The 52038-nt window shown below is 55.0% G+C and carries 45 protein-coding genes and 1 tRNA gene; 25 read left to right on the forward strand and 21 right to left on the reverse strand.

Going from position 1 to position 52038, the window contains the following annotated elements:
* Positions 1–56 precede the first annotated feature (56 nt).
* Positions 57–133 (reverse strand) — tRNA-Ile (locus tag ACLL9E_RS05230).
* Positions 134–336: 203 nt separating this feature from the next.
* Entirely contained in the window at positions 337–2124 is a 1788-nt protein-coding gene (locus ACLL9E_RS05235; protein WP_411290686.1) for a histidine kinase dimerization/phospho-acceptor domain-containing protein, read from the reverse strand.
* A gap of 165 nt (positions 2125–2289) precedes the next feature.
* On the opposite strand from ACLL9E_RS05235, the gene ACLL9E_RS05240 reads away from it, so the two are divergent.
* Positions 2290–2766, forward strand: coding sequence for an Lrp/AsnC family transcriptional regulator (locus tag ACLL9E_RS05240; protein ID WP_411290687.1), 477 nt, complete (start codon positions 2290–2292; stop codon positions 2764–2766).
* Between the two features lie 48 nt (positions 2767–2814).
* Here the strand turns inward: ACLL9E_RS05240 and ACLL9E_RS05245 are convergent, their stop codons facing one another.
* Positions 2815–4137, reverse strand: coding sequence for a hypothetical protein (locus ACLL9E_RS05245; protein ID WP_411290688.1), 1323 nt, complete (start codon positions 4135–4137; stop codon positions 2815–2817).
* A gap of 128 nt (positions 4138–4265) precedes the next feature.
* On the opposite strand from ACLL9E_RS05245, the gene ACLL9E_RS05250 reads away from it, so the two are divergent.
* The 3 genes from ACLL9E_RS05250 to ACLL9E_RS05260 all read left to right on the forward strand — a co-directional run bounded on the left by ACLL9E_RS05250 (position 4266) and on the right by ACLL9E_RS05260 (position 8972).
* Entirely contained in the window at positions 4266–4955 is a 690-nt protein-coding gene (locus tag ACLL9E_RS05250) for an SDR family NAD(P)-dependent oxidoreductase (RefSeq protein WP_411290689.1), read from the forward strand.
* Between the two features lie 148 nt (positions 4956–5103).
* Entirely contained in the window at positions 5104–7815 is a 2712-nt protein-coding gene (gene gyrA, locus ACLL9E_RS05255; RefSeq protein ID WP_411290726.1) for a DNA gyrase subunit A, read from the forward strand.
* Positions 7812–8972: a DUF3089 domain-containing protein gene (locus ACLL9E_RS05260; protein WP_411290690.1), complete on the forward strand. Its 1161-nt coding sequence runs from the start codon at positions 7812–7814 to the stop codon at positions 8970–8972. Before gyrA ends, ACLL9E_RS05260 begins: the two co-directional genes overlap by 4 nt.
* Before the next feature lie 417 nt (positions 8973–9389).
* Here the strand turns inward: ACLL9E_RS05260 and ACLL9E_RS05265 are convergent, their stop codons facing one another.
* A complete protein-coding gene (locus ACLL9E_RS05265) occupies positions 9390–10073 on the reverse strand; it encodes a lysoplasmalogenase (protein ID WP_411290691.1) in 684 nt (227 codons plus the stop codon).
* Positions 10051–10911, reverse strand: coding sequence for an NAD(P)H-hydrate dehydratase (locus ACLL9E_RS05270; protein ID WP_411290692.1), 861 nt, complete (start codon positions 10909–10911; stop codon positions 10051–10053). Before ACLL9E_RS05270 ends, ACLL9E_RS05265 begins: the two co-directional genes overlap by 23 nt.
* A gap of 58 nt (positions 10912–10969) precedes the next feature.
* Between ACLL9E_RS05270 and trmFO the strand changes: the two genes are divergently transcribed.
* Positions 10970–12307, forward strand: coding sequence for a methylenetetrahydrofolate--tRNA-(uracil(54)-C(5))-methyltransferase (FADH(2)-oxidizing) TrmFO (gene trmFO, locus ACLL9E_RS05275; RefSeq protein ID WP_411290693.1), 1338 nt, complete (start codon positions 10970–10972; stop codon positions 12305–12307).
* Here trmFO and ACLL9E_RS05280 read toward each other — a convergent pair.
* Together ACLL9E_RS05280 and ACLL9E_RS05285 are read right to left on the reverse strand one after the other, a co-directional pair.
* Positions 12304–12768 carry a hypothetical protein gene (locus ACLL9E_RS05280; RefSeq protein WP_411290694.1) on the reverse strand — a complete coding sequence of 155 codons (465 nt, stop codon included), beginning with the start codon at positions 12766–12768 and terminating at the stop codon, positions 12304–12306. The two genes, trmFO and ACLL9E_RS05280, sit on opposite strands and share 4 nt — an antisense overlap.
* A gap of 45 nt (positions 12769–12813) precedes the next feature.
* Entirely contained in the window at positions 12814–13413 is a 600-nt protein-coding gene (locus ACLL9E_RS05285; protein ID WP_411290695.1) for a squalene/phytoene synthase family protein, read from the reverse strand.
* Positions 13414–13541: 128 nt separating this feature from the next.
* Between ACLL9E_RS05285 and ACLL9E_RS05290 the strand changes: the two genes are divergently transcribed.
* From ACLL9E_RS05290 to ACLL9E_RS05300, 3 genes are read left to right on the forward strand one after another with little or no spacing between them, the layout of a single operon-like run.
* Complete coding sequence (locus ACLL9E_RS05290; RefSeq protein ID WP_411290696.1) at positions 13542–15668, forward strand: TadE/TadG family type IV pilus assembly protein; 2127 nt, start codon at positions 13542–13544, stop codon at positions 15666–15668.
* Positions 15669–15676: 8 nt separating this feature from the next.
* Positions 15677–16303: a TadE/TadG family type IV pilus assembly protein gene (locus ACLL9E_RS05295; protein ID WP_411290697.1), complete on the forward strand. Its 627-nt coding sequence runs from the start codon at positions 15677–15679 to the stop codon at positions 16301–16303.
* Complete coding sequence (locus ACLL9E_RS05300) at positions 16300–17037, forward strand: TadE/TadG family type IV pilus assembly protein (protein WP_411290698.1); 738 nt, start codon at positions 16300–16302, stop codon at positions 17035–17037. Before ACLL9E_RS05295 ends, ACLL9E_RS05300 begins: the two co-directional genes overlap by 4 nt.
* A gap of 22 nt (positions 17038–17059) precedes the next feature.
* Here the strand turns inward: ACLL9E_RS05300 and ACLL9E_RS05305 are convergent, their stop codons facing one another.
* The 4 genes from ACLL9E_RS05305 to eno all read right to left on the reverse strand — a co-directional run bounded on the left by ACLL9E_RS05305 (position 17060) and on the right by eno (position 21275).
* Complete coding sequence (locus ACLL9E_RS05305) at positions 17060–18448, reverse strand: pyruvate dehydrogenase complex E1 component subunit beta (RefSeq protein WP_411290699.1); 1389 nt, start codon at positions 18446–18448, stop codon at positions 17060–17062.
* Positions 18448–19518, reverse strand: a complete 1071-nt coding sequence (gene pdhA, locus ACLL9E_RS05310) for a pyruvate dehydrogenase (acetyl-transferring) E1 component subunit alpha (RefSeq protein ID WP_411290700.1) — start codon at positions 19516–19518, stop codon at positions 18448–18450. The genes ACLL9E_RS05305 and pdhA overlap by 1 nt, the downstream gene beginning before the upstream one ends.
* A gap of 124 nt (positions 19519–19642) precedes the next feature.
* Positions 19643–19957 (reverse strand): FtsB family cell division protein, encoded by a 315-nt coding sequence (locus ACLL9E_RS05315; protein ID WP_411290701.1) that lies wholly within the window; start codon positions 19955–19957, stop codon positions 19643–19645.
* Positions 19958–20000: 43 nt separating this feature from the next.
* Positions 20001–21275, reverse strand: coding sequence for a phosphopyruvate hydratase (eno, locus tag ACLL9E_RS05320; RefSeq protein WP_411290702.1), 1275 nt, complete (start codon positions 21273–21275; stop codon positions 20001–20003).
* Positions 21276–21470: 195 nt separating this feature from the next.
* Here eno and ACLL9E_RS05325 point away from each other — a divergent pair, with 195 nt between their 5' ends.
* From ACLL9E_RS05325 to ACLL9E_RS05340, 4 genes are all read left to right on the forward strand, one after another.
* A complete protein-coding gene (locus tag ACLL9E_RS05325; RefSeq protein ID WP_411290703.1) occupies positions 21471–22013 on the forward strand; it encodes a hypothetical protein in 543 nt (180 codons plus the stop codon).
* 55 nt (positions 22014–22068) lie between these two features.
* Positions 22069–22467, forward strand: coding sequence for a phage holin family protein (locus tag ACLL9E_RS05330; RefSeq protein WP_411290704.1), 399 nt, complete (start codon positions 22069–22071; stop codon positions 22465–22467).
* A gap of 336 nt (positions 22468–22803) precedes the next feature.
* On the forward strand, positions 22804–23316 hold the full coding sequence (locus ACLL9E_RS05335; protein WP_411290705.1) for a hypothetical protein: 513 nt from the start codon (positions 22804–22806) through the stop codon (positions 23314–23316).
* A 4-nt stretch (positions 23317–23320) separates the two neighbouring features.
* Positions 23321–23539 (forward strand): DUF4170 domain-containing protein, encoded by a 219-nt coding sequence (locus ACLL9E_RS05340; RefSeq protein WP_411290706.1) that lies wholly within the window; start codon positions 23321–23323, stop codon positions 23537–23539.
* A 53-nt stretch (positions 23540–23592) separates the two neighbouring features.
* On the opposite strand, the gene ACLL9E_RS05345 is transcribed toward ACLL9E_RS05340, so the two are convergent.
* The 5 genes from ACLL9E_RS05345 to carA form a co-directional block, all read right to left on the reverse strand.
* Complete coding sequence (locus ACLL9E_RS05345; RefSeq protein WP_411290707.1) at positions 23593–24255, reverse strand: rhomboid family intramembrane serine protease; 663 nt, start codon at positions 24253–24255, stop codon at positions 23593–23595.
* Positions 24256–24291: 36 nt separating this feature from the next.
* Positions 24292–24768 (reverse strand): transcription elongation factor GreA, encoded by a 477-nt coding sequence (gene greA / locus ACLL9E_RS05350; protein ID WP_411290727.1) that lies wholly within the window; start codon positions 24766–24768, stop codon positions 24292–24294.
* A 98-nt stretch (positions 24769–24866) separates the two neighbouring features.
* Positions 24867–28196, reverse strand: coding sequence for a carbamoyl-phosphate synthase large subunit (gene carB, locus ACLL9E_RS05355; protein ID WP_411290708.1), 3330 nt, complete (start codon positions 28194–28196; stop codon positions 24867–24869).
* A complete protein-coding gene (locus ACLL9E_RS05360) occupies positions 28196–28426 on the reverse strand; it encodes a DUF4177 domain-containing protein (protein ID WP_411290709.1) in 231 nt (76 codons plus the stop codon). Before ACLL9E_RS05360 ends, carB begins: the two co-directional genes overlap by 1 nt.
* Positions 28423–29679, reverse strand: a complete 1257-nt coding sequence (gene carA / locus ACLL9E_RS05365) for a glutamine-hydrolyzing carbamoyl-phosphate synthase small subunit (RefSeq protein ID WP_411290710.1) — start codon at positions 29677–29679, stop codon at positions 28423–28425. Before carA ends, ACLL9E_RS05360 begins: the two co-directional genes overlap by 4 nt.
* Positions 29680–29950: 271 nt before the next feature.
* Between carA and ACLL9E_RS05370 the strand changes: the two genes are divergently transcribed.
* The 6 genes from ACLL9E_RS05370 (at position 29951) to ACLL9E_RS05395 (ending at position 36711) form a co-directional block, all read left to right on the forward strand.
* Positions 29951–30403 carry a GatB/YqeY domain-containing protein gene (locus ACLL9E_RS05370; protein WP_411290711.1) on the forward strand — a complete coding sequence of 151 codons (453 nt, stop codon included), beginning with the start codon at positions 29951–29953 and terminating at the stop codon, positions 30401–30403.
* A gap of 129 nt (positions 30404–30532) precedes the next feature.
* Positions 30533–30853: an endonuclease domain-containing protein gene (locus tag ACLL9E_RS05375; protein ID WP_411290712.1), complete on the forward strand. Its 321-nt coding sequence runs from the start codon at positions 30533–30535 to the stop codon at positions 30851–30853.
* A gap of 82 nt (positions 30854–30935) precedes the next feature.
* Entirely contained in the window at positions 30936–32792 is a 1857-nt protein-coding gene (dnaG, locus tag ACLL9E_RS05380; RefSeq protein WP_411290713.1) for a DNA primase, read from the forward strand.
* A gap of 51 nt (positions 32793–32843) precedes the next feature.
* A complete protein-coding gene (rpoD, locus tag ACLL9E_RS05385) occupies positions 32844–34850 on the forward strand; it encodes an RNA polymerase sigma factor RpoD (protein WP_411290728.1) in 2007 nt (668 codons plus the stop codon).
* Between the two features lie 226 nt (positions 34851–35076).
* Complete coding sequence (locus ACLL9E_RS05390; protein WP_411290714.1) at positions 35077–35775, forward strand: DUF6975 family protein; 699 nt, start codon at positions 35077–35079, stop codon at positions 35773–35775.
* A 90-nt stretch (positions 35776–35865) separates the two neighbouring features.
* The gene (locus ACLL9E_RS05395) at positions 35866–36711 is read left to right on the forward strand and encodes an AAA family ATPase (protein ID WP_411290715.1); all 846 of its coding nucleotides are present in this window, start codon (positions 35866–35868) and stop codon (positions 36709–36711) included.
* Positions 36712–36727: 16 nt separating this feature from the next.
* Here ACLL9E_RS05395 and ACLL9E_RS05400 read toward each other — a convergent pair whose 3' ends face one another.
* Positions 36728–38122, reverse strand: a complete 1395-nt coding sequence (locus tag ACLL9E_RS05400; RefSeq protein WP_411290729.1) for a methyl-accepting chemotaxis protein — start codon at positions 38120–38122, stop codon at positions 36728–36730.
* Between the two features lie 142 nt (positions 38123–38264).
* Between ACLL9E_RS05400 and ACLL9E_RS05405 the strand changes: the two genes are divergently transcribed.
* Positions 38265–39449, forward strand: coding sequence for a vWA domain-containing protein (locus tag ACLL9E_RS05405; protein WP_411290716.1), 1185 nt, complete (start codon positions 38265–38267; stop codon positions 39447–39449).
* Here ACLL9E_RS05405 and ACLL9E_RS05410 read toward each other — a convergent pair.
* Positions 39446–40645, reverse strand: a complete 1200-nt coding sequence (locus ACLL9E_RS05410; RefSeq protein WP_411290717.1) for an exo-beta-N-acetylmuramidase NamZ domain-containing protein — start codon at positions 40643–40645, stop codon at positions 39446–39448. The two genes, ACLL9E_RS05405 and ACLL9E_RS05410, sit on opposite strands and share 4 nt — an antisense overlap.
* Positions 40642–41202, reverse strand: a complete 561-nt coding sequence (locus ACLL9E_RS05415) for a DOMON-like domain-containing protein (protein WP_411290718.1) — start codon at positions 41200–41202, stop codon at positions 40642–40644. The genes ACLL9E_RS05410 and ACLL9E_RS05415 overlap by 4 nt, the downstream gene beginning before the upstream one ends.
* Before the next feature lie 32 nt (positions 41203–41234).
* Between ACLL9E_RS05415 and tyrS the strand changes: the two genes are divergently transcribed.
* The gene (gene tyrS / locus ACLL9E_RS05420) at positions 41235–42461 is read left to right on the forward strand and encodes a tyrosine--tRNA ligase (protein ID WP_411290719.1); all 1227 of its coding nucleotides are present in this window, start codon (positions 41235–41237) and stop codon (positions 42459–42461) included.
* A 94-nt stretch (positions 42462–42555) separates the two neighbouring features.
* Positions 42556–42879 carry a PilZ domain-containing protein gene (locus ACLL9E_RS05425; protein WP_411290720.1) on the forward strand — a complete coding sequence of 108 codons (324 nt, stop codon included), beginning with the start codon at positions 42556–42558 and terminating at the stop codon, positions 42877–42879.
* Here the strand turns inward: ACLL9E_RS05425 and recG are convergent.
* Positions 42876–44936, reverse strand: coding sequence for an ATP-dependent DNA helicase RecG (gene recG, locus ACLL9E_RS05430; protein WP_411290721.1), 2061 nt, complete (start codon positions 44934–44936; stop codon positions 42876–42878). The genes ACLL9E_RS05425 and recG overlap by 4 nt on opposite strands.
* A gap of 60 nt (positions 44937–44996) precedes the next feature.
* Here recG and ACLL9E_RS05435 point away from each other — a divergent pair, with 60 nt between their 5' ends.
* A complete protein-coding gene (locus ACLL9E_RS05435) occupies positions 44997–45284 on the forward strand; it encodes a succinate dehydrogenase assembly factor 2 (RefSeq protein ID WP_411290722.1) in 288 nt (95 codons plus the stop codon).
* Positions 45281–48751 carry a transcription-repair coupling factor gene (gene mfd, locus ACLL9E_RS05440; protein WP_411290723.1) on the forward strand — a complete coding sequence of 1157 codons (3471 nt, stop codon included), beginning with the start codon at positions 45281–45283 and terminating at the stop codon, positions 48749–48751. The genes ACLL9E_RS05435 and mfd overlap by 4 nt, the downstream gene beginning before the upstream one ends.
* Here the strand turns inward: mfd and ACLL9E_RS05445 are convergent.
* Entirely contained in the window at positions 48748–50046 is a 1299-nt protein-coding gene (locus ACLL9E_RS05445; protein WP_411290724.1) for an EAL domain-containing protein, read from the reverse strand. The two genes, mfd and ACLL9E_RS05445, sit on opposite strands and share 4 nt — an antisense overlap.
* Positions 50047–50135: 89 nt before the next feature.
* Between ACLL9E_RS05445 and moaA the strand changes: the two genes are divergently transcribed.
* On the forward strand, positions 50136–51122 hold the full coding sequence (gene moaA / locus ACLL9E_RS05450) for a GTP 3',8-cyclase MoaA (protein ID WP_411290730.1): 987 nt from the start codon (positions 50136–50138) through the stop codon (positions 51120–51122).
* A gap of 7 nt (positions 51123–51129) precedes the next feature.
* Positions 51130–51894, forward strand: a complete 765-nt coding sequence (locus tag ACLL9E_RS05455; protein ID WP_411290725.1) for an NAD kinase — start codon at positions 51130–51132, stop codon at positions 51892–51894.
* Positions 51895–52038: the final 144 nt, after the last annotated feature.

Genomic DNA, 52038 nt, shown 5'->3' on the forward strand with positions numbered 1-52038 from the left:
ACTGGTATAACAATGTCCGCGCGGCTCGCTGCCTGCCGCCTTCGCGCTTGCGAAGATGGTGGGCCCGGAGGGACTCGAACCCCCGACCTAGCCGTTATGAGCGGCCAGCTCTAACCAACTGAGCTACAGGCCCTAACCGGCTCGCCAACTACCTGCGCGCCGATAGCCGAACTTTGGGAGAATGCGCAAGCCTTTATCTTGCCCAGACCCCCTAAAATGTATCACGCGCGCTTTTTCGCAGGCCGGTTCAAGATAATGGCGTTCAGAATGACGGCACGATGCCTTTCCCATGCCCGTATTGTTATGCGATGGAACTGGAGCACTCTCCGCATCACCTCACTCGCGCTCTTCGTCCTTATACCCTACCCACCCATTGTTCACGGCAGGAACCGAAACTATCAGTGCATGATTGGACAGGCGTAAATCTCCGCCTACATTTCGCACAAGGCTGCGCACAAGGCGTAATGAAAAGCCAAGTCCAAGCAAAGGTGCAGCTTCATTTTGGTCGATTGTTCCAGGCCCAGAGCCGAAAAGCTCGCTTTCCTGCAACTCGACAAGTTTTTTGGGCATGCTCAGTTCAAAACGATTTACAGCGTTGGGCCCGAGTTCCGTCCGGAAACGACCCTCAAGCACTTCACCGGGTTCGCACCCGGTGATAATCGCAGACAGCAGACGAGAGAAAAGCCTTTCGGCCAGCTGATGATCGATCGCAAACGGTCTCACAGGCTGGGCATGGACGAGGTTGAGCGTCACCTGCAACAGGTCGCTCAAGCCGTGCAGGCGTTCAGCAAGCCGTTGGGATAGCCAGTCGCATTCGGTAACCCCGTCTTCGGCCTGATATGTCCCCGTTTCAATGGTCGCTGCGGTCGACAGATCGTCGAAGCCGGACATTAAACGCTCTGCATCATGCAGGATATTGCCTGCCAATATCCGGTAATCCTCCGTCACTGGACCAAAAAGCTGCTGTTCAATGATCTCGGAAAAACCGATTATGGCCCCCAAGGGTGTGCGCAATTCATGCAATAGCTGCTGAATATGCTCAGCCTCATTGACATGGCTTTCGGGAATGAGTGCGACCTCGGACAGGTTGGGGCGACGCAATATGCCACGATACCCATTGAAGCGACCGCTGACGCCGTCAAAAAACGGCGCGGCATTGATCCGCCAGTCGCCTGCAATGGCAGGCGCACCGCAAAGCCGCATCCGGGCATTTTCAAGTGGCATCTTTTGGCGGAATGCAGCTGCGCCATAGGCATCTGGTCCTGGACCATCGTCAAAGGCAGGCTCGGCAATGTCAACGCCAACGATGGCACCCAATGGCGCGCCTTCGACCCAGCATATGGTGCCATATTCGTCGGCTTCAAACCGGATCTCGTCAATGGGATTGATATCGATATCAACCACATCGGGCGCAGAATATACCGGTAACGGATTTATTGGCTCGGCACTATCATGCACAAATGGTTCAGGCCCAATATCGTCAGGGGCACTATACTCCGGGGCACTATATTCAGGGGCACTATATTCAGGCCGGACGTTATCGCTCTGCGGGTGTTCCGGCGGGGCAACCGCAGTCATGGGCGGATTATGCTCGCGTTCAAGGCGCAACCGCTCAATACGTTCTACAATATCGCGAATTTGCACGCCCTGCGGAACATTGGTGGCCAGTTCACTTTGGGGACCTTCATTCGACAATACAAAGTCGGCCGACATCCACAAAGACAGCGCCCGCCGAGTCATTGGTCCAAGGTCGCGGCGGTTGCGCAAAAATCCGCGTGCGCGCGTCGACAAGACAGGGACGATGTCTGCCCATTCACTGTCGTGCAGCTTTGCCCCGCTGATCGCCGCCGAGGCAACAGCGGGGACATCACCGGAAAGCAGCAACAATAATGGTGCAGATTGAAGGCGGCCAGCCAAAGCGCGGACGCACTGCTCGCGGACGGAGGAAGGGACAGCATCCATGAATTGGCGTACTTTACGCAGGCCAAACTCGACTGACTGGGGGCTGAAATCACCGGGATTTTGCGCAAGAATATCAACCAGTTGCTGCCATTTTGCAGACAGCCCTATCCCTACGTCGTCGGTTTGACGCAAAGTTGTTTCAAGGCGGTCGTCAAAACGCAATGTCCGGTAGTTCCCCTGTTACGGCCATTTATAGTTTTGTCGCGATAAACAGGTTCTCGACAGTGCGAAAGCATCAATTTGGAGCCGTCACACTATGGGACAATTGCAATCCCATATAATTAAATTATAAGGCGAAGTCATAATAGAAATGGAAATAACAAGGCTATGGCGAATACGAACCTTGACGCGATAGATATGAGGCTGTTGGCGGAATTACAGGCTGATGGTCGCATAACCAATGTCGAACTGGCGACCAAAGTCGGGCTGACTGCGCCCCCTTGCCTGCGCCGCATGCGTGCGTTGGAACAATCGGGCACAATCAAATCCTACCATGCCGACGTTGACGCGGGCGCATTGGGCTACACGATCACCGTATTTGCAATGGTGAGCCTGAAAAGCCAGGCCGAAGACGATTTGAAGGCGTTTGAGCACCATGTCCGGGCGCTCCCGGATGTACGCGAATGTCATATGCTGAACGGCGAAATAGACTTTATTTTGAAAATCGTCGCACGCGATCTTCAGTCGTTTCAGGAATTTCTGACCTCGAAACTGACGTCAGCGCCGAATGTGAGCAGCGTTAAAACATCGCTGACGATTCGCACCGCGAAAGATGAGCCCGGCGTCCCCATTCCTTCGGCATAAAAAAAGGGCCTGATTGCTCAGGCCCTTTGGATTTCATGTTACGTATGTTTAGGTCACCGGTGCTGCGGGCGCTGGATTCTCGAGATGGTTGATGTACATCATCCAATACTCGGCAATCGCCTTGCGGTTCGCACCGGTAATCTGCGCGAAGTCGGCTTTGGCGCCGGCATAATCAGCCAGCATTGTTTTTGACATCGCCAATCGGAAGCGAGTCCGGTCGGATTGGTCAACACCGTCCTTGTCCAGGACCGGGGCCTTGCTCAAGGCCGATTCATACAGTTCCTTGGCAGTCTTGTAATCCTTGTGCGAGAAGAACGAGTCCGCTGTCAGCGACGCCAACATACCCTTCGCGCTTGCCTTTGCAGGCGCGATCGTACCGGGCAAGGTCCGCGTATCTTCAGCCAGACGCGCTTTGGCTTCGTTAAACCGCTCGCTGAAGGTTACATTGCTGCGCGATATCACGCCCTTGTTAAAGCCTTCCTCGAGCACGGATACAGCCTCGGCAGGGTAACGCACGCCAATATAGCTTAAGCTATCCAGATATCCGGCATATTCCTGCTGGAACCGAAGTCCGTTGGTCACACGCATCAGACGCATCAGGTCAAGCGACTCTTCGGGATTGAAGTTACGCGAACGGTCAAAAAATGCGATGGCATCGTGCCAATAATCGGGGTTGTTCTCGGTCACGACCAACTCTTTGTAGAAATTGGCAGCACCTGCGTAATTCTTCGCTTTAGCCGAAAGGTTGGCGGCACGCACGACGTATGCCTTGTTGACTGTTCCGGCGGCTTTGCTCGACTCAATGGCTTTGCCAATCCACGCAACCGCGTCAGCATCCTTGTTCTGCTGCGACATCGCATTCGAGATCAGGAATTCGATATTGTTGCCCCGGTGACCCAGATTATACGCATCAACCATATATTTTTCGGCATCTGGAAATCTCTTGCCGTCATAGGCAATCGCACCCTTGCGGAAGGTATATTCCTTTTTCAATTCCGGTGAAGTCGATGTCGACGCCAGCAACAGGTCGATCCCCTGCTCCTGAAATGCCAGATCCTTCAACGGCGCGCCGATGTTAATTGCAAGAATGCCGGCCTCATACCGATCATCATCATTGCCGATGGCCGCAACGACCTTGGGAAATTCGGCCTTGGCGGCAGCGGCGTCCTTGGTTTTGTTGAGGAGGTTTGCCACTGGCGTGTACGCCGCGATAAATGGCTTCGAGTAATTTTTCTTGGCCGCTACAGGTGCAGCCGCTTCCTTACCCTTTTTTTCCTTCTTGGGCTTTTCGTTGGATTGCGCGAATGCCGCCGGCGCGCCAGCTACCGCAACAAGGGAAAGGGCTAAGGCAAATTTTGAAACCAGTTTCATGTAACTCTCCGCGATGATGTTAGGCTTGGACCTTCACTGACGTGTTTTATAGGACCTTGCCTTCTTCTGTGCAATTGCCATAGCGCGACTGCATGAATTCCCGTTGAACGAACCGGAGCAAAAAACAAGTGGGCGAACGCACAGCAGTCATCATCGGCGCACGCGGCGGAATTGGCGCAGCGTTTGCAGACGCATTGGACGCTGACGTTCGATACACGCGGGTCATTCGCCTGCACCGGGAGAGTGATCCGCCAGTCGACATCCTCAACGAAGCCAGCCTCGCATCGGCCGCAATATCCTGTGCGGACATGCAACCAGATTTGGTCATTGTCGCCACAGGATTGCTGCATTCGAACAGCAAAGGCCCTGAAAAAAGCCTGCGTGAGCTGGATCCCGACTGGATGATGCAAAACTACCGTGTCAACGCCGTCGGTCCTGCGATCGTAGCAAAGCATTTCCTGCCGATCATGGCGAAGAACGCGCCGATCTGCTTTGCCGCCTTGTCGGCGCGTGTCGGCAGCACATCGGATAACCGCCTTGGCGGTTGGCACAGCTATCGCGCGTCAAAAGCAGCACTGAACATGCTGATCCGCAATCTCGCAATCGAATGGCAGCGCAAAAATGCGCAGTCGGTGATAGTCGGGCTTCATCCCGGCACCGTCGAGACGCCCCTCAGCGCGCCTTTTAAGGGCAATCCAGCGCATGAGCGCTTCACCCCTGCCCGTGCGGCCACCGACATGCTAAGCGTGCTTCAAGGCCTGAAACCGGAGCAAAGCGGGCAGATTTTCGCCTATGACGGGACTTTAATCTCGCCCTGACCGCCTGCACTGTGTGAATCTGTGGATAAGCTGGTGAAAAACGCCCCGTTATGACAGTCGCTTGTGGTCATTTCGGTCATGTGCGTCTAGGGTAAGGCTACCCAAAAAATATAAGGATTTTCGCGCGGTGAGCGACGACACAGCTATCATGGACCCATCGGACATTTCGCCGGTCGACATTGTCGATGAAATGAAGTCGAGCTACCTCGATTATGCGATGTCCGTCATTGTATCGCGGGCACTGCCTGATGTGCGTGACGGATTGAAACCCGTCCATCGCCGCATCCTGTTCGCAAGCCAGGAAGGCGGCTTTGTTGCTGGCCGCCCGTATCGTAAATCTGCAAAGATCGTCGGCGACGTCATGGGCAACTATCACCCGCATGGCGACAGCGCGATTTACGACGCGCTTGCCCGCATGACTCAGGATTGGTCGATGCGGGTACCGTTGATCGACGGTCAGGGTAACTTCGGATCGATGGACCCTGATCCGCCAGCGTCGATGCGATACACCGAGGCACGGCTGAATAAGGTCGCCAATGCTTTGCTGGATGATCTGGACAAGGACACAGTCGATTTCCAACCCAATTATGACGGCAGCCGCGAAGAACCTCAGGTACTCCCTGCGCGGTTCCCGAACCTGTTGGTCAATGGCGCTGGTGGTATTGCCGTGGGCATGGCGACCAACATCCCGCCCCACAATTTGGGCGAAGTCATCAAGGCTTGCCTCGCGTACATCGACAACCCGGCTATCAGTATTGACGAATTGATTGAGATTGTCCCTGCCCCCGATTTCCCGACCGCTCCCCTGATCCTTGGCACTGGCGGTGCGCGCGCGGCGTATCGCGAGGGCAAAGGCTCGATCATGCAGCGGGCGCGGCACGAAATTGAGGAAGGCAAAGGCGATCGCCGTTCAATCGTTCTTACCAGTGTTCCGTTTCAGGTCGGCAAATCGGGTCTCGTCGAAAAGATCGCAGAAGCCGCCAAAGACAAGCGCATCGAGGGCGTTTCCGACATTCGTGACGAATCGAGCCGCAAGGGCGTGCGCATCGTCATTGACCTGAAGCGCGATGCAACCACCGACGTCGTGCTGAACCAATTGTGGCGCCACACGCAGGCGCAATCGAGCTTCCCGGCCAATATGCTCGCCATTCGCGGCGGTCGGCCCGAAGTATTGAACCTTAAGGATATCATCGAATCCTTTATCCGTTTCCGCGAGGAGGTTATTACCCGCCGGACCAAATTCCAGCTGAACAAGGCCCGCGAACGCGCGCATTTGTTGCTTGGCCTGGTCGTTGCGGTAACCAATCTTGACGAAGTCGTACGCATCATCCGTGGTTCGGCCAGCCCTGCCGAAGCGCGTGCAGCGTTAATCGATCGCAAATGGCCAATCGCCGAAATCGCTGCCTACATCAAATTGGTGGAAGCGGTCGAAACGGAGATCACGGGCGACAGTTACCAATTGTCCGAATTGCAGGTTCGCGCGATTCTTGAACTTCGTTTGCATCGCTTGACCGCGCTTGGTCGAGATGAAATAGGAAAGGAATTACAAGGTCTTGCAGACGTAATTACAGAATTACTCGCAATTCTGGGAGACCGTGTGAAACTGTACGCGGTATTGCGCGAAGAACTTGTCGCCATTGACGCCGAATTCTCGACCCCGCGCCTGTGCGAAATCACCGCAAGTTGGGACGGGCTCGACGACGAAGACCTCATGGAACGTGAGGAAATGGTCGTCACCGTAACCCATGGCGGATATATCAAGCGTACGGCACTGGCGACGTTCCGCGCGCAAAATCGCGGTGGCAAGGGCCGCGCTGGTATGGCGACCAAGGAGGAAGATGCCGTCACCGAATTGTTCGTGACCAGCACCCACACGCCCGTCCTGTTTTTCTCCAACATCGGCAAGGTCTACCGCCTAAAGGTCTGGAAGCTGCCCGAAGGTGGCCCGTCCACGCGAGGGCGCCCAATGGTCAACCTGTTACCACTTGGTGAAGGCGAAGTCATTTCCAACGTCTTGACCCTGCCCGAGGACGAGGCCGAATGGGGCGGCCTGAGCGTCGTATTTGCAACCGCCAAGGGCTATGCCCGCCGCAACAGCATGGACGCGTTCGCCAATGTCCCAAGCAACGGCAAAATCGCGATGAAATTCGAAGGCGAAGACGCCGATGATAAATTGATCGGCGTCGAACTGCTCAGCGCCGAGGATGATATCCTGCTTGCAAGCCGATGCGGCAAGGCGATCCGCTTTGCCGCTGATGATATTCGCGAGTTCCAAAGCCGTGCGTCGACTGGCGTACGTGCGATGAAACTGGCGAAGGGCGACGAGGTTATCTCGCTGTCGATCCTGAAGCGCGTTGGCACAAAGCCTGAAGAGCGCGAAGAGTATCTGCGCTTCGCCCCGTGGAAGCCAGAAAAGGAGGGCGAGCCTACACTTTCTGCCGAACGCATCGCCGAAATGTCTGAGCGAGAGCAGTTCATCCTCACCGTTTGCGCCAACGGCTATGGCAAATTGTCGTCGGCTTACGGCTATCGGCGCACAGGGCGCGGCGGCCAAGGCATCACCAACATCGACAACATCGATCGTAATGGCCTTGTCGTCGCCAGTTTCCCCGCCACGAAAGGCGACCAGCTCATGCTTGTCACTGATCAGGCCAAGCTTATCCGCATGCCGCTTGAAAGCCTGCGCGTATTGGGTCGCGGAACCGCTGGCGTACGGCTGTTCAATGTCGGTGAGAACGAACATGTCGTAGGTGCGGCCAAGATTGACGAAAGCGATGAGGACGATGGCGATGAGGTTGCCGCAAGCGATGAAATCGCCGCAAACGACCTGACTGCTCCTGAAGGAACCGACGAAGGATGATATCTGCAAATTTGATCGCCACGCTTATGGCCGCCACGCAAACTGCACCCGTTGTTCCAGTGGCGACACCCAATGATTATGCGCTTGAACAAAACTGGCTGTGCCGGCCAGATCGCCGCGATGCGTGCAGTACGCCAAGCCTTGATGTGACTGAGGTTGCGCCCGATGGCATGCGCACCGTTCGCGCCGTTGCCCGGGCGACCGCGCCCGAAGCAGATTGCTTTTACGTCTATCCGACCTTGTCCTATGACCCCGGCGGCAACAGCGACATGATCGCCAATGAAGAAGAACGGCGCGTGGTCGAGGCGCAATTTGCGCGGTTTGGCACCGTCTGCCGGACTTTTGCGCCTATCTATCGGCAATCTACACTAAGCTGGCTTCGGTCGAACATGACCGGAAAGCCTATCCCTGTGGATATGGAACTGCGTTATACCGATGTACGCGATGCATGGCGGCGGTATTTGGCTGCGGACAATCAGGGCCGCCCCTTTGTGCTTGTTGGCCATTCGCAAGGGTCAGGCTTGCTCAAGCGATTGGTCGCAGAAGAAATCGAAGGCAAGCCGGTTGCGCGTCAGATGCTGTCTGCGATGCTGGCAGGGACGAACGTTGCAGTCACCAAAGGCAAGGACCAGGGCGGCGATCTAAAAGTCACGCCGGTGTGCCGAAAGGCGGGGCAGACCAATTGTGTCATCGCGTGGACAAGCTTTCGCGAAACCTCGCCGCCTGAGGCAAATAGCCGCTTCGGCCGCGTTCCCGACGCCACACAAGACGCGATTTGCGCCAATCCTGCCGCTCTGGGCGGTGGGATGGCATCCGCAAATGCCCGCTTCCCTGCAGGTGCCGGCATCGGCGATCTCGTCGCCACCAGCCCGCGTTGGACCAAAGACAATGCGCCATTCACAACGCCCACAGTCGCCGTTCCGGGTCTATATTCCGCGCAATGTGTGTCGGTAAATGGCGCAAATGTGTTGTCCGTCCGCATCAATGCTGACCCTGCCGACCCACGCATCGACGATGTCGGCGGCGATGTCCGTTTTGGGGCATTTGTTGCGAAAGATTGGGGATTGCACCTGATCGACGTTTCGCTGGTGATGCAGGACATGGTCGACCTCGTGCCTGTCCAGCTCGCGGCGTGGAAAGCACGCGGAGGTAAGTAAAGGGCCGCTTTATTGGCCTCAAACCTTGCTCATCCGTCACCCTGAACTTGTTTCAGGGTCCATCTCGAAACACAAAACCGAGCTAGAGCAGATACATAGACCCTGAAACAAGTTCAGGGTGACGTGTGAAAAAGCAAGTCGTCCCTGCGAAAACGCCGATAACGACCATGCCGCACGACCTGGTTCCAATGTAGCTTGCAATGTAGGATTTCATTTGAGAGAACCACTTTGTCAGCGAACGCTGGCGGGGCTCTTTCTCAAAGTTGAGTTGCATTTGACCCATTGCAAACGGGTCTGGGCCTTAAAGCGACAACAGATGCAGTGGTTTCGCATTTGACCGTATCTTTTGTTTCTTTATCGCGCATCAGACACGCGCGCGGTCAGGTTTTGGTGTGACCTTAGTGTGACTTTCCAAATTCAGTCGCGTTCCTCGCCGCGTGAAAAGTGCCCGCGCTTTACCAATGTTTGCGCCACACCGACCGCGATCATCAGGACGCCGAAATAATAGAGATACCAGATGGCTAAAGCGGCTGCCTCTGACTCAGCCAGAGGACCAAGCTCTGCGAAGATCAACAGGTCGGAAATCACGAATAAAATGGCACCTAAACCGACGCGGTAGCGCGGAAAATTGCTGCTCCATGCCATTGCCGCCATCGCGGCGAGGATGACGCTATAGGCAGCGACCTGAATGCCTTCGTCGCGCGTCGGTGGAAGAAAATACGCAATGACGGGGGTTGCCAGCAGCACGGTCACGGCCAGCATTTTCTGGCTCAATGCCGGGCTGACGCGGCGATGGCGGAGGTAAATGACGATTGCCACGATATGCCCAGCAGCAAAAGCGAGCGCGCCCGCAATCATGCTCAGCTCGATAAGCGCGTCACCCAGCGCGTAAAATGCGAGCATGATCGCAAGCAAAATAAACTCGCCTTCATGATGACGGCGTAAGGCAAAGGGCACAAGAAACCCCACTGCTGCCATTTTCCACAGCATCGCGAATAACCCGCCATCCAACGGCAGGAACATCCAGCTCGCCGGATAGCTGATTCCGGCAATCAAGCTGCCAAGCAAATAGGGCCGTTTATGTGCGAGATCCTGCTCCATGCTCAGGTGCATCGTTCAAACAACCGCGCAAGACAAGGGGAATGTGCCCAATCATGCTGTCTGCCGTCAGGCCGGGCCCAGCGCGCACCCCGATATCGCCATGCAACCACGCTGCGATGCCAGCGGCATCAAGGGCGGGCACGCCCTGTGCCAGCAACCCGCAGATGAGCCCGGTAAGTACATCACCCGAGCCAGCGGTCGCCAGCCATGGCGAGGCGTGGCGGTTGACGAGTTTACGTCCATCGGGCGCCGCGATCCATGTTTCCGGGCCTTTCAGCAGGACGACGCACTGCGCCCGTTCTGCCGCGCGGAGCGCTGCTTCCTGACGATTTTCCAACGAAATGTCGGGGAAGATGCGACCGAATTCGCCGAGATGTGGTGTCATGACGTCAGTCAAATGTACCGCTTGAAACAAGATTTTTGGCTGATCCTCGAAGACTGTCAAAGCGTCAGCGTCCAATATCGTGGGCACAGCGCCATCAAGAACGTGCAGGACAGCTTGCCGCACAGATGGCCCGGAACCTGCGCCTGGCCCAATGGCAAAGCCAGTCACGCGGCTGTCCGACAAGGCAGACGCAGTATCAGCCTCGCGCAGCATGATGGCAGTCACATGCGTGGCATGTTCGGCCAAAGCCGCCTTGTCGCCCAATATGGTGACAAGCCCGGCACCCACCGCCAATGCGGCTTGCGCTGAAAGCCGTGCGGCGCCCGTATGCAGTGCAGGCCCGCTCCAGACCATCGCATGACCACGGCTATATTTGTGCGCGTCCTTCGACGGCGGCAGGAGCGTTGGCCGCAAGATGGTTCGGTCGCCACTGACTTTAAGTGTAAATCCCATAGTCCATCTTGGCGCTTTTGCCTGTGCAGCGCCAAAGATTTTTGATAGCCGCACCAATATGACCAAAAATTTTGATGTTCAGATTATCGGTGGCGGCCTTGCCGGGTGCGAAGCGGCATGGCAGTTGGCGCAACGCGGGGTACGCGTGAGACTATCGGAAATGCGTGGCTCCGGCGATATGACGCCAGCGCATCAAACCGAAGGTCTGGCCGAACTGGTGTGTTCCAACAGTTTCCGGTCCGACGACGCGGAAAACAACGCTGTTGGCCTGTTGCATCAGGAAATGCGCGATCTCGGCTCGCTCATCATGCAAGCCGCTGAGGTAGCCAAGGTGCCTGCTGGCTCTGCGCTTGCGGTAGACCGGGATGTTTTCTCGCAAACGGTCACCAAGCATCTGGAAGAAAATAACAATATAGACATCGTGCGCGAACGGGTTGATGTCATTCCAACAGATCGCTCGGTGATCATCGCAACTGGCCCGCTAACAGCCAGCAATCTGGCCGAAAGCATCATGGCGAAAACCGGCGAAGACCGCCTCGCCTTTTTCGACGCGATTGCGCCGATTGTCTATCATGACAGCATCGACATGGACATTGCTTGGTATGCCTCGCGCTGGGACAAGGGCGAAGGCAAGGATTACATCAACTGCCCGATGGATGAGGCGCAATATCGTGCTTTTCACCAAGGCTTGCTCGATTCCGACAAATCCGAGTTCAAGGAGTGGGAAACAAGCACCCCCTATTTCGAAGGTTGCATGCCAATTGAAGTGATGGCGTCACGCGGTCTCGATACGCTCCGTTTCGGCCCGATGAAGCCAGTTGGGCTCGACAACCCGAAAACGGGCCGCTGGGCACATGCGGTGGTGCAATTGCGGCAGGACAATAAACAGGGCACGCTTTGGAACATGGTCGGCTTTCAAACGAAGATGAAACACGGCGCGCAGGTGGAATTGCTGCGCACCATACCGGCACTTGAAAAAGCAGAATTTGCACGGCTTGGTGGTCTGCACCGCAACACGTTCATCCGTTCGCCAGTGCTGCTTGACCGCCAGTTGCGGCTTAAATCCGCGCCGCACATTCGCTTTGCCGGGCAGATTACGGGCTGCGAAGGCTATGTGGAAAGCAGCGCGGTTGGCCTGATGGCGGGCATCATGACGGCCGCAGAGTTAGCGGGCCGCGATGTGACGCCGCCGCCGTCAACAACCGCGCTCGGTGCGCTTTTGGGCCATATCACGGGTGATGCGATGGCCGACGATTATCAGCCGATGAACATCAATTTCGGCCTCTTCGCGCCACTGGATGAAAAGGTGCACAAAAAGTCACGCAAGGCCGCGATGACCGGGCGCGCGCGCACCGATTTGAACAGCTGGATCGCACAGCAGGCGATAGCGGCCTAGCAACGGCAGCCCGGCTTGGCAGCCAGCTTAGGACGGGTTTGCGCAAATTCCTTGCGTGTAAGCAGTTGATCCTTGTTCCCATCTGCACCGGCAAAGCGCTGCCCTGTCGCTGCCGCCCATTCCTCAAACGTAAGCAGATTGTTGCCGTCGGTGTCGAGTGCCTTGAACGCCTTGGTCCGGCTGCCCATCATCTCAAGGCGAGATACGAGCTCATCCCTGTTGCGGTCATAACGGTTGAAACGGACTTCCTCGCGGCTTGCCTTAGGCGCCTCGGGCGGGGTGGGAGGTGCCGGGCCAATGGCCGGTGCGCCGGCGTCAGCTTGCGGCAACGCATCCGATATGGCGGCGGGCGGCGGTGGCGCGGGGATGACACTTTCCTGATTGGCAGCGGTCTGCCAGAACAATAACCCTGCGCCAGCCATTAACAATGCCGCCACTCCGCCGATCAATACCCGCTGCATCAAATTCCCCCCTTATGCTGCTGTCATGGCCGCCAAGTCATGTTCCTAACGCCCGGTCAATGCATGCAAAACCACCCTTGGTCCCGACCTTGTCCGCGTTGACATGGTAAGTATCGACAAAGGCCGCAACTTACGGCTGCTGGGCAAGGAAACTTGATTAGGACGCACGTCTTGCGCCACACGCTCGGGAAAGGCTTGCCGCAAATCCGCCAGCGCCCATACCCGTCCAACCGGCTGCACATCCTGTGTAGACCCAACCCAATGCGCATAAGTCTGAAATATCGCTTCTGCACGCAAATCGGCATGATCATTGGTGACTTGTTGATCCCATGGATTTTGGCCCAGCAACATTTCCCATGCCGAGACCAGCGCATCAAGTGCGGCTGACGGGATGACGTCACCGCTGTCGTTGAGCGCTTGCAACAAAGGCTCTCCCTTTGGTCGGAGATGGGGCGCATTGCCGAATGCTTCGCGCCACCACGCCATCTTGATCTGCGCAATCATGGGTTCGCGGGCACTTCGCAAAATGTCTGCGAGGCGCTCGTCGATCTGCAGCAAAAGCGTGAATGCAGACCGATAGAATGCCGGGACATATGCGATGGCCAACCTGGCTGGAGCAGCCAGTCCAACATCATGATCCATCATGAAACCATAACAAACGCCGCGACATCTTATTGTTAATACTAAAAAAACTGTTTTTATTCAATAGCCGGTTACACATGCACGCGCAAAGCGTGCGTAGATTCCATTGTGGGTTTCTGGAGATGACCGCTGTGACCAAACAAAGTGCTGCCATGAACCCATCGGGCGTCCTGTCACGCCTGGCGAAGAATGAAGAGGGCAATGTCATTGCCATTCTGGCAGCGGGTGTGCTCCCTGTTCTTGCTCTCGTGGGCGGCGGTATCGACATAAGCCGCCTCTATCTGACACAGTCCAAGTTGCAAGGCGCTTGTGATTCAGGCGCACTGCTCGGACGGAAAATCATGGGCATGGGTACGTGGAATGCGGATGACGCCATCGCCGGCAAACAGGCCTTACAAATTTTTGATCAAAACTTTTCCAACGGTGCATACGGAACGATTAGCGTGGCGCGCTCCTACAGTGAGGCGGATGGCAACGTGACCGGCACCGCCTCTGCCACGGTGCCGATGGCATTGATGCAAATATTCGGAGAAACAGAGAAGGTCATTACCGTCAATTGTAAGGCGGAACTGCGAATTCCAAACACCGATGTCATGTTTGTTTTGGATACTACCGGGTCAATGGAGCAAATTCCCGTAAATTCCAGCGTCACCAAAATGGTTGGACTTCGACGGGCGGTAAAGTGCTTCTACGAGGCGCTCGCCAAACAAAATATCGACGATATCACACCAGCAGAATGCGACGAAACCACTAATCCGGTCAATACCAATTCGCCTAATGTCCAGCTTCGATTTGGCTTTGTGCCGTATTCGGTGAACGTCAATGTCGGTAATCTTCTCAAGCACGAACATATGGTCGACAGCTTTACCTATCAATCGCGGGTGGCACTGACTGTTGCGAATGAAGAGGCAACACCGGTTTACGGTCAGGAAAGCGGTCAAATGCCAATAGACAGCGCTACAATAAGCGAAAACAATACCGGTTGGCAGAATGCGACGACGCCACGCACCGACAGCAGTGGCACTTATGCCATAAATCCATCTGCTACGGCTTCTCAATGTGCGCAGCTTGCGAGCCCCGCGGCATATAATTTACCAACTGTAAGCAGCCAAGTCATGACCTCGCAAATTCCCGCAATTCCGGTAAGCCCACAGAATATCCTGACCAGATATTATACCAAGGAGAAGCGCGACGCCTCTAGGGAGTTCAACTATTTCTTTTCGAATAACAGCTGCATTTTGCGCTTTCGGGATAAGAACAGAACGTTGCAACGCGAGCGAACAAGCACAACCACAGCCATCACTTGGCCTCTATCCAATTTTAAGGGCTGGACCTACCGACCCGTCCAAATGAACGTCAGCTATCTTAAAGGGTCCAATGGCTCATGGCGCACGTCGCTTCCCCTTCCAGTTGGAGCGAATGGCACGACGACATCGATAGCGTGGAGCGGATGCGTTGAGGAGCGCAAGACAGCGCGTGGGCCCGACATGGATCCTACGGACGATTGGGACCCAATTCCTGCAGATGCCATGGATATGGATATTGATTTGGTACCGAACGCGGACACCAACACAAAATGGGCGCCACACCTGCGTGACATCATTTACATGCGCAACGCATTGGAAACAGACGCCTATGGTAACCGTGTGCGCTCTTCTACTCCGACATTATCGGACGTGTTCGTGCATAACTATGAATCGATTAATATGCCAACTTCGACATCCAATTGTCCTTCGCGTTCGACGAAGATTGCGCAATGGGCGCCGGCCGGCTTCAAGCAATATGTAAATGATCTTACGACCAACGGCTTCACCTATCATGATATCGGTTTGCTGTGGGGAGCGCGGATAATGTCGCCTACCGGTATTTTTGCGGATACAAACGCAACGCCGGATAAAACAATCGACCGTCACATGATCTTCATGACCGATGGAGAAACCGCCGTGAAACCCGAGGACTATTCGGCATATGGCGTACACTGGTACGACCGCCGCCAAACGCCGACATCGACGGCGCCTACTGAAGCGCAATTAATCGCTATGACCGACGCCCGAACCGCGGCCCTGTGTAAGGCAATCAAAGACCGAAACATTACCCTTTGGGTGGTATCTTATGGGAACGTGAACTCCGCAACCAACAACCGATTGCGGGGCTGCGCATCGACAGGCAGATTTTTTGAAGCGCAAAGCGTTGGAACTTTAATCACCAGATTTAAAGCAATCGCCGCGGAAATTTCCGCCCTGCGGTTGACCGAATGAGGATGGAAATGAACAAATTTTTTGCAAAGCTACGGAGCCACGACGAAGGTGTTTCGATCATTGAATTTGGCCTTATTGCGCCAGTGACCATGCTCATGTTGCTTGGCACCATTGACCTTGGTCACAGCTTTTTCGTCAAAGCAACGCTGGACGGTGCAATTCAAAATGTAGCACGGCTTTCATCAATGGAAAGCGCGGCAACACCCGCCGCGCAGGCGCTTGTCGACCGCCGTCTGAAAGAAGCTGTGCTCATTTTGGCTCCGACCGCGGAAATCACGTCAACGCGTCGCTTTTTCAAGACGTTCAGCGCGGCAAATACGCCAACCGCCGAAACGGTGATCGAAAGTCCCGAAAAAGCAAACAAGCAATGCGATCCCGGTGAAGTCTTCGAGGACAGCAATCGAAACGGTGTATGGGACGCAGATGGCGGCTCCGACGGTCAAGGCGGCGCAAAAGACATTGTGCTGCTAAAGTTCAAGGTCAGCTATCCCCGGCTGTTTCCCATGGCAGGTTTGGTAGGCTGGCCCAAAAATATCGAAATTGAATCAACGTCAATCTTGGCCAATCAGCCATATGGCGAACAGGCGTCGGGTGGTTCAAGCGTTCGGACCCGGTGCCCGGCGAGTGCGACATGACTTACAGCGCCCTAAAACGAACGCTTCGCAGACTTGGCCACAATGAAAGCGGACTTGCCATGGTTGAGTTGGCAGTTTCCTTGCCATTTTTTCTTGGACTGGGCATTGGCGGGTTGGAACTTGCTAATTATACTTCGGTAGTGATGCAATTAAACAAAGTCACCATACACACCGCCGATAACGCGGCGAGGATTGGTACGAGCACCCCGGACGGTGTGAGAACGATTTCAGAAACTCAGATTAATGACGTCTTCTCCGGCGCAATGCGTGCCGGCAGGTCGATCGGACTTGAGGGCAACCATTCCTACGCCAATCCTTCGACGGGGAATGCAACCAATCGAGGGAATGCCCGCATCATTCTATCGAGCGTCGAGCAGGTAAATCCATCCGATCCATCCGATCGACAATATCGTATCAGGTGGCAACGTTGCGGAGGGTCTGCCGACTTTTACCGTTCGAATTACGGCACAACAACATCGCCTCCAAGCCCCGGCGGTATTGGCCCTGCTGGTCGGCAAGTTTTGCCGCCACCCGGGGGGGCAATAATGTTTGTCGAGACACAATATTATTACAAACCAATGGTCATCAACGGCTTTTCCAGCCTCACCGACCAGACAATATCGCAGGTCGCGTCGATGGTCGTGCGTGAAACACGTGATTTGGTTGGGCCCTCCGGTGGCGAAGGTATCTATAATCAGGAGAAGGTAAAGCCCTCGATCTGCTCCCAAAGCTGAGGGTACGCGTTAACGCCCGTTATTACCGACCCAATGTTTTACGGACACCCGCAACAATTTTGTCGGCATTGACCAACGCCTCCTTCTCCAAGTTCGCTGCATAGGGCATCGGGACGTCTTCATTGGTGATGCGCAACACCGGCGCGTCCAAATCGTCGAAACCATCCTCCATACAGATGGCAAGAATTTCGCTGCCGACAGAACATACCGGCCAGCCTTCTTCCGCCACAACCAAGCGGTTGGTTTTGGCAAGGCTTGCGAGGACCGTTGCTTTGTCCAAGGGCCGGATGGTGCGCAGGTCGATAATCTCGGCGCTGATCCCGTCTTCGGCCAGTTTTTCTGCAGCCTCAAGCGCCAAGGCGACACCAATGGAGTAGCTGACAATCGTGACATCGGTGCCTTCGCGCACGACACGGGCTTTACCAATGGGCAAGACATGGTCGTCACCGGCAGGAACCTCAAAAGTCCGGCCATATAACAACTCATTTTCAAGGAAAACGACAGGGTCTTCGCAGCGGATCGCTGCCTTAAGCAGTCCCTTTGCATCGGCGGCATCATATGGCGCGATAACGATTAAGCCGGGCACGCTTGCATACCAAGGCGCGTAATTCTGGCTATGCTGTGCGCCAACGCGTGCTGCAGCACCATTTGGACCGCGGAATACGATCGGGCAACGCATCTGCCCGCCCGACATGTAATTGGTCTTGGCGGCTGAATTTATGATGTGGTCAATTGCCTGCATGGCAAAGTTGAACGTCATAAATTCGATGATTGGTCGAAGTCCGCCCATCGCGGCCCCCGTCCCAACACCCGCAAAGCCATATTCGGTAATCGGTGTGTCGATGACGCGGCGCGCGCCAAATTCGTCGAGCAGGCCCTGCGTAACCTTGTACGCGCCCTGATATTCCGCGACTTCCTCGCCCATCACAAATACGCGGTCATCGCGGCGCATTTCTTCAGCCATTGCGTCGCGCAAAGCTTCGCGGAGCGTGACGGATTGCATGGCGGTATTGGTATGAGGCGCGGCTTCTTCGATGGCTGGCGATATTTTCTCTGTTCCGCTCGTGTCAGGTGCAGACATGCCACCCATCGTTGGCGCGCTACTCACGGGCATCTCGACCGGACTCGGTGCGGGCGGCTTTGAAACGGGCGTGGGCGCAGAGTCCTCACCTTCACCGGTAATCAGCGCGATTACAGTGCCGACCTTTACGCCGTCGGTGCCTTCCGGAACGGTAATCGAAGAGATGACGCCGTCATCGATTGCCTCAAATTCCATTGTAGCCTTGTCGGTTTCAATTTCGGCAAGAATATCACCCGATTTGACGCTGTCGCCTTCCTTGACAAGCCATTTGGCCAACGTGCCCTCTTCCATGGTGGGCGAGAGCGCAGGCATTTTCAGTTCGATTGCCATCAATATTGCTCCACCAGCACATCGGTATAAAGTTCGGAAAGATCAGGCTCAGGAGACGTTTCGGCAAAGTCAGCCGATTCATTCACAATCGTTCGGATTTCTTTCTCAATCGTCTTCAACGCGTCTTCGCCGACACCCAACTCGGTTAGATAGGCTTTGCAGCCCTCGATCGGGTCGCTGTTGTCACGGACGGATTGGACCTCGTCGCGGCTGCGATACTTTGCGGGGTCTGACATGGAGTGCCCGCGATAGCGGTAAGTCTTCATCTCCAACAGTACTGGCCCCTTTCCGCTGCGTACCCAATCAAGCGCAACCTCGGCAGCGCCGCGCACTGCAAGCACGTCCATGCCGTCGACCTGAATACCGGGAATGCGGAAGCTTTCGCCGCGGCGGTAAAGCTGGTCCTCCGATGACGCGCGGTTTACACTCGTGCCCATCGCATATTGGTTGTTTTCGATGACGAAAATGATCGGCAATTTCCACAGCTCCGCCATGTTGAAGCTTTCGTAAACCTGGCCCTGATTGGATGCGCCGTCGCCGAAATAGGCAAGACAGACGCCGCCATCGTTCGTATATTTATGCCCGAACGCGAGACCAGCGCCCAACGAGACTTGCGCGCCGACGATACCATGTCCGCCGTAAAATTTGTGCTCGGTCGAAAACATGTGCATCGACCCGCCCTTGCCCTTTGAAATACCGGCTGCGCGGCCCGTGAGTTCGGCCATGATGACGTTGGGGTCAATGCCATAAGCCAGCATATGTCCATGGTCGCGATAGCCAGTAATGACGCTGTCTTTGCCCGGGGTTAAGGCCGACTGCAGGCCAATGGCTACAGCCTCTTGCCCGATATACAAATGGCAAAAACCACCGATTAAACCGAGGCCGTAAAGTTGCCCGGCTTTTTCCTCGAACCGGCGAATGAGCAACATGTCGCGGTAGAACTTTAATAGCTCTTCCTTCGTCGCCTTGTACGGCACAGGCTCGGTCGGCCGTTCCCGATTGGCGCGGGCGGCATCTTCGCTAACGCTTGCCTTTTTCGACAATGATTTTTTCGCAGGGGTGTTGGCCAAGACAGGCTCCTTCGTTGGAATATTATGCGCCAATGGCTTGTCGCCTAGTCAAAATCGGGGGTAGTGAAAAGCGGTTTTCCGCAAGGGAAAGCATTGCATAGCTATTCATCTTGCACTCAGCGCACTACTTCAACGGAACAACGACCTCATCAGGAGCAACAACGTTCAATTCTTTGCGCATTAATTCACCTGCAAGGTCAGGGTCGACATTGTCGCGGTCAAGCAACAGTTGGCGGTTCCTGAGGGCATCCCGCTCCTTCTGTAACTTTGTCAGTTCAATCTTACGCTCGCTTAATGCTGCGCGATAATCAGTCCAAGCAATGATTCCGGTCGGACCCAAAAGCGCATAAGACGCAATACCGAGCAAGGCCACAAGCGCCAAAGCAGGGCCCACCACCGATTTGAGATACTCGGGTTTGTTATTACCGCGTGCCATCATCCAACAGAATCATATTTTACGCAAATTGGCAAGAATATCGCGGTCAGCGGAAAATGCTCCGCCCTGCATAGATGGCCGAAGCACCGAGCTCTTCTTCAATGCGAATTAATTGATTATACTTTGCCAACCTGTCGGAACGGGCAAGGCTTCCTGTTTTAATTTGTCCACAGTTCGTTGCCACGGCAAGATCAGCTATTGTTGTATCCTCGGTTTCACCCGAACGATGCGACATCACGGCGGTGTAAGACGCACGGTGCGCCATCGATACAGCAGCAAGCGTTTCGGTAAGGGTCCCAATCTGGTTCACCTTGACCAAAAGCGAGTTGGCGAGCCCCTTATCTATGCCCATCGCCAATCGCTCAGGATTGGTCACAAACAGGTCATCGCCTACCAACTGGACTTCATGTCCTATTTTTTCAGTGATTGCTTTCCAGCCCTCAAAATCATCCTCGCTCATGCCGTCTTCGATCGACAAAATCGGATAGTCCTTGCACAGCGCCGCAAGATAATCAGCCATTTCGTGCGGCGAAAGCGAGAGCCCTTCGCCTGAAATCTCGTATTTCCCGTCGCGGAAAAATTCGGTTGCAGCGCAATCCAGCGCGAGGACAACGTCGTCACCTGCCTTGAAACCTGCCTTTTCAACAGAAGCCATGATAAAATCGAGAGCATCGCGCGTTGACGCCAAATTCGGAGCAAAACCGCCTTCGTCGCCTACCGAGGTTGCAAGACCCTTTTCGTGCAGGCCCTTTTTCAAGGTATGGAAGATTTCGGATCCCCAGCGCACGGCTTCTGAAATCGAGCCCGCGCCGACTGGCATGATCATAAATTCCTGAAAATCAATCGGGTTATCGGCATGTTCGCCGCCGTTGATGATGTTCATCATCGGTACCGGCAAAACATGGGCGCTTACGCCGCCGACATACCGGTAAAGCGGCAATCCGCGCGCATCCGCCGCAGCTTTTGCAACAGCCAGGCTCACGCCCAAAATCGCGTTGGCACCGAGATTCGATTTGTTATCGGTGCCATCAAGGTCGATCATTACGGCATCGATATTTTCCTGATCCTCGGCGTCCAATTCAGCCAACGCTTCAAAAATCGGACCGTTTACAGCCTCAACTGCCTGAAGCACGCCCTTGCCCATATATCTGGACGCATCGCCATCACGCTTTTCAACGGCCTCATAAGCGCCTGTCGAAGCACCAGATGGCACCGCCGCACGGCCAAAGCTGCCATCTTCGAGCAACACATCAACCTCAACTGTCGGATTGCCCCGGCTGTCGAGGATTTGGCGCGCATGGATGTCAAGAATAGCTGTCATAGAAAAGTCCGATATTACGTGTTTGGAACAATGCCAGCGCGTCTATAGTTGTGTGCAGGATTTGGCAACGACGCAGCGACATATCGATTTTAAATGTAAATTCGCGGTGCTATAGTTGACTAAGGCACCTACAATGCAAATATCAACTCATAGTGCATAAGCGCGTGTCCGAAATTCTTACAAGGAGTCATCAATATGGCCGAGACCGAAAAGCCAAAAAATACTGCAAAACCTGCACCAGTTAAAAAGGCTGCAAGCAAACCGGCAGCAAAGCCAGTTCGCTCGACTACCGCTAGCTCCGCTACATCTGACGCGCCGGCAGTAGCGCCTAAGGCAGTGGCGAAAGCGCAGCCGTCCAAGGGAAAAGCCGACAACGTTAAAGCTAAGGTCAAATCCGATATGAACGATTTCAAGGCACAGGCAACCGACAGCGCGCGCGCCGCGGCGACTAAGGGTAAAGACCGCGCAACTGAAGCGGTGGGTAGTATTGGCAAGCTGATACGCGACAGCGCCGCGCAGATTGATGACAATGTCGGCAAGCAATATGGTGATTATGCCCGCAGCGCTGCCGATATGGTGGAGGGTTTTGCCGGAAAAATGGACGCGAAGGACATTGACGCGCTGGCCGATGATGCACGCCACTTCGTCCGCAAGAGCCCAGCAGTAGCCATTGGTGCAGCAGCCGCAATTGGTTTCGTTCTGGCGCGTCTGGTACGCTCAGGCGGCAAAGACGCCTAACGATTAAGCACGGGCGGCATTGCAAAATGTCGCCAATGCCCGATAAGTGGGTACTATGAAGATTGATGAACCCAGTCATGAAGCGGTAGAAGATATCGCGCCGGAGGTCGAACCAACGGCAAGTGAACAGGTCGCGCTGGTGATTGAGGATCTGCGCGCGATGATGAAAGCTGAAATGCGCTATCATCGATCCCGGCTTGACTACACCCGCCACGTATTTCGCTGGGCGTTTCGATATGGAGCAGTAGCTGCCTTCGCCTTTGGTTCAGCGTCAATGGCCTTGGTCTTGGGGCTGGTGCTAACATTATCTCCGTTGATTGGGCCATTGTTCGCAACGTTGCTGGTTACAATCAGCTTTGCTGTTGTCGGGGTCATTTTTGGCATATTGGCGCGAAAGTGGATGCGGAAAGTTTACTTCCCGGAAATGCAGAAAAATGTCGACGATCTTACCTAAAGAGCCGGTCATCACGGACCGCGAAAGCGTCATTTTGTCCAATGCCGAACGGCGGAACTTGCGACGCAAATTCAAGGGCACCCTATCTATGGCGCGGGAGGCGCTTAAGCCGCGTAACCAGATCAAGCGATTGGTTGCGCAAAAAACTGCGCAAGCAAGACAAGCTGCCGGTGAAACAATGCAAATTGCAAAAAAAAATGCACCCATCATTAGTCTATTTGGGTTGAGCGCTTTGTTATTTGCGGCGCGCGGTCCGATTTCGCGTTGGATTTCGCGCCGCCGAAAGAGTAATCCAGACATTAAATCGCCGAAAGGCAAATGACATAGGAACGAAACATGAGCAAGATTGGCGAAAGCATTAAATCAGCAGCTGACAACGCGAAAGATGGCTTGGCGAGTGCAAAGGCCAAGACATCACGTTCAAGCGCAGCAGCGCGCGAAAAGGCCACGTTGGCGTTTGAAAAAAGCAAGGACGCCGCAGCAGCCGGTGTAGAACAGTCGCGTGAAATTGCGCGGCAAGCCAAGGCAAAAACCACTCAGGGTATTGACCATAATCCCCTCGCGATTGTGCTGGGCGGAATAGCGCTTGGCGCCATTGTCGGCGCCCTCTTGCCGCGAACCGAGCGTGAAACCAAAATCATGGGTAAGACTGGCAAGAAGCTGAATAAAAAAGCGCGCAAGATGGCGGAGGCAGCAAAGATTGCTGGTCTTGGACAGGCAAGCACACTTGGCTTGAACAGCGAAGCTGTGCGCACGCAATTTAGAGAGCTTGTCAGCAAGGCGGCACTCGCTGTAAAGGCGGCCGGTCAGGCGGCGTCGGAAGCTGCCAAGGATAAGAACCAAGGATAGTCTTTTGCGTAATACAAAATTGCATCTCGTTTTCGGTGGCCGCGTTGAAAACCCGCAAACCCTGGAGTTCACCGACCTTGATCAATTGGACATTGTCGGCATGTTCCCGGACTATGCGAGCGCAGAAGAAGCGTGGCGCGGCGCGGCGCAACGGACAGTGGATGATGCGGAAATGCGATATGTAGTCGTCCATTTGCACAAGCTTTTGCAACCCGACGTGTGATCCGCACATATTCATTCGTCCTCATGTCGGGGACGGATTGGTCGCAGTACGTTTTAAGCGTTGCGATAACGCCAAAGCAGCAAGGGCCGGGCAAGCAGCAAGCCGGCGACGAAGCCGCCGATATGCGACCATATTGCTATTCTGATGCCTAGGCCCGGTCCCACAAAGCCAAGGGCGAGGTTCAATGCTATCCAAGCCAATGTCAGGTGTAATGGCCGCGCCAAAGCGGCAGGCACTGGCCCCCAAGCCCGCGGCTTTTTATTCGGGAACAGCAGCACATAAGCGCCAATGATACCCGATATGGCGCCGCTTGCGCCAATGGCTGGTGCCATCATGTCCGCGGACATCGGCCACGCCATGACCGATGCAAGCCACTCGGTTCCCGCCGCAACGTAAGTGGACACGAGATAGAGCGCCAAATAAGGAACTCCGCCAAGGACACGCTCGACGATCTTTCCAATCAGCAGCAGCATCAGCATGTTCATGACAACATGGGCGACGCCGCCATGCAGAAACGCGGCGGACAATGGTGTTAAAACAGCCGGAATAAGAAAACCGACATCGGCAAAGGCGACATCGTTGCCGCTGAGCCGAATGGGAAACAGCCCGCCTGACACCACCGCATATTGCCACCATGATGGCACAAGCAATATTGTGGCTATCACCAAGTTAATGACGACCAGAGCATTGGTTACAGGGCCACGCGGAAACTGCATTTTAGATCAATTTACGCTTCACCCGGATGCGCATGATCAGATGAACTCGATTTTGGATACGAGGTAATATTTGTCGCCGGACGGAACCGTTACTTCGATTTCGTCCTCGATTATACGTCCGATCAGCGCGCGACCCAGTGGAGAGTTGTATGATATCCGCCCCGCCTTTGCATCTGCCTCGGTTTCGCCGACGAGTTGATAGCGCACTGGCTTCTCGTGTTCGTCCATTAAGGTGACGGTTGCGCCAAAAACTATTTTCTCACCCGATAGCGTCAATGGATCAATGATTTGTGCCCGGCTGATCTTGTCCTCTATTTCAGAAATTGAGGCTTCTACCTGGCCCTGACGTTCCTTGGCAGCATGATATTCCGCATTTTCCGACAGATCGCCATGCGCGCGTGCTTCCTCGATTGCTTCCACAATCATCGGGCGCTCGTCGCGGAGGCGCTTCAGGTCAGTCGTCAGCTTTTCATAGCCTTCGGCCAACATCGGATATTTCTCAAAACTCGCCATCAGGCTTAAATCCTTCGTCACAAAAACTTCCCGACCGGATGAATGATAACCACCCATCCGATATGCAGTTCAATGGTCGGGGAAAGATACTGCTCGGGTTAATAATAGTCCTGAAGTGGCCGAACTTCAAGTTGCCGTTGTTGAAGCGCTGCAATCGCCTGTGCAACTGCGACGCTTCCGGCGGCCGTTGTATATTGCGAAACCTTGCCCACCAGCGCCGAACGGCGTATTTCTTCGCTGTCCTTCAGGCTTTGCCAGCCTTCGGTGGTGTTGAAGATAAGCTGGATATCGCCATCCTTGATTTTGTCGACAATGTGCGGACGGCCTTGCGCCACTTTGTTCACGCGTTCCACCTGTATGCCTTGCGCAAGCAAATAGTCCGCGGTCCCGCCCGTCGCGCAGACGGTGAACCCGCATTCGATAGCTTGCCGGACAGCGGGCACGATCACCGGCTTGTCCGTATCCTTGACCGAAACAAACAACTTCCCGCTCATGGGTGGCGGCATGCGCGCGCCGATTTGCGATTTGGCGAAGGCCGTCGCAAAATCGCGGTCGATGCCCATGACTTCGCCGGTTGACTTCATTTCGGGCGACAACACCGGGTCAACGCCGGGAAAGCGGTCAAAAGGAAACACTGCCTCTTTCACTGCGATATAATCGATGTCGATATTGACTGGCGGCAAGTCTTTCAGCTTTTCACCCGCCATGACGCGCGCGGCAATTTTAGCGATCGGTGCGCCAATGGCTTTGGCAACGAATGGCACCGTCCGGCTGGCGCGCGGATTGACCTCGATCAGGTAAACTTCATTATCCTTCACCGCGAATTGGATATTCATCAGGCCGCGGACATGCAGATTAACTGCAAGCAGTTCAGTCTGGCGGCGGATTTCAGCGATGATGTCGGCTGGCAGGCTGTAGGGCGGTATGGTGCAGGCGGAATCGCCGCTGTGAACGCCCGCTTCCTCGATATGTTGTAAGATGCCTGCGACGACGACTTCGTCACCATCGCACAGTGCGTCGACATCGACCTCAATCGCGTCACGCAAATAGCTGTCAATGAGCACAGGCGAGTCGCCAGAGACGATCACTGCGGTCTGGATGTAATTTTCGAGCTGTGCCTGCGTATCGACAATCTCCATCGCGCGGCCGCCAAGTACATAAGAAGGCCGCATCAGGACAGGATAGCCGATTGTTTCTGCAACCTTGATGGCTTCTTCCCGGCTGCGGGCAATGCCGTTTTCCGGCTGCTTGAGCTTCAGCTTGTTGACAAGCGCAGCAAAACGTTCGCGGTCCTCGGCCAAGTCGATGGCATCGGGCGATGTGCCTAAAATCGGGATGCCCGCCGCTTCCAATGCCTTGGCGAGGTTCAGCGGCGTTTGTCCGCCAAACTGCACGATAACGCCCTTCAGCGTGCCATTTTGCTGCTCCACATGCAGGATTTCCAGAACATCTTCAGCTGTGAGTGGTTCAAAATACAGACGGTCCGATGTGTCATAATCGGTGGAGACCGTCTCCGGGTTGCAGTTGACCATGATCGTCTCATAGCCAGCATCGGCAAGCGCGAAGCACGCGTGGACACAGCAATAATCGAATTCGATCCCCTGCCCGATCCGGTTCGGACCACCGCCCAGGATAACGATCTTCTCACGGTCCGTTGGCTGGCTCTCGCATTCGGGCGTGCCAAAGCTCGGCGCTTCGTAGGTTGAATACATATAAGGCGTCTTTGCCTCGAACTCTGCCGCGCAGGTGTCAATGCGTTTAAAGACCGGGCGCACACCCAATTTGTGTCGCATCGCTCGCACCTGATCTTCCGTGACCGCACCAGCCATTGCGCGCGCGGCCTGCATGGCGATGCCCGAGCCACGACGAACGGCCGTTTCCATACCGGGACGCACGTTGATTGACTCGAGGGCAAGATACGCCAGGCGCTTATCCGAAAAGCCCATGGCCTTCAGGCGACGAAGTGCCTCGGCGGTGTTTGGCAGGCCATTTGTCTTGACGTCGGTCTCGGCAGTAATGATTTCCTCAAGCCGCTCCAAGAACCACGGATCGAACTTCGCAATCGCGTGAATCTCGGCCACACTCATGCCCTCGCGCAACGCTTGCGCCGCAACCAATAACCGGTCAGGCGTCGCGCGGCTCAATTCGGCGGAAAGCTCGTCCTTCGATGCGCCCTTGAGCGCGTCAATATAATTGAACCCAGACAGCCCCGTTTCCAGCCCGCGCAGCGCCTTTTGCAGGCTTTCATGGATGTTGCGTCCAATCGCCATCACTTCGCCCACCGACTTCATCGCGGTCGACAGCAAAGGCTCGGCGCCCTTGAACTTTTCAAAAGCGAAACGCGGGATTTTCGTAACGACATAGTCGATCGTCGGTTCAAACGAAGCCGGCGTTGCGCCTGTAATGTCGTTGGTAATCTCGTCCAGCGTGTAGCCGACCGCCAGCTTCGCCGCAACCTTCGCAATTGGGAAGCCCGTCGCCTTTGACGCCAGCGCCGATGAACGCGAAACACGCGGGTTCATTTCAATGACAATCAGCCGTCCGTCGGCTGGATTCACCGCGAACTGTACGTTCGAGCCGCCTGTTTCTACACCGATTTCGCGCAAGCAAGCGATGCTCGCGTTGCGCATGATCTGATATTCTTTGTCCGTCAGCGTTAAGGCAGGTGCGACGGTAATGGAATCGCCAGTATGCACGCCCATCGGGTCGACATTTTCGATGGAGCAGATGATGATGCAGTTGTCGGCCTTGTCGCGGACAACCTCCATCTCAAATTCTTTCCAACCGAGCAGCGATTCCTCGATTAGGACTTCCGTCGTCGGCGATGCATCAAGGCCGCCTGTGACAATAGCGACAAACTCGTCGCGGTTATATGCAATCCCGCCGCCGGTGCCGCCCATGGTGAAGCTTGGGCGGATAATCGACGGCAATCCCGTGCGTTCCAGAACCTCAAGCGCCTCATCCAAGCTATGTGCAATGCCCGAACGTGCCGATTCCAGCCCGATCTTGGTCATAGCATCGCGGAATTTGATCCGGTCTTCGGCTTTGTCGATAGCCTCGGCATCGGCCCCGATCATCTCGACATTATATTTCGCCAGCGTGCCGTCGTTAAACAAAGCGAGTGCCACGTTGAGTGCAGTCTGCCCGCCCATCGTCGGCAATACCGCGTCGGGGCGCTCTTTTTCGATGATCTTGGCAACGATTTCAGGGGTAATCGGCTCAACATACGTCGCGCCGCCCTCACCCACCAGATCGGGGTCGGTCATGATCGTCGCTGGGTTGGAGTTGACGAGGATGATCCGATAGCCCTCCTCGCGCAAAGCCTTCACCGCCTGAGTCCCCGAATAATCAAACTCGCACGCCTGCCCGATGATGATGGGGCCAGCGCCGATGATGAGGATCGATTTTATGTCAGTGCGTTTGGGCATTAAATTACCTGTCCGTTGAAAGTATAAGCAGCGGACGGAGCGCCACTGCTGTTGTGGACAGGACCAATCATCACCAATTCCCAGCCCGAGGCTCCGAAATGGTTTAGCATCTGCTCCGTATTGAGATCACTTAATTCAGGACGATCCCATTCCCCAATGCTTTTCCAGATGCTGCCGATAAATTGGACAACAAGATATTCCCATTTCCGCTGTGAGTCCGCAGGTGTCATTCCATCATCCCCGCAAATTTCTCGAATAGATAATGGCTGTCCTGCGGGCCGGGTGAAGCCTCTGGGTGATACTGCACCGAAAACGCGGGCTGGTCGGCGAGTTCGAAGCCGCAATTGCTGCCGTCGAACAGGCTGGTGTGCGTCGCCTTTGCGTTAGCGGGCAGCGTAGCGGCGTCGACTGCAAAGCCGTGGTTCATGCTGGTGATCTCAACCGCACCATCGCTGAGGCGCTTGACCGGATGGTTTGCACCACGATGGCCCTGATGCATCTTTTCGGTCTTTGCACCTACCGCAAGGCCAAGCATCTGGTGGCCAAGGCAAATCCCGAACAACGGCTTTTTGGTTTCCAGCCATTGCTGGATCACCGGCACGGCATATGCGCCGGTTGCGGCAGGATCTCCCGGGCCGTTCGACAGGAACAAGCCGTCAGGGGCATGCGCCATGATTTCCTCGAATGTTGCAGTGGCGGAGACAACGGTGACGTTGCAGCCGGTGTCGACGAGGTTCCTCAGGATATTGTGTTTGATGCCATAATCGATGGCGACGACTTTTGGTTTCTTGTTCCCCTCCCGCAGGGGGGAGGGGTTAGGGGTGGGGTGGACCGAAGGCGAACTTTGTGAGATTGCAGGTGGAAGCCCACCCCCGGCCCCTCCCGCCTGCGGGAAGGGAGAAGCATACCCGCCACCCAACGTCCAAAGCCCCTGATCCCAACCATAAGTCTGCAATGTGGTGACATCCTTGGCGAGGTCCATGCCTTCAAGTCCGGCCCAGGCCTTCGCCCGCGCCAACATCGCTGGCACATCGAAATCGCCGCTCGCCGAATGCGCAATCACCGCGTTGGGCGCGCCAGCGACGCGGATCAACCGGGTCAAAGCGCGGGTATCAACCCCGGATATGCCGATGCGGCCATTCGCCTTCATCCATGCGTCAAAATGCTGCGTACTGCGGAAATTCGACGGATCGGTTACATCCTGCCGCACGATCGCGCCCAAGGCATGTGGGTTCAGCGCCTCAACGTCTTCGGGGTTCGTGCCGACATTACCAATGTGCGGGAAAGTGAAGTTAATGATCTGCCCGGCATATGACGGGTCGGTCATCACCTCTTGATACCCAGTCATCGCGGTGTTGAAACACACCTCGCCCACAGCCTGACCTTCGGCACCAAAGCCACGGCCCCAGACGACTTCACCCGATGCCAGAACCAATACCCCCGTCGCTCCAGAAGGCGCGCGCGAAGATTTGGGGTCGGCCATGATGGGGTCGCTCCTGTGAAACGGAAAACAGCAATGTCGCTAAGGCACCGCGCCTAGAGATGCCATGCCGCAGCGTCAATCCGGAAATGGAGAAAGCTGTGGAATGTTTACACCCGTTTGGGCCTTCAGCCGTCGCCCTGTAGTTGTTTCAGGGTCCATTTGTCCTCTCAAGCTCTGCATAGGCTGCGAGATCGACCCTGAATCAAGTTCATGGTGACGGAATTTGGATGTTGGTCTAACACCCTGCATCATCAAAAATTCGGAACCAAATATGATTCGAGACACGATTAAAGCCGCACAGATTACTGCCATGAAGGCCGGGGAAAAGGACCGCCTCGCCGCCGTGCGCCTGATACTCGCCAAGATCAAGGACCGCGATATCGAATTGCGCACTGCGTCGCAGCAGCCCGACGATGACGCCATGGTTGTCGAAGTGATGCAGAAAATGATCAAACAGCGCCGCGAGTCGATTGCACTCTATGAACAAGGCGGTCGTGCCGAGCTTGCTGCTGTTGAGGCGGCGGAGCTTGCGATCATAGAGGACTTCCTCCCTGCGCAGTTGAGCGACGCGGAAACGACTGCTGCGATTGAGGGTATCAAGGCCGAGCTAGGGGCGGAATCGCTTAAGGATATGGGCCGCGTGATGGCGACGCTGAAGGAGCGCCACGGGCCGCAACTGGACATGAGCAAGGCCAGCGCTTTGGTGAAGGCGGCTTTGGGTTAATAAGCTCCCCTCCCGCAGGCGGGAGGGGTTGGGGGTGGGCAACTGATACTGATGGAAAGACAGTTCAATCCCCGGAACACGCAGCGCGCGCGCAATCTGAGGCGACAGGCTTCGCCAGCTGAAATCAAAATGTGGCAAAATTTGGCAAAAAGCCAACTGAATGGATTTAAGTTCAGCCGCCAAATGCCCGTTGGTCCATATTTCGCAGATTTCATTTGCCGCTCGGCAAGGCTGGTAGTGGAAATCGACGGCCCTTCCCATGATGTAAGAGTGGCGTATGATGAAGCTCGAACAAAGTTGATCGAAGCGCAGGGGTATCGGGTGCTCCGATTTACGAACGAGGATGTCTTGCAAAATCTGGAGGGGGTGCTCATGATGATTGGTCAGGTTTTGGCCGAGATGCCGTTGCCCACCCCTAGCCCCTCCCGCCTGCGGGAGGGGAACTCATGAATTATAATCGTACCGATAGCGCATCATTATCATCGTCCCCTCCCCTAATGGGTCGGGGGTGGGCCCCCACGGAAACCCCCAAATGACCCTAACCCCGCAATGGCTTGACGAACTGCGCGGCCGTACAACGCTGTCGTCATTAATCGGCCGCACCGTTAAGGTCACAAAGGCCGGACGGGAATTCAAGGCATGCTGTCCGTTCCATAATGAAAAATCGCCAAGTTTTACGATCAACGATGAAAAGGGTTTCTACCATTGCTTCGGCTGTTCCGCGCATGGTGATGCCATTCGATGGATGACTGACCAGCGCGGCCTGTCGTTCATGGACGCGATCAAGGAACTCGCCGCCGAAGCCGGTATGGACGTCCCTGCCCCCGACCCGCAAGCCGCGCAACGGGCCGAGAAAGCGAACAGTCTTTATGACGTCATGGCGGCAGCCCAGGAATGGTTTGTAACGCATTTGCTTGGCGTTGAAGGCGCCGCTGCGCGCGGGTATCTTAAACAGCGCGGCTTTACCGAACACACTATTCGCGACTTCGGCTTTGGCCTCGCGCCCGATAACCGATCTGCATTGAAAACCGCCCTGAAGCAGTTTGGCGAACCCATGTTGATTGAGGCGGGTTTGCTGATTAGCGTAGACGGTAAGGCACCTTACGACCGGTTTCGCGGGCGATTGATGATCCCGATCCGCGATCCGCGCGGGCGGGTGATCGCATTTGGCGGGCGGATACTGGGCGAAGGCGAGCCCAAATATCTTAACTCCCCCGACACACCGCTGTTTGACAAGGGACGCACGCTTTATAATTTGGACAAATGTTCGCCTGCTGCGCGGCAGACAGGGCGCGTGATTGTCGTCGAAGGCTATATGGACGTAATTGCTATTGCTCAGGCAGGCTTTGGCGACGCCGTTGCGCCCCTTGGGACAGCACTGACTGAACAACAAATCCAGATGCTTTGGCGCATGACGGAAAAACCGACATTGTGTTTTGACGGTGATGCAGCCGGCCAAAAAGCGGCGATGCGTGCGGCCTTACGCGCGCTACCGTTACTCAAACCGGGGCACAGTCTTCAGTTTGTGACCCTACCTGAAGGACAAGACCCGGACGATTTGGTCAAGACGTCGGGAGCAAAAGCATTGTCAGACCTTCTGGATGCCCCTCAGCCGCTTGTAGAAAGGCTGTGGAGGGCAGAGGTGTCCGCAGGGCCACTTGATACTCCTGAGGACCGTGCGGGCCTTAAACAGCGTCTGGGTGGTCATATGGCAAATATCGCTGACACTGAAATCCGGCGTCATTATGCGGATGCCTTTCGCGAGCGTTTTGACGCGCTTTTCGCCCCGCGTCGCAGCACGCCATTTACGCCCTTTGTGCGCGGTTCCAAGCGCGACTGGCGCAAGCCGCAAATTCTTCCGCCAGGCGCAGAAACAAAGAGTTTCAACGCCAAGGGTTCGGATTTTCTGGTTCAGGGTATCCTGGGCGCATTGCTCCGGCATCCAGCGCTTATCAGACAACATCATGAAGCGTTGAGTGGTTTCATTCCGCCTGACGCGAATCACGCGACATTGCTAAACATAATGCTCGACGAATCTTTTGCCAAAGAATCGCTTGATACAGACGGGTTAATTACCATATTGGACGAGAAGTTGTATAATGTCGCGTCGGCACTCCTCCACAGCAATGGCAAAGTCTTTGCCTTTAATCGCGAAGAGTTCGGTACGGGGGGCGACGGATTATCCAGCGCTTCAAAAGATTTGGGTGAAGCAATCAGGCTGATGAAGCAGCGTCCTGCGCTGGAAGAAGCTTTGGAACGCGCCACACGGTTGGCGAGTTTGGAAATGACTGAAGAAACTTTTGCCGAACAGCAACGGTTGCGACACGAAAAAAAGGCATTTGACGACCGCATCATCGAATTCTTTCGGCGTGATGCGGACAGTTTATAAAAGTATCGGGGATTTATTTTGGCAAGTCGCGCAAACGAAAACGAAGAAGATATGACTGAAAATGGCGATGCTCCGCTGATTGATCTTAACGATGCGACCGTAAAAAAGCTGCTCGCAAAAGCAAAACGTCGCGGTTTCCTGACCTATGACGAGCTGAATGCTGCCTTGCCGCAGGATCAGATGTCGTCTGAACAAATCGAAGACGTTATGTCGGCGATTAACGATATGGGCGTGCAGATCGTTGAAAATGACGAAGCCGGCGAAGACGGCGAGGAGGAGCAGGAGGAAGAAGTCGAAACCATCGACAATATCTCCGAAAATGATCCCCGCTCACTTACGAATACCATCAAGAAAACCGGCACTGGTGAACGCACCGACGACCCTGTGCGCATGTACTTGCGCGAAATGGGTGCGGTTGAACTGCTTTCGCGCGAAGGCGAAATTGCCATTGCAAAGCGTATTGAATCTGGTCGCGACACGATGATTTTGGGTTTGTGTGAAAGCCCCATCACGTTCCACGCTATCATTGACTGGTCGAACGCGTTGAATGACGGCGAAATGCAGTTGCGCGAAATTCTCGACCTTGACGCGATGCTGTCCAAAGAACCTGCGCCTGAATCGCTGACCGAAGACGGCGAAGAGGAAGGCGACGGCGAAATCAGCGAGAAAACCGCTGGGCCATCGTACAAAGAGGAAGAAGAAGTCGAAGACGAGCCCGAAGCGGCAAGCGACGACGACGACGACATGACCGAGCGGCGTACGCGCCCTGTCGAAGAAGAAGAGGAAGACAACACCCTCAGCCTCGCGCAAATGGAAGAAGCGTTGAAGCCTGCCGCGCTTGAACGTTTTGCCAAGATTACGTCGCTGTTCAAGAAATTCTCAAACGTCCAGCTAGAGCGGATGCGTGCCTTGAATGCTGGTGAAGATTTTTCCACAGCTTCCGAAAATAAGTATCACAAATTACGTGAAGAATTGACCGCAGAAGTTGAGAGTGTTCAATTCCATGCCAACAAGATCGAGTATCTTGTTGACCAGCTTTATTCGTTCAACCGGCGCTTGACCGCGCTTGGCGGACAGATGCTGCGCCTTGCCGAACGGCACAAGGTCCCGCGCAAGGCCTTCCTGGACAGCTATATGGGTCACGAACTCGACGAAAACTGGCTGACAGATGTTTCAAATATCGACAAGAAATGGACCGCGTTCGCAACCAATGAAGCCGAAAGTGTGGAACGTATCCGCAGCGAAATCGCCGACATCGCGGCAAACACAGGCATGTCGCTTGGTGAATTCCGCCGCATCGTCAACATGGTGCAAAAGGGCGAGCGCGAAGCGCGGATTGCGAAGAAGGAAATGGTCGAGGCAAATTTGCGCCTCGTAATTTCAATTGCCAAGAAATACACAAACCGGGGTTTGCAGTTTCTCGACCTCATTCAGGAAGGCAATATCGGCCTGATGAAGGCGGTGGATAAGTTTGAGTATCGCCGTGGGTACAAATTCAGCACCTATGCGACGTGGTGGATCCGTCAGGCAATTACCCGCTCGATTGCAGATCAGGCGCGTACCATCCGTATTCCGGTTCACATGATCGAGACGATTAACAAGCTGGTCCGCACTAGCCGTCAATTCCTCCACGAACAGGGCCGGGAGCCAACGCCTGAAGAAATGGCCGAGCGCCTTTCCATGCCGCTTGAAAAAGTGCGCAAGGTGATGAAAATCGCCAAGGAGCCGATTAGCCTTGAAACGCCTATTGGCGACGAAGAAGACAGCCACTTGGGCGATTTCATTGAGGATAAGAACGCAGTTATTCCTGTGGATGCCGCGATTCAGGCTAACTTGAAAGAGACGGTGACGCGCGTTCTTGCATCGCTGACGCCGCGTGAAGAACGTGTTCTGCGCATGCGGTTCGGGATCGGCATGAACACCGACCATACGCTTGAAGAAGTCGGGCAGCAATTCAGCGTGACGCGCGAACGTATTCGTCAGATTGAAGCCAAGGCTTTGCGCAAATTGAAGCACCCAAGCCGCAGTCGCAAAATGCGCAGCTTCCTCGACCAGTAAATCCCGCATTAAATTCGAAATGGATCCTTTCTTGATTACAAGAATTGGGTCCATTTCTTTTTGCATCATTGAAATTTTGAAGCCCTAGCGAGGCTGCCCGCCAAACGCTTGTCATTTTGTCGAGATAAACAGAAAATCTTGCTTGTAAACCAATTGTTTAACACTTTTCGTTACCTCGTCCAGATTAGGTGTGTCCAGACGCCCGCGTAAGCTGGAGGAAGAACATATGGACCATTTAGCACGGCCGCCGGCTCCAGATGGCCTGGGCAGCACGTTCGTGCGAAATATATTGGTTGACGGTAGTTGGTCTGTGGTCGCCCCACTTGTCCATTTTCTCAACGACGGGCCGCTTCGCCCCCCTTTACGTTCCCCGGGAAAAAATGCCCGGGCCGCGTTGTTGGCCGATATTTCCCATTTCATGCATATTTTGCATGGCCGCCATCCCGGCTTGATTGAATATGCTTCACAAAATGCGGATGATGCGGCGCAGCCGTGGCTGATGAAAGCCATGGATGGTATGTTGGCCGAGCGCATTTATCTATACAAGCTTACGGTCACCGCTGGCCCGATCCGCAGATTACCCGGCCAGGACAAAATCAGCTCTCTTGTCGAATGTCAGGCGAAAAATTTTCAAATGCTCGCGACTTCTGGCCGGCAAGGATGTTCATCTGGTGCGGCAATTGCATTTGTACTCGACTGGCACCAAACGCGGCCGCTGCTGGACATCGTCGCACAAGAAATGGGACTGATGCCAAAATCTTTGGTTTTACCCTCGGTTTTGGAATGCCAGCAGCTGGCGGAAAAATTAAACCCTGATGTCGGATATCGGCGCGCCATGGCCTTTGGTGCGGACCAGACACTCGCGCAGCAGCGCGGATTGTGGCAACTCATCGTCGCCCGCCACGTCGAAACGCTGGCCGGGTGAGACAATAGCGACGGATTTGAATATTATATTGCATATCTTGATGCGGCCACTTAACGAATTAACCGTTCGATTAACAAACGGGGTTCGTCCATGCGCTTTGAAGGCACTGATAATTATGTCGCCACCGACGACCTGAAGGTCGCCGTTAACGCAGCCACTAAGCTGCGCCGGCCTTTACTCGTCAAAGGCGAACCCGGTACGGGCAAAACTGTGCTCGCGCAGGAAATTGCGACTGCACTTGGTGCACCGCTGATCGAATGGAATATCAAGTCCACAACCAAGGCGCATCAAGGCCTTTATGAATATGATGCAGTGGCCCGGTTGCGCGATAGCCAATTGGGTGACGAACGCGTCCATGACATCAAAAACTACATAAAAAAGGGCAAGTTGTGGGAGGCATTTACTGCGCCACAATTGCCAGTTTTGCTAATCGACGAAATCGACAAGGCCGATATCGAATTTCCCAACGATTTGTTGCAGGAACTCGATCGGATGGAATTCTTCGTTTACGAAACGCAGGAAACCATCAAGGCGGTAGAACGGCCAATCGTTATCATTACGTCAAATAATGAAAAGGAATTGCCCGACGCATTTCTGCGGCGTTGCTTCTTCCACTACATCAAGTTTCCGGATCGCACGACGATGCAGGCGATTATTGATGTGCACTTTCCAGGTATTCAGAAAATGCTCGTCTCCAAGGCAATGGATATTTTTTATGATGTTCGGGACGTGCCCGGCCTCAAGAAAAAGCCAAGCACCAGCGAGTTACTCGATTGGCTAAAGCTTCTGCTCCACGAGGATATGCCACTGGACGTGCTGCAATCGCGTGATCCGACGAAAGCAATTCCTCCACTGCATGGTGCGTTGCTTAAGAACGAGCAGGACATCATGTTGTTCGAACGGCTCGCATTCATGGCCCGCCGACCTAACAACTAACGGAAAATATTCAGCGTCAGACGCTGTACGCAAGTTCCAGATCGCCCCAGCGAACGCCGTTAATTCGCAGCGGTACGTAGACATTGCGCACAACCTTATATGTCTGTCCATCGCCTTCATGGCGATAGACGGCCATCATATAATCCTGTTCGCTCGCCTTTGCCACAAGGTCGATACCTTCAAGCAGCACGCGCCCGTTGCGGCAATATTTGGTATCATGTGCGATGTCTCCCGTGGGCTTTTGCGAGAATTCCATCAAGTGAACGGGCAAGAAACCTTCGCGGCTCGTGCACACCACGGACATAATTTCGTCCGGATTGCTCTGCTTGACGGCCTCAAGTAACGGTCGCCAATGCCGCTCTGCCCATGACGTCAACCGCGTTGTAAAACGGGGCGGATTACTGCCGGCAACTGGCACTAGATGGGTATCGAAAAGGCATTCGGCGTCAAGCGAGCCATTGGCAATGGCCGCTTCGGTCATCTTCGCAATCTTCCCGGCTTCAATTTGAGCACGTGCGACAAATTCCGTGTCGCGTTGTGACAGCCCACTGTGAACAATATTGTCAAACATGCGGTTGGCTTGCTCTTCCAGGTTTTCAATCTGGCTGTGCGCATTTCCAACCGCTGCAAACATTTCGACATTTGCCTTGGCAACAGCATCGCGAACTTTTTGTGAATCGATCAGCCCACGATGGATTTGCGCTGTACTCTCGGCAATTTCGCGGTTGTGATCTCCAACTTGGGCGACCACGTCACTCACACCGTGGATGAGCTCCTGAAGACTGGAAAATTGCTGTTGCGCCGCGCCACTTGTGGCAATTCCGTCTTCAATCTGTTCGACAAATTTGGCTGCCTCATGCGATAGTGAGTTGACTGTACCAGTTATTTCCACGGCAGCCCGCCGCGTATCGTGGGCAAGCTTCTTCACCTCTGCTGCCACCACCGCGAATGTCTGCCCTGCTGCGCCCGCCTTCTCCGCCTCAATTGCTGCATTGAGCGCAAGCATATTGGTGGTCCGCGCGATCGAATCGATCGACTGTGAAACCCGCTTCACCTGCTCCATGGCAGCGGCAAACCCAGTGATGTGCGGTCCAAGGTTTACAATCAGCGTTACAAGCTCCGAGAAACTGGCAAGCGAGAGTTGAACAGTGTCATGTCCGGTCATGAGCTTGGTGACAGCAGATTCAGCCAAATTCCGGGCTTCGCGTGTCGCTTGCGTCGCTTCCGCAATGTCTGCATCCAAACCTGATGTCAGTTCGGTCAACTCTCCGTGGCGCGCTTTAAGCCAATCTGCGGATTGCAAAGCTTTTTCCAGAACACCCGCAGCTTCGCTGCAACCCACCGTAACGTCGCCGCAAATGCGCGCCGTCTCGCGGATCCACTGATTTTCCGTCAATGCGATTTTTTCCATTTTCACCGATTAGCCACCCCAATTGTCCGCAGTCGGGACGGGCGTAAGGCAATTTGGTTATCACCGAGTTAACCAGCGGATGTTGACGTCCACTCCATGAACCGCCAAAAGCTTAATCAGTTAATTAAACAGGAGCCCGCTGGTGTTTTTCTCATTCATGGAAGAGTTGCGAAGTGCGGGCATCTCGGCATCGCTCAAGGAACATTTGGCCTTGCTCGCCGCGCTCGACGCCGATGTCATTGGTCAAAGCCCTGAAGAGTTTTACTATCTCGCCCGCACGACGTTAGTCAAAGACGAGGCACTACTTGACCGCTTCGATCAAGTGTTTGGTAAAGTGTTCAAAGGTATTTTTACCGAATATGGCCAAAACCCGGTCGACGTTCCCGCAGACTGGTTGAAAGCCATTGCCGAAAAATATCTCTCGCCCGAGGAAATGGCGAAGATCGAGAAAATGGGCAGCTGGGATGAATTGATGGAGACGCTGAAAAAGCGGCTTGAGGAACAGGAAAAGCGCCATCAGGGCGGTAATAAATGGGTCGGCACTGGCGGGACGTCGCCTTATGGCAATTCCGGCTATCATCCCGAAGGTGTCCGTATAGGCGGCGAATCCAAACATAAGCGCGCAGTAAAAGTTTGGGACAAGCGCGAGTTTCAGAATCTTGACAATAGCAAGGAACTTGGCACGCGAAATATCAAAATTGCTATGCGTCGCCTGCGCCGTTTCGCGCGCGATGGCGCTGTCGAAGAACTGGATATCGAGGGCACGATCAACGGTACCGCACGCAAGGGTTGGCTCGATATCCAAATGCGTCCCGAACGCCGCAACGCGATTAAAGTGCTGCTGATGCTGGATGTCGGTGGATCGATGGACCCGTTCATCAAATTGTGTGAAGAACTCTTCAGTGCAGCTACTAGTGAGTTCAAAAATCTAGAGTTTTTCTATTTTCACAATTGTCCCTATGAAGGCGTTTGGAAAGATAATAAGCGCCGCTTCAGCGAGCGGACGCCCATGTGGGACGTGCTGCACAAATTCCCGCATGATTATAAGGTCGTGATGGTAGGCGATGCTTCGATGAGTCCGTACGAGATTACCCATCCGGGCGGTTCAGTCGAACATTTCAATGAGGAGTCTGGCGCCGTCTGGATGAACCGCATCAACAGCACTTACCCTGCAACCGTCTGGTTGAACCCGGTACCTGAAAAGCAATGGGGATATTCGCAGTCCACCAAGATCATCAAGGAACTGATGAACGACCGGATGTATCCGCTGACGCTGGATGGCCTTGATGATGCGATGCGCGAGCTAAGCCGCAAACACGGGCATTAATACAGCAGGTATTTTTTGCGATCGTCCTGCCACTGTTGTTCGTCGACTGACGTCATGGCGTCAAATTCATCTGCGGTGCTGTGCTTTGCGTCGACCCATTCCCGCAACGCAGGTCCGCCGTTGATGACATCAATCGCCAGCTTCCCGAACTCATACTCATAGGGAAAATCGCGCCAAAGCGGGTATTCAGGATACAGCCGACGGATCGCCTTGAACGCCAGCGCCTGCAAACGCCAAGGTTGGAACGCCTGATGGTCATAGCATGGACCTTCGGCATGGATATGCACGCCATGGCAAAGCTGATGCACATGTTTGTGGAAAGTCGGCTCGAACCAGATTTCGCGTAAACGGCACCCGTTCAGCCATGACGGTGCGAACCTCTGCATTTCTGCGATCACCATACGCGCGTCAATATCGGGTGCGCCAAAAATCTCCAGTGGCCGCGTGGTGCCCCTGCCCTCGGACAAAGTCGTACCCTCCAGCATAACGGTACCGGCATAAGCGCGTGCCATGTTGATGTTGGCGGCATTGGGGCTTGGGTTGATCCATAGCCGGTCTGCTGGCCAGCCAAAACCGGGCCCAGCATCCGGTGCATACCCCTCCATCGCAATAACGCGATAATCCACGTCAATGTGATAATGATCGATGAACCACTGGCCAAGTTCACCCAGCGTCAAGCCATGCCGCATGGGCATTGGACCAGCACCAACAAAGCTTTCCCATCCAGAAAGCAGTGTAAGGCCCTCGACAGGTCGTCCGGCCGGATTTGGTCGGTCAAGGACCCAAACTGCCTTTTTATGTTCTGCAGCGGCCTCAAGCATGTAGAGCAACGTCGTGATGAAGGTGTAAATTCGGCACCCCAAATCTTGCATGTCGATCAATATGATATCGAATGTATCCATCGATTCGGCAGTCGGGCGGCGGACCTCACCATAAAGGCTGAACACAGGAACATTGTGGACCGGATCCATAAAATCCGGCGATTCCATCATATTATCCTGCTTGTCTCCGCGCAGGCCATGCTGCGGTCCGAAAGCCGAAGTAACATTGATTTCTGGCAAAGGAGCCAGCGCATCCAACGCATGGGTGAGGTCGGCGGTCACAGATGCAGGATGCGCCAGCAACGCAACACGCTTGCCCTTAAGCGGCGCGCGCAGCGCCGCGTCGCTCAATAAACGATCAATTCCGAATTTCATGCCGCGCTTGGTGCCTTCAGTTCTAAAGCAAAGCAATCCTTATGATGAAAATCGGGATCCCCTTCCGGATGGACCAAAGCCCAATAGGACCTGTTTCCGATCTTGGTGGCCAAAACGGCGCTGAGGCCAACTTGCAAGTCGCTCTCCTGCCATTCATCGGGCAGATAAAAACTAGCGGAAATGACCAAGTCGATGTCTTGCCGCTCAACGATGAATTCTGGAGCGGCTGTCGCCACTTCAACCATATCGCGCCGATAGTTGCTAAACTGATATACCGCCCACTGACTTGAGGGAGAAAAATTATGCTCAAGATATATTTCTTCGTCAGGTTGCTTGATAAATATTTCAAAACACGTGTTTTTCCATAAACCGTCAACACGATGTGGCTGTGTTTGGGCCGGAACTTCAAGTTCTCTCACGGCGCCGGAAACGCGGTAAACGACTTGAATTTCACCGCGACCTACCCGGGTAATACTGGCATTGACCCCAGTAACGCCACCGGCATCTGACTGGGGATGGCAGAGCAACTGAACTTCCGACATCGAAATATTGGCCAATCTCGAAACTCCATGCTAGGCGCGGGCGCGCTATGACTGCTTATAAATCCGATCTCCTCCGCTTGCTTGATGCTCGTGGCTATATCCACCAAACGACCGACGCGCCTGCGCTCGACGCGTTGGCAACTAAAGAGATTGTGCCGGGCTATATCGGCTTCGATGCAACGGCGCCATCGCTTCATGTGGGCAATTTGGTGTCGATCATGTTGCTGCGCCGGTTGCAACAAGCAGGACATAAGCCTGTGGTCGTCATGGGCGGCGGAACCACCCGGATTGGCGACCCGACGGGCAAGGACGAAGTCCGCAAGATGCTGACCGATGAGGTAATTGAGGCAAACATCAACTCCATCCGCTCGGCTTTCGAACGCTTTCTCACATTCGGCGACGGTCCGACCGATGCGATCATGGTCAACAACCATGATTGGCTGGGCAAGCTTGGATATATCGAATTGCTCCAGCAGGTCGGAACGCATTTCACCATCAACCGAATGCTGACTTTTGATTCAGTGAAATTGCGGCTTGAGCGCGAACAGCCGATGACCTTCCTCGAATTCAACTACATGATCCTTCAGGGTTATGATTTCCGGCATCTGTCCAAAAATATGGGCGTCCGCCTGCAAATGGGTGGGTCCGACCAATGGGGCAATATCATCAACGGCATTGAACTCGCCCGCCGTATGGACAGCATGGAAGTATTCGGGCTGACAACGCCGCTGATTACCAAGGCGGATGGATCAAAAATGGGCAAGTCTGTATCCGGTGCCATCTGGCTAAATCGCGAACAATTGCCCGATTATGATTATTGGCAATTTTGGCGGAACACAGACGACCGTGACGTGGGTCGTTTCCTCCGGTTGTTCACGGATCTGCCACTTGACGAAATTGCCCGGCTCGAAGCGCTTAGCGGTTCCGAAATAAATGCAGCTAAAATTGCGCTGGCCAACGCAGCGACCGAATTGTGCCGCGGCGCGGAGGCGGCTATCCTTGCGGCCGACACCGCGCGGCAGACATTTGAAGAAGGCACAAGCGGCGGTGATCTCCCCGCAATCGACGCGTCGGGAGACATTTCGGTCCTTGACGCATTGGTTGCATTGAATTTCGTTACGTCGAAAAAAGAGGCCCGCCGGATGATCCAGGGGGGCGGGGCTCGCATCGACGGTGATGCTGTAATTGACGAAAATACCATCATTTCCGCCCAATCAGACCCCATAAAAATATCGGTTGGAAAGAAAAAACACGGACTAATCAACTTCTTATAGGCAGCCTGCCCAATGCGGTGCGCGGCTTTACGAATTGTTTGCAACTTGACCGTAACTTGTCATTTCAGTTCACGAGTGCACGGGATAGCATGCTATGGCGCAAGCCTTACAGGATTCAGATTTGGATTTACGCAGGGCGGCACGTCACCGTGCGGATCACAAGGTTATTGCTGAAAGCAGAACGCATGGTGACCGAAATATCCATATTGTGAACGTCTCTGCGCATGGCTTCATGATTGACAATAATCCTGGTTACGAGCGCGGGGAACGGGTTGAGCTGCGTCTGCCGATTATCGGACGCATTGAAGCGCTTGTGATCTGGACCGTTGAAAACCGGGCCGGGTTTCAGTTTGAACGGGTATTGCGCCTGCCCGATTTCCTTGCACTGCTTGACGTGATTGGACCCAAGGGCCGCTAACCACCGCGCAACGTGGCTACCCCAGCGTCGCGTTCGAACAAATAGAGAGCTATCCTGGCGGCCTGCCCGCGACTGCCGTCCAAACCTCCGTCACGATCAAGCAAAAGGCGCGCGTCATCGGCCGCAACGCCGATCAATGCGCGAACCTGCTCTGGCGTAGCGACCCGAAACGGATTTTCACCAGACTGGCGGGTGCCAAGCAGTTCACCTGCCCCGCGCAGTTTCAGGTCCTCTTCGGCAATCCGGAAACCGTCATTGGTCTCGCGCATCAGGGCCAACCGCGCGCGCGCAGTCTCGCCAATTTGGGTGCTGCGTACCAAAATGCATACCGATTTTTCGGATCCCCTGCCGACCCGCCCACGCAACTGATGCAACTGCGCAAGTCCGAACCTGTCGGCAGCCTCAATCACCATAAGACTGGCGTTGGGTACATCGACCCCGACCTCTATAACCGTGGTCGCGACAAGCAAACGCGTTTGTCCGGCAACAAAGCGCTCCATAACGGCGTCTTTCTCCGGCCCACGCATCCGCCCGTGGACCAGCGCAACCTGATCTCCGAAGCGTAGCCGGAGCTGCTCGGCGCGTTGCTCGGCAGCAGCCAAATCGCTTTTGTCGCTTTCTTCAACAAGCGGGCATACCCAAAATGCCTGTTTCCCGGCCGCCAAATGACGCGCAACCCCGTCGACCAGTTCAATTAGTCGCTCCTGCGACATGACGCGCGTCTCCACTGGCGTTCTTCCGGGGGGAAGTTCATCGAGAATTGAACTGTCCATCTCACCATAAGCTGCGAGCGCAAGACTGCGCGGTATCGGCGTTGCCGTCATCACCAAAAGATGCGGCACGCCCCTGCCCTTGCGTGAGAGCATAAGGCGTTGCGATACACCAAAGCGGTGCTGTTCATCGACCACCGCCACGGCGAGCGCTTTATAGGTCACAGCCTCCTGAAATATTGCGTGTGTGCCGACAAGAATTTGGATCGACCCGTCGGCGAGCCCCATCAATGTCGCTTCGCGCAAGCTGCCCTTTTCACGCCCAGTCAAAATCGCAATGTTGATTGGCAGCCCGGAGAGCAGCTTTTGAAGGCTGGCATAATGTTGCCGCGCCAGGATTTCGGTGGGGGCAAGCATCGCTGATTGCATTCCGGCCTCAACGCCCCGCAAAAGTGCCATGAGTGCAACCATCGTCTTGCCTGCCCCGACATCGCCTTGCAGCAACCGGAGCATGGGCCGAGACTGGCCCAAATCGCTCTCGATCTCGGCTATCGCACGTCGCTGCGCAAGTGTCAGGGCAAATGGTAACTGCAGCCTTGACAACAACGAACCATCACCCCGCACCGGCACCGCCGCCTTGCGGTCCATCGCCGCCCGGATCAGACGCATCGCGAGTTGATTGCTGAACAGCTCATCATAAGCAAGCCTGTCTCGGGCAGCCTGATCATCCGTGAAATGCACCGCGTTAATCGACGCCGACCATCCTGCCCATCCACGGCTGGATAGCAAGCTGGGCTCGATCCATTCGGCAAGATCCGGCACGTCTTGCAACGACGTTGTAGCCAGTTGGCCCATGCGTTTGTTGGTGAGACCATCAGATAGAGGGTAGATCGGCTCAGCGAGGCCCGGCGAGGCATCGCTGCCTATTGGCACCACGTGGTCGGGGTGGACCATCTGCAATTCGTCACCATAACGGTCAAGCTTGCCCGATATGATACGTGTTTCGCCCACCGGAAGCTGTTTTTTCGCCCAACCGCCGTTCCGGCCGAAGAAGGTGAGGGTCAGGTAGTTCCCATCGGCGTCAGCAGCGAAAATCCGCAGTGGCGCGCGCGGACTGCTTCCGCCTCGGTGATCCATGACGGTGACTGCCAAAATGATATTGTTGCCGACATCTGCCACATCCAGTCGGGAGACTGCCTTACGATACGTCCAACTGGCAGGGAAATGGTACAAAACGTCCTTCACGCGCTCCAAACCGAGCCGTTCCAATGGTTTTGCCAGACCCGGCCCGACTCCCTTTAAGGCGCGCACTTCTGCAAATAACGGATTGAGTATATCGGGACGCATGACTAGGGCCGCTTATAACCCGCAAATCATTTCACACCACAAGCTTAAAGGATGCGTTACATGGACGCTGACCCCTATCGCCGTAAACTGCACTATCGCGCAACCCACCGCGGCACGCGCGAGGCAGACGCCATGATCGGCGGATTTTTCGAACACTGCTCGGGCGACTGGGGGGCGGACGACTATGCGTGGTTTGAGCGATTGCTTGATGAACAAGACGTCGACATCATGGCATGGGCGTTGGGCACTGCGGAGCCTGACCCCGCGTTTGCTGGGCCTTTAATGGATCAACTGATGCAACTCAATTTTATTTCCCTGCCTGAAGGGCTCAGCACCCATAAGCCATGATTGATTTGCAGCGCATCATCACGAGCCGGGAAGCACTCACGCTTGCATCGGTGCCAAACGGCTTCGTTCCGTTGTTACTTGCTGATCTAACTCGAGCGGCCAAAACACGCGCGCTCTATATTGCGCCCGATGAATCCGCGATGCGTGCGATTGCCGACGCTGTCCCGTTTTTTGCACCCGAGCTTGAAATCATGATCCTGCCCGGCTGGGATTGCCTGCCCTATGATCGCGCCTCGCCGTCTGTCGCCGTCACTTCGCAGCGCATGGCAACTTTGCAAGCGCTTCAGCAGCCAAGCAAAAAGAAGCAGCTCGTGGTCACAACCATTGGCGCCGTGATCCAGAAATATGTCACACCGTTTCGCATTAGGCAGACTGGCGAACGCTTAACCGCCGGTCGCGAAATCAGTCGGGAGCGGCTTGCCGCGTTGCTGCAATCAAACGGCTATTTCCGCGTCGATACGGTTGCCGATGCAGGCGAATTTGCGATCCGCGGCAGCATCGTTGATCTGTTTCCTGCGGGAAGCGAAGTTGGCCTTCGGCTTGATTTCTTCGGCGACGAAATTGAAAGCATCCGCCGTTTCAATCCCTCAGATCAGCGCAGCATTGATCAAGTCGACCATTTCGACATATTGCCTGCTGTAGAAGCGTTGATGGATGAAGATGCTATCAAGCGCTTTCGCGTCGGATATCGTGACCGCTTTGGCGTCACCGCAACGGGCGACCCTTTATATCAGGCCGTTTCCGAAGGACGCAGACTTTCGGGCATGGACCATTGGCTGCCTTTGTTTGAAGAGCGCATGGCAACCATATTCGATCATGTCGGTGCGGACGCGCTCATCATCCGCGACAGCGGAGCGATTGCCGCGGGGCAGTCGCGTCTCGACTCGATCACGGATTATCACGAAAACCGGGTAAAGGCGCAGGCAGCAGAGCCCGGAAGCTATCGTCCACTGCCGCCTGAAATGCTGTATCTGGGCGGCAATGAACTGGATCAGTTGTTCGCGGACAACGCAGCGCATCTCATAACACCTTTTGCGCAACCCGACTCCGGCAGCATCATCGATTTCGGCATTGGCGCCGCGCGTGACTTTGCGCCTGAGCGCGCGCAAAAAGTGAATGTCTATGAAGCGGTCGCCGCGCATCTGAAATCGCTTCACAAGGCCAAAACAAAGACCGTAATCGCGAGCTATTCGCTTGGCGCACGTGAACGCCTGAAGGGCCTGCTGGCGGACCATAAAGCGCCGCCAATTGTTGAGGCGGATAGTTGGCAGCAGGCTCTGGGCGTTGCCGCTGGCCAGACCGCTATGGTCGTACTCCCGCTTGACCATGGCTACACCACGCCTGACCTGGTGGTGCTGAGCGAACAGGACATGCTTGGTGACCGTCTCGTGCGGCGGCAGAAGCGGCGCAAATCGGCGGACGCATTCCTCGCCGAACTGGCGGCGCTGACCCCTGGCGACCTGGTGGTCCATCAGGACCATGGTATCGGGCGCTATGAAGGTCTGATTTCAATTCCAGTCGGCAACAGCCCACATGATTGCGTCGCATTGACATATTCAGGTGGTGACAAATTATATGTTCCGGTCGAGAATATTGACGTCCTGTCGCGCTATGGTTCGGACAGCGATCATGTCTCGCTCGACAAGTTAGGCGGCGAAGCCTGGCAGCGGCGCAAGTCCAAACTGAAAGAGCGAATCCGCGCCATTGCGCATGAATTGCTGAAAACTGCAGCCGAACGTGCGCTACGCGCTGGCTCGGTCATTGAGGTCGATGGCCCGGCTTATGCAAGCTTCGTTGACCGTTTTCCTTATGAAGAAACGGACGACCAATTGCGCGTTATCGAAGAAGTGCTTCAGGACCTTTCAGAAGGCAAGCCTATGGACCGCTTGGTATGCGGCGATGTCGGCTTTGGCAAAACCGAGGTGGCGATGCGCGCCGCCTTTGCCGCCGCCATGGCGGGGCTTCAAGTGGCCGTAATCGCGCCAACGACATTGCTTGCACGGCAGCATTATTCCAATTTCGTCGAGCGGTTCCGTGACCTCCCGCTGAAACTTGGGCGGCTGTCACGGCTCGTTCCGGCGGCAGAGGCAACGCAAACCCGCGAGGGGCTGGCCGACGGGACAATGGATATTGTCATCGGAACGCACGCAGTTCTTTCAAAATCCCTTCAGTTCAAACGCCTTGGCCTTGTTATCGTGGATGAAGAACAAAGGTTCGGCGTCAACCATAAGGAACAGCTCAAGGCGCTGAAGACCGACGTACACATGCTGACACTCACCGCGACACCGATCCCGCGCACATTGCAGATGGCGATGTCGGGCCTGCGCGAACTTTCGGTTATCCAGACGCCGCCTGTCGATCGGCTTGCCGTGCGTACTTATGTCATGCCGTGGGACCCTGTTGTTCTGCGCGAAGCCTTGTTGCGCGAGCATTATCGTGGCGGACAGAGCTTCTTCGTCGTTCCACGCATTACTGACCTGACTGAGATTGAGGAATATCTGCGCACGGAAATCCCCGAGGTGAAATTTGTTACAGCGCACGGCCAAATGTCACCCACGCAGGTCGAAGAGCGCATGAGCGCCTTTTACGAGAAGCGGTACGATGTGCTGTTGTCGACGACGATTGTGGAAAGCGGCCTCGATATTCCAAGCGCCAATACGCTGATTATCCACCGCGCCGACCGTTTTGGTCTGGCGCAATTGTATCAGTTGCGTGGCCGCGTGGGCCGGTCCAAGACGCGCGCCTACGCCTATCTCACGCACGAACCCAACCGCGTGCTTACCGAAACGGCGGAGAAGCGTCTGAAGGTCCTTGGCGACCTCGACAGCCTTGGCGCGGGCTTTCAGCTTGCAAGCCATGATCTCGACATTCGCGGCGCGGGCAACCTTGTTGGCGATGAACAATCTGGCCATATCAAAGAAGTTGGCTTTGAACTGTATCAATCGATGCTTGAAGAAGCCATTCTTGAGGCACGCGCGGGCGCGCAGGGACTGGCAAAGCCACGCGGTAGCTTCTCTCCGCAAATCACGATCGACGCACCCATATTAATTCCCGAGGACTATGTTCCCGACTTGTCCGTCCGTATGGCGCTCTATCGCCGCCTGAACGATCTGGAGGAAGGACAGGACGTCGAAGGGTTTGCTGCTGAAATGACAGACCGTTTCGGCACTATCCCCGAGCCGACGCAGAACTTGCTCAAACTGATCCAAATCAAGCAAAATGCGTTGATCGCGCAGGTTGCCAAGATTGAAGTCGGTGCACGCGGGACTTTGGTCAGCTTCCATCAGGACTCGCCGCCCAATGTGGCGGGATTGCTGGCCTATGTTGAGAAGCTTGGCCAGACAGCGAAGCTTCGGCCGGATAGCAAGCTGGTCATTAATCGAACTTGGGCTGACGCGTCTGCTCGGCTCAACGGATGCTTGCAGCTTTCCCGCGGCCTCGCCAATTTAGCTCGAAAGGCGGGCTAAACGAGATCGCGCGCCAATGCTTCGAATTTTGCAGGGGTAAGCGGCGGCGCACGCAAGTAACCTTGGAAGAAATCACAACCTTCAGCTTTTAGCATTTCGAGCTCTTCCTGCTCCTGAACACCTTCTGCGATGATCAGCAGTTCAAGTGCTTTGGCCATCGCGATAATGGCGCGCAAGATGATCCTGTCTTTGCCGTCGCCCGTAATGTCCGGCGTCATGTCCTTGTCGATCTTCAGATAATCGAGCGGTAGCGCCTTGAGATACGCAAGACTTGAATATCCGGTACCAAAGTCATCAACCGCGATACGCACGCCTTTTTGACGGAGCATTTCAAGCTGCCCTGCTGCCAACTGGAGATCGCGCACAAGGCTTTCTTCTGTCAATTCCAACGTGAGCCGGTCGGCTGCAAATCCAGCTACCTCAAGTAGCCGAAGCAATTTCGAGCCGTATTCAGCCGTCAATTCTTCCGCCCCCAGGTTTACCGCCAAACGCAAATGCCTGAACGCTGCTGGCCAACCCGCCGCAATAGCGATCGCCTCTTGCTGAATATGATAAGAGAGCTCCTCGCGTAGGTCACATCGGTCGGCCGATGCGAAAAGGTCCCCAGCACTTATTTCGCCCAGCACTGGGTGATTGAGCCTCGCCAATGCTTCTGCGCCCACAAGCGCTCCAGTTGCCACAGCAAATTGCGGTTGCAGCATGATTGCAATTTGGCGCTGGGCAAGCGCCGACCGCATTGCCGCGTCCAATTGGCTTCGATCCGGCGCATCGGAGACGTCACCGCTATCGGCAATGACAAATCGCTGGCCTTTGCGCTCATAGGCATGGGCAAGCGCCTGCGTAGCGCGTGCAGCGAGCTGTTGCCTGCTTTCGCCTGGTTTTGACAACGCAATCGCTACGCGCGCACTGACGTGTAAAGGCGAAGCAGAGTCCCCTAAATCCGCAGAAACCATTTCAATCAATTTCTGAGCAGCCAGTTCAACCTGGCGGCCTGCGTCGTTTCCCTTGATTACGAGCATGAATTCCCGGCCAGGCATGCGTGCCATGAAACTTATCGGCGACAATTGTTGAGCGGCAAAAGCGCGTAACCGTTCGCCCACACGGCGGATGGCGATATCGCCAACGCCGCGCCCGGAATGCTCGTTTATCTGCTTGAGGTCTTTAATCCCGAGCAACAATATTGTTACTGGACCATCCGGTTCCCCCGACAGCCAATCGCGGGCATCGCGTGCCCGGCGCAGGGTATAATGCCCGCGCGTCTTGTAGCCGGGAGAAATTGCGGACCGTTCATTCACTGTACGGTCGTAGCATGAATTTCTTTCCGAAGCATTTCCGCAAATGGATTCAGCTTTGTCGAAAGCGGTTTTCGGCTTACATCGCAAAAATGATCGACGGTTTCGGACGCAATATCGACTATTTACGAATATCGGTGACCGACCGTTGCAACTTTCGTTGTACCTATTGCATGCCCGAGAAGCAGAGCTTTCTGCCCCATATAGACCTGCTGACCTACGATGAAATCATGACCCTCGTTGAGCGATTCGTTCAGCATGGCATCCGAAAAATCCGGCTTACTGGCGGTGAACCCTTGGTAAGACGGGATATTGGTATCCTGATTGCAGCGCTTGGTGCGCACGTCCAGCAAGGAACTCTTGAAGAGCTCACGCTTACCACGAACGGCAGCCGATTGGCCGAGTTTGCACCCCTGTTGGCGTCAGCCGGTGTGAAGCGCATCAATGTCAGCATGGATACGCTGGACGCAGCAAATTTTCGCAACATCAGTCGCGGTGGTAACATCGACACTGTGTTGGCTGGCATCGACGCGGCGCGCGCGCATGGGCTCGACATAAAAATCAATATGGTTGCGCTCAAAGGCGAAAATGAAGACGCGCTTTTGCCCATGGCGTCATATTGCGCCGAACACGGTTTTGATTTGACCTTGATTGAGACGATGCCCTTAGGTTCTGGGGTAGCTGAGCGTGAACAGAATTACATATCGCTAGACAGTTTTGCAGCGCCGCTACGGGCACGTTATAATCTCCATCCACTGGCGCACAAAAGTGCCGGCCCCGCACGATATTGGCAGGTCGAGGGGCTTGGTCTACGCCTTGGCCTCATCACGCCTATGAGCCATAATTTTTGCGACCAATGCAATCGCATTCGGCTCACCACCGATGGCAAGATCTACATGTGCCTCGGCTCGGAATTACACGTCGACCTGCGTAAGGCGTTGCGCGAAGGGTCACCGCAAGACGTCGATCATTTGTTAAAGACGGCGTTGCGGCTCAAACCCCAGCGTCATGATTTCGAAGCCCAACTTGCCAAGCCCGAATTGCGGCTCGCGCGCCATATGAATGCAACAGGTGGATGACCACAATATGCAACTTGCCATAATTTCGTCGGCCACGCCGCAAGCGCGCGAAGCCGAGGCGCTTTTACGTGAGGTCCATGAATTCGTGCCCTTGGACCGTGCCGATGCTGTCATCGTGCTTGGTGGCGACGGGCATATGCTCCAGATATTGCACCAGTTGCTCGAAAGCCGCCGCGATATCCCCGCTTACGGCATGAACCGGGGCACTATCGGCTTTTTGATGAACGGTTGGGAACTGCATGACCTTTCAGGCCGGCTTCAACGCGCAAAGTCTTTTTCGGTACGGCCATTAACAACTGAAATTACGACGATCAACGGGCAGAAATTTACCCTGCCGGCAATTAACGAGGTGTCGTTGCTGCGTGAAACGCGGCAGGCGGCGAAGTTGGAGATATCGGTGAATGGCAGGGCGGTCATTCCCGAGCTTATTTGCGACGGCATATTGGTGTCCACGCCCGCTGGATCAACTGCGTATAATCTGTCGGCAAATGGTCCGATCCTGCCGCTGGACTCGTCGCTGCTCGCCTTGACCCCGATCAGCCCATTTCGGCCGCGCCGCTGGAAAGGGGCCATATTACCTGATCGTTACGTCATCCGGATTAAGATATTGGAGGCCAGCAAACGGCCCGTGAGTGCCGTGGCGGACCAACGGGAAATCCGCGATATTGCAGTTGTCGAAGTAGCCTTGGACCGCAATCGCGCATTGACCCTCTTGTTTGACCCGGAACACGCTCTTGATGATCGCATTGCAATGGAACAATTTATTGTCTGAACGGGCAATGGGCGCTTGCCAAAAGCAAAAAAGCGCTGCTATAGGCGCGCCTCTGCCCGAGGATATCGGGCTGTTCCCTGGTAGCTCAGTGGTAGAGCAGTTGACTGTTAATCAATTGGTCGGGGGTTCGAATCCCTCCCGGGG

The organism is Sphingorhabdus sp. (genome assembly GCF_046596595.1).
In the GTDB taxonomy this organism is placed as follows: domain Bacteria; phylum Pseudomonadota; class Alphaproteobacteria; order Sphingomonadales; family Sphingomonadaceae; genus Sphingorhabdus_B.

What these genes read in the sequence shown, in the direction of transcription:
- ACLL9E_RS05400 (WP_411290729.1), bottom strand. Translation starts at nt 38,122, where the DNA reads ATGGAAAAAATCGCATTGACGGAAAATCAGTGGATCCGCGAGACGGCG.
- mfd (WP_411290723.1), top strand. Translation starts at nt 45,281, where the DNA reads ATGATTGATTTGCAGCGCATCATCACGAGCCGGGAAGCACTCACGCTT.
- ACLL9E_RS05370 (WP_411290711.1), top strand. Translation starts at nt 29,951, where the DNA reads ATGATTCGAGACACGATTAAAGCCGCACAGATTACTGCCATGAAGGCC.
- ACLL9E_RS05240 (WP_411290687.1), top strand. Translation starts at nt 2,290, where the DNA reads ATGGCGAATACGAACCTTGACGCGATAGATATGAGGCTGTTGGCGGAA.
- tyrS (WP_411290719.1), top strand. Translation starts at nt 41,235, where the DNA reads ATGACTGCTTATAAATCCGATCTCCTCCGCTTGCTTGATGCTCGTGGC.
- ACLL9E_RS05245 (WP_411290688.1), bottom strand. Translation starts at nt 4,137, where the DNA reads ATGAAACTGGTTTCAAAATTTGCCTTAGCCCTTTCCCTTGTTGCGGTA.
- ACLL9E_RS05325 (WP_411290703.1), top strand. Translation starts at nt 21,471, where the DNA reads ATGGCCGAGACCGAAAAGCCAAAAAATACTGCAAAACCTGCACCAGTT.
- ACLL9E_RS05335 (WP_411290705.1), top strand. Translation starts at nt 22,804, where the DNA reads ATGAGCAAGATTGGCGAAAGCATTAAATCAGCAGCTGACAACGCGAAA.
- moaA (WP_411290730.1), top strand. Translation starts at nt 50,136, where the DNA reads ATGATCGACGGTTTCGGACGCAATATCGACTATTTACGAATATCGGTG.
- ACLL9E_RS05300 (WP_411290698.1), top strand. Translation starts at nt 16,300, where the DNA reads ATGACTTACAGCGCCCTAAAACGAACGCTTCGCAGACTTGGCCACAAT.
- dnaG (WP_411290713.1), top strand. Translation starts at nt 30,936, where the DNA reads ATGACCCTAACCCCGCAATGGCTTGACGAACTGCGCGGCCGTACAACG.
- carA (WP_411290710.1), bottom strand. Translation starts at nt 29,679, where the DNA reads ATGGCCGACCCCAAATCTTCGCGCGCGCCTTCTGGAGCGACGGGGGTA.
- ACLL9E_RS05265 (WP_411290691.1), bottom strand. Translation starts at nt 10,073, where the DNA reads ATGGAGCAGGATCTCGCACATAAACGGCCCTATTTGCTTGGCAGCTTG.
- ACLL9E_RS05390 (WP_411290714.1), top strand. Translation starts at nt 35,077, where the DNA reads ATGGACCATTTAGCACGGCCGCCGGCTCCAGATGGCCTGGGCAGCACG.
- ACLL9E_RS05435 (WP_411290722.1), top strand. Translation starts at nt 44,997, where the DNA reads ATGGACGCTGACCCCTATCGCCGTAAACTGCACTATCGCGCAACCCAC.
- carB (WP_411290708.1), bottom strand. Translation starts at nt 28,196, where the DNA reads ATGCCCAAACGCACTGACATAAAATCGATCCTCATCATCGGCGCTGGC.
- ACLL9E_RS05315 (WP_411290701.1), bottom strand. Translation starts at nt 19,957, where the DNA reads ATGATGGCACGCGGTAATAACAAACCCGAGTATCTCAAATCGGTGGTG.
- ACLL9E_RS05260 (WP_411290690.1), top strand. Translation starts at nt 7,812, where the DNA reads ATGATATCTGCAAATTTGATCGCCACGCTTATGGCCGCCACGCAAACT.
- greA (WP_411290727.1), bottom strand. Translation starts at nt 24,768, where the DNA reads ATGGCGAGTTTTGAGAAATATCCGATGTTGGCCGAAGGCTATGAAAAG.
- ACLL9E_RS05285 (WP_411290695.1), bottom strand. Translation starts at nt 13,413, where the DNA reads ATGATGGATCATGATGTTGGACTGGCTGCTCCAGCCAGGTTGGCCATC.
- recG (WP_411290721.1), bottom strand. Translation starts at nt 44,936, where the DNA reads ATGCGTCCCGATATACTCAATCCGTTATTTGCAGAAGTGCGCGCCTTA.
- ACLL9E_RS05360 (WP_411290709.1), bottom strand. Translation starts at nt 28,426, where the DNA reads ATGACACCTGCGGACTCACAGCGGAAATGGGAATATCTTGTTGTCCAA.
- ACLL9E_RS05395 (WP_411290715.1), top strand. Translation starts at nt 35,866, where the DNA reads ATGCGCTTTGAAGGCACTGATAATTATGTCGCCACCGACGACCTGAAG.
- ACLL9E_RS05330 (WP_411290704.1), top strand. Translation starts at nt 22,069, where the DNA reads ATGAAGATTGATGAACCCAGTCATGAAGCGGTAGAAGATATCGCGCCG.
- ACLL9E_RS05345 (WP_411290707.1), bottom strand. Translation starts at nt 24,255, where the DNA reads ATGCAGTTTCCGCGTGGCCCTGTAACCAATGCTCTGGTCGTCATTAAC.
- ACLL9E_RS05295 (WP_411290697.1), top strand. Translation starts at nt 15,677, where the DNA reads ATGAACAAATTTTTTGCAAAGCTACGGAGCCACGACGAAGGTGTTTCG.
- ACLL9E_RS05425 (WP_411290720.1), top strand. Translation starts at nt 42,556, where the DNA reads ATGGCGCAAGCCTTACAGGATTCAGATTTGGATTTACGCAGGGCGGCA.
- ACLL9E_RS05305 (WP_411290699.1), bottom strand. Translation starts at nt 18,448, where the DNA reads ATGGCAATCGAACTGAAAATGCCTGCGCTCTCGCCCACCATGGAAGAG.
- ACLL9E_RS05455 (WP_411290725.1), top strand. Translation starts at nt 51,130, where the DNA reads ATGCAACTTGCCATAATTTCGTCGGCCACGCCGCAAGCGCGCGAAGCC.
- eno (WP_411290702.1), bottom strand. Translation starts at nt 21,275, where the DNA reads ATGACAGCTATTCTTGACATCCATGCGCGCCAAATCCTCGACAGCCGG.
- ACLL9E_RS05375 (WP_411290712.1), top strand. Translation starts at nt 30,533, where the DNA reads ATGTGGCAAAATTTGGCAAAAAGCCAACTGAATGGATTTAAGTTCAGC.
- ACLL9E_RS05280 (WP_411290694.1), bottom strand. Translation starts at nt 12,768, where the DNA reads ATGCAGCGGGTATTGATCGGCGGAGTGGCGGCATTGTTAATGGCTGGC.
- ACLL9E_RS05410 (WP_411290717.1), bottom strand. Translation starts at nt 40,645, where the DNA reads ATGAAATTCGGAATTGATCGTTTATTGAGCGACGCGGCGCTGCGCGCG.
- ACLL9E_RS05270 (WP_411290692.1), bottom strand. Translation starts at nt 10,911, where the DNA reads ATGGGATTTACACTTAAAGTCAGTGGCGACCGAACCATCTTGCGGCCA.
- rpoD (WP_411290728.1), top strand. Translation starts at nt 32,844, where the DNA reads ATGACTGAAAATGGCGATGCTCCGCTGATTGATCTTAACGATGCGACC.
- trmFO (WP_411290693.1), top strand. Translation starts at nt 10,970, where the DNA reads ATGACCAAAAATTTTGATGTTCAGATTATCGGTGGCGGCCTTGCCGGG.
- gyrA (WP_411290726.1), top strand. Translation starts at nt 5,104, where the DNA reads ATGGACCCATCGGACATTTCGCCGGTCGACATTGTCGATGAAATGAAG.